Annotated in this window: 38 protein-coding genes, 2 rRNA genes, 2 pseudogenes and 1 riboswitch (2 of these 43 running past the window's edge); of the genes and pseudogenes, 25 read left to right on the top strand and 17 right to left on the bottom strand. The window is 58.1% G+C overall.

Annotated elements, in window-relative coordinates; genetic code table 11:
- Together CK911_RS12855 and rrf are read left to right on the top strand one after the other, a co-directional pair.
- Nucleotides 1–2,850 (top strand): 23S ribosomal RNA (locus tag CK911_RS12855) (it extends 40 nt beyond the left edge of the window).
- Nucleotides 2,851–2,975: 125 nt separating this feature from the next.
- Nucleotides 2,976–3,090 (top strand): 5S ribosomal RNA (rrf, locus tag CK911_RS12850).
- A gap of 287 nt (nt 3,091–3,377) precedes the next feature.
- On the opposite strand, the gene CK911_RS12845 is transcribed toward rrf, so the two are convergent.
- From CK911_RS12845 to CK911_RS12830, 4 genes are all read right to left on the bottom strand, one after another.
- Complete coding sequence (locus tag CK911_RS12845; RefSeq protein ID WP_098970391.1) at nt 3,378–4,859, bottom strand: carboxypeptidase M32; 1,482 nt, start codon at nt 4,857–4,859, stop codon at nt 3,378–3,380.
- A gap of 135 nt (nt 4,860–4,994) precedes the next feature.
- Nucleotides 4,995–5,576, bottom strand: a complete 582-nt coding sequence (gene smrA / locus CK911_RS12840) for a DNA endonuclease SmrA (RefSeq protein WP_098970389.1) — start codon at nt 5,574–5,576, stop codon at nt 4,995–4,997.
- Nucleotides 5,577–5,765: 189 nt separating this feature from the next.
- Nucleotides 5,766–5,945 carry a DUF3149 domain-containing protein gene (locus CK911_RS12835; protein WP_098970387.1) on the bottom strand — a complete coding sequence of 60 codons (180 nt, stop codon included), beginning with the start codon at nt 5,943–5,945 and terminating at the stop codon, nt 5,766–5,768.
- Nucleotides 5,946–6,066: 121 nt separating this feature from the next.
- Nucleotides 6,067–6,969 (bottom strand): TraB/GumN family protein, encoded by a 903-nt coding sequence (locus CK911_RS12830; protein ID WP_098970384.1) that lies wholly within the window; start codon nt 6,967–6,969, stop codon nt 6,067–6,069.
- Between the two features lie 88 nt (nt 6,970–7,057).
- Between CK911_RS12830 and CK911_RS12825 the strand changes: the two genes are divergently transcribed.
- The gene (locus CK911_RS12825) at nt 7,058–7,390 is read left to right on the top strand and encodes a DUF1904 family protein (RefSeq protein WP_098970382.1); all 333 of its coding nucleotides are present in this window, start codon (nt 7,058–7,060) and stop codon (nt 7,388–7,390) included.
- A gap of 90 nt (nt 7,391–7,480) precedes the next feature.
- Here CK911_RS12825 and CK911_RS12820 read toward each other — a convergent pair whose 3' ends face one another.
- On the bottom strand, nt 7,481–8,308 hold the full coding sequence (locus CK911_RS12820; RefSeq protein ID WP_098970380.1) for an SDR family oxidoreductase: 828 nt from the start codon (nt 8,306–8,308) through the stop codon (nt 7,481–7,483).
- Nucleotides 8,309–8,449: 141 nt separating this feature from the next.
- Entirely contained in the window at nt 8,450–9,898 is a 1,449-nt protein-coding gene (locus CK911_RS12815; protein WP_042022740.1) for an OprD family outer membrane porin, read from the bottom strand.
- A 743-nt stretch (nt 9,899–10,641) separates the two neighbouring features.
- Here CK911_RS12815 and CK911_RS12810 point away from each other — a divergent pair.
- A complete protein-coding gene (locus CK911_RS12810; RefSeq protein ID WP_098972655.1) occupies nt 10,642–11,970 on the top strand; it encodes an IS4 family transposase in 1,329 nt (442 codons plus the stop codon).
- A gap of 132 nt (nt 11,971–12,102) precedes the next feature.
- On the opposite strand, the pseudogene CK911_RS12805 reads toward CK911_RS12810, so the two are convergent.
- Nucleotides 12,103–12,953, bottom strand: a pseudogene (locus CK911_RS12805) (IS4 family transposase); the annotation flags it as partial.
- An 87-nt stretch (nt 12,954–13,040) separates the two neighbouring features.
- Here CK911_RS12805 and istA point away from each other — a divergent pair.
- Both istA and istB read left to right on the top strand, forming a co-directional pair.
- On the top strand, nt 13,041–14,054 hold the full coding sequence (istA, locus tag CK911_RS12800) for an IS21 family transposase (RefSeq protein ID WP_098970377.1): 1,014 nt from the start codon (nt 13,041–13,043) through the stop codon (nt 14,052–14,054).
- Entirely contained in the window at nt 14,051–14,821 is a 771-nt protein-coding gene (gene istB / locus CK911_RS12795) for an IS21-like element ISAeme17 family helper ATPase IstB (protein WP_098969495.1), read from the top strand. Before istA ends, istB begins: the two co-directional genes overlap by 4 nt.
- A 73-nt stretch (nt 14,822–14,894) precedes the next feature.
- Here istB and CK911_RS12790 read toward each other — a convergent pair.
- Nucleotides 14,895–15,386: pseudogene (locus CK911_RS12790) on the bottom strand (transposase domain-containing protein); the annotation flags it as partial.
- Between the two features lie 128 nt (nt 15,387–15,514).
- Nucleotides 15,515–17,683, bottom strand: coding sequence for an ExeM/NucH family extracellular endonuclease (locus CK911_RS12785; RefSeq protein WP_098970375.1), 2,169 nt, complete (start codon nt 17,681–17,683; stop codon nt 15,515–15,517).
- Between the two features lie 296 nt (nt 17,684–17,979).
- A riboswitch (cyclic di-GMP riboswitch) is annotated at nt 17,980–18,062 on the top strand.
- Between the two features lie 148 nt (nt 18,063–18,210).
- Between CK911_RS12785 and CK911_RS12780 the strand changes: the two genes are divergently transcribed.
- Nucleotides 18,211–21,207 carry a glycosyl hydrolase family 18 protein gene (locus CK911_RS12780; RefSeq protein WP_098972652.1) on the top strand — a complete coding sequence of 999 codons (2,997 nt, stop codon included), beginning with the start codon at nt 18,211–18,213 and terminating at the stop codon, nt 21,205–21,207.
- A gap of 138 nt (nt 21,208–21,345) precedes the next feature.
- A complete protein-coding gene (locus tag CK911_RS12775; protein ID WP_098970373.1) occupies nt 21,346–22,290 on the top strand; it encodes a chemotaxis protein CheV in 945 nt (314 codons plus the stop codon).
- Nucleotides 22,291–22,609: 319 nt separating this feature from the next.
- Here the strand turns inward: CK911_RS12775 and CK911_RS12770 are convergent, their stop codons facing one another.
- Nucleotides 22,610–23,221 carry an arylesterase gene (locus tag CK911_RS12770; RefSeq protein WP_098970370.1) on the bottom strand — a complete coding sequence of 204 codons (612 nt, stop codon included), beginning with the start codon at nt 23,219–23,221 and terminating at the stop codon, nt 22,610–22,612.
- 56 nt (nt 23,222–23,277) lie between these two features.
- On the opposite strand from CK911_RS12770, the gene CK911_RS12765 reads away from it, so the two are divergent.
- Nucleotides 23,278–23,973 carry an ABC transporter ATP-binding protein gene (locus CK911_RS12765; RefSeq protein ID WP_098970368.1) on the top strand — a complete coding sequence of 232 codons (696 nt, stop codon included), beginning with the start codon at nt 23,278–23,280 and terminating at the stop codon, nt 23,971–23,973.
- Nucleotides 23,974–24,009: 36 nt separating this feature from the next.
- Nucleotides 24,010–26,457, top strand: a complete 2,448-nt coding sequence (locus CK911_RS12760; RefSeq protein WP_098970366.1) for an ABC transporter permease — start codon at nt 24,010–24,012, stop codon at nt 26,455–26,457.
- A 125-nt stretch (nt 26,458–26,582) separates the two neighbouring features.
- Here the strand turns inward: CK911_RS12760 and CK911_RS12755 are convergent, their stop codons facing one another.
- Nucleotides 26,583–27,488: a TIGR01777 family oxidoreductase gene (locus tag CK911_RS12755; protein WP_042022756.1), complete on the bottom strand. Its 906-nt coding sequence runs from the start codon at nt 27,486–27,488 to the stop codon at nt 26,583–26,585.
- 255 nt (nt 27,489–27,743) lie between these two features.
- On the opposite strand from CK911_RS12755, the gene CK911_RS12750 reads away from it, so the two are divergent.
- The gene (locus CK911_RS12750; RefSeq protein ID WP_098970364.1) at nt 27,744–29,273 is read left to right on the top strand and encodes a cyclic diguanylate phosphodiesterase; all 1,530 of its coding nucleotides are present in this window, start codon (nt 27,744–27,746) and stop codon (nt 29,271–29,273) included.
- 72 nt (nt 29,274–29,345) lie between these two features.
- Here CK911_RS12750 and CK911_RS12745 read toward each other — a convergent pair whose 3' ends face one another.
- Nucleotides 29,346–30,527, bottom strand: a complete 1,182-nt coding sequence (locus CK911_RS12745; RefSeq protein WP_098970362.1) for a PLP-dependent aminotransferase family protein — start codon at nt 30,525–30,527, stop codon at nt 29,346–29,348.
- Between the two features lie 288 nt (nt 30,528–30,815).
- Between CK911_RS12745 and trmB the strand changes: the two genes are divergently transcribed.
- From trmB to CK911_RS12715, 6 genes are all read left to right on the top strand, one after another.
- Entirely contained in the window at nt 30,816–31,529 is a 714-nt protein-coding gene (gene trmB, locus CK911_RS12740; protein WP_042022762.1) for a tRNA (guanosine(46)-N7)-methyltransferase TrmB, read from the top strand.
- Nucleotides 31,530–31,577: 48 nt separating this feature from the next.
- Nucleotides 31,578–31,910 carry a YggL family protein gene (locus CK911_RS12735; RefSeq protein WP_042022764.1) on the top strand — a complete coding sequence of 111 codons (333 nt, stop codon included), beginning with the start codon at nt 31,578–31,580 and terminating at the stop codon, nt 31,908–31,910.
- A gap of 122 nt (nt 31,911–32,032) precedes the next feature.
- Complete coding sequence (gene glsB, locus CK911_RS12730) at nt 32,033–32,953, top strand: glutaminase B (protein ID WP_068978091.1); 921 nt, start codon at nt 32,033–32,035, stop codon at nt 32,951–32,953.
- Nucleotides 32,954–32,982: 29 nt separating this feature from the next.
- A complete protein-coding gene (locus CK911_RS12725; protein ID WP_098970360.1) occupies nt 32,983–34,278 on the top strand; it encodes a sulfurtransferase in 1,296 nt (431 codons plus the stop codon).
- Between the two features lie 195 nt (nt 34,279–34,473).
- On the top strand, nt 34,474–34,683 hold the full coding sequence (locus tag CK911_RS12720) for a YgdI/YgdR family lipoprotein (RefSeq protein ID WP_005335219.1): 210 nt from the start codon (nt 34,474–34,476) through the stop codon (nt 34,681–34,683).
- Between the two features lie 167 nt (nt 34,684–34,850).
- Nucleotides 34,851–35,252 carry a DUF2541 family protein gene (locus CK911_RS12715; protein WP_068978088.1) on the top strand — a complete coding sequence of 134 codons (402 nt, stop codon included), beginning with the start codon at nt 34,851–34,853 and terminating at the stop codon, nt 35,250–35,252.
- 67 nt (nt 35,253–35,319) lie between these two features.
- On the opposite strand, the gene mog is transcribed toward CK911_RS12715, so the two are convergent.
- Nucleotides 35,320–35,850 carry a molybdopterin adenylyltransferase gene (gene mog / locus CK911_RS12710; RefSeq protein ID WP_098970357.1) on the bottom strand — a complete coding sequence of 177 codons (531 nt, stop codon included), beginning with the start codon at nt 35,848–35,850 and terminating at the stop codon, nt 35,320–35,322.
- A 374-nt stretch (nt 35,851–36,224) separates the two neighbouring features.
- Between mog and CK911_RS12705 the strand changes: the two genes are divergently transcribed.
- From CK911_RS12705 to proX, 7 genes are all read left to right on the top strand, one after another.
- Nucleotides 36,225–36,560 carry a DUF3135 domain-containing protein gene (locus tag CK911_RS12705; protein WP_098970354.1) on the top strand — a complete coding sequence of 112 codons (336 nt, stop codon included), beginning with the start codon at nt 36,225–36,227 and terminating at the stop codon, nt 36,558–36,560.
- Between the two features lie 236 nt (nt 36,561–36,796).
- Nucleotides 36,797–37,594 (top strand): threonine/serine exporter family protein, encoded by a 798-nt coding sequence (locus CK911_RS12700; protein WP_068978085.1) that lies wholly within the window; start codon nt 36,797–36,799, stop codon nt 37,592–37,594.
- Nucleotides 37,591–38,058: a threonine/serine exporter family protein gene (locus CK911_RS12695; RefSeq protein ID WP_042022775.1), complete on the top strand. Its 468-nt coding sequence runs from the start codon at nt 37,591–37,593 to the stop codon at nt 38,056–38,058. The genes CK911_RS12700 and CK911_RS12695 overlap by 4 nt, the downstream gene beginning before the upstream one ends.
- Nucleotides 38,059–38,076: 18 nt before the next feature.
- Nucleotides 38,077–38,568 carry a type 3 dihydrofolate reductase gene (gene folA / locus CK911_RS12690; RefSeq protein WP_098970352.1) on the top strand — a complete coding sequence of 164 codons (492 nt, stop codon included), beginning with the start codon at nt 38,077–38,079 and terminating at the stop codon, nt 38,566–38,568.
- A gap of 542 nt (nt 38,569–39,110) precedes the next feature.
- A complete protein-coding gene (gene proV, locus CK911_RS12685) occupies nt 39,111–40,307 on the top strand; it encodes a glycine betaine/L-proline ABC transporter ATP-binding protein ProV (protein ID WP_068978083.1) in 1,197 nt (398 codons plus the stop codon).
- On the top strand, nt 40,304–41,452 hold the full coding sequence (gene proW / locus CK911_RS12680) for a glycine betaine/L-proline ABC transporter permease ProW (RefSeq protein ID WP_098970350.1): 1,149 nt from the start codon (nt 40,304–40,306) through the stop codon (nt 41,450–41,452). The genes proV and proW overlap by 4 nt, the downstream gene beginning before the upstream one ends.
- Nucleotides 41,449–42,483: a glycine betaine/L-proline ABC transporter substrate-binding protein ProX gene (gene proX, locus CK911_RS12675; protein ID WP_098970348.1), complete on the top strand. Its 1,035-nt coding sequence runs from the start codon at nt 41,449–41,451 to the stop codon at nt 42,481–42,483. The genes proW and proX overlap by 4 nt, the downstream gene beginning before the upstream one ends.
- Before the next feature lie 108 nt (nt 42,484–42,591).
- Here the strand turns inward: proX and CK911_RS12670 are convergent, their stop codons facing one another.
- The 3 genes from CK911_RS12670 to CK911_RS12660 are packed head-to-tail and all read right to left on the bottom strand — an operon-like array spanning nt 42,592 to nt 46,902.
- Nucleotides 42,592–43,410 carry a phosphoadenylyl-sulfate reductase gene (locus tag CK911_RS12670; protein WP_098970345.1) on the bottom strand — a complete coding sequence of 273 codons (819 nt, stop codon included), beginning with the start codon at nt 43,408–43,410 and terminating at the stop codon, nt 42,592–42,594.
- On the bottom strand, nt 43,400–45,112 hold the full coding sequence (gene cysI, locus CK911_RS12665; RefSeq protein ID WP_098970343.1) for an assimilatory sulfite reductase (NADPH) hemoprotein subunit: 1,713 nt from the start codon (nt 45,110–45,112) through the stop codon (nt 43,400–43,402). The genes CK911_RS12670 and cysI overlap by 11 nt, the downstream gene beginning before the upstream one ends.
- Complete coding sequence (locus tag CK911_RS12660; protein ID WP_172954102.1) at nt 45,112–46,902, bottom strand: assimilatory sulfite reductase (NADPH) flavoprotein subunit; 1,791 nt, start codon at nt 46,900–46,902, stop codon at nt 45,112–45,114. Before CK911_RS12660 ends, cysI begins: the two co-directional genes overlap by 1 nt.
- Before the next feature lie 199 nt (nt 46,903–47,101).
- Between CK911_RS12660 and CK911_RS12655 the strand changes: the two genes are divergently transcribed.
- Nucleotides 47,102–47,908 (top strand): PhzF family phenazine biosynthesis protein, encoded by an 807-nt coding sequence (locus CK911_RS12655; RefSeq protein WP_098970338.1) that lies wholly within the window; start codon nt 47,102–47,104, stop codon nt 47,906–47,908.
- Nucleotides 47,909–47,939: 31 nt separating this feature from the next.
- On the opposite strand, the gene CK911_RS12650 is transcribed toward CK911_RS12655, so the two are convergent.
- Nucleotides 47,940–48,820 carry the 3' portion of an IS1595 family transposase gene (locus CK911_RS12650; protein WP_098969540.1) on the bottom strand. 82 nt of this gene lie beyond the right edge of the window, so the window shows 881 of its 963 coding nt (coding positions 83–963); its start codon lies off the right edge, out of view; its stop codon occupies nt 47,940–47,942.

Below are 48,820 nucleotides of genomic sequence, written 5' to 3'. Positions count from 1 at the left end.
CAGAGGCGATGAAGGACGTACTAACCTGCGATAAGCTGTGAGAAGTCGGTAAGAGACGCTATTACTCACAGATTTCCGAATGGGGAAACCCACCCAGCATAAGCTGGGTATCGTTAAGTGAATACATAGCTTAACGAGGCGAACCGGGAGAACTGAAACATCTAAGTACCCCGAGGAAAAGAAATCAACCGAGATTCCCTTAGTAGCGGCGAGCGAACGGGGATTAGCCCTTAAGTTTCTTGGAAGTTAGTGGAATGGTCCTGGAAAGGCCAGCGATACAGGGTGATAGCCCCGTACATGAAAACGACCTTGAAGTGAAATCGAGTAGGGCGGGACACGTGACATCCTGTCTGAATATGGGGGGACCATCCTCCAAGGCTAAATACTCCTGACTGACCGATAGTGAACCAGTACCGTGAGGGAAAGGCGAAAAGAACCCCTGTGAGGGGAGTGAAATAGAACCTGAAACCGTGTACGTACAAGCAGTGGGAGCCCTTCGGGGTGACTGCGTACCTTTTGTATAATGGGTCAGCGACTTACATTTTGTAGCGAGGTTAACCGTATAGGGGAGCCGTAGGGAAACCGAGTCTTAACTGGGCGTCTAGTTGCAAGGTGTAGACCCGAAACCGGGTGATCTAGCCATGGGCAGGTTGAAGGTTGAGTAACATCAACTGGAGGACCGAACCCACTAACGTTGCAAAGTTAGGGGATGACCTGTGGCTGGGGGTGAAAGGCCAATCAAACTCGGAGATAGCTGGTTCTCCCCGAAAGCTATTTAGGTAGCGCCTCGGACGAATACTACTGGGGGTAGAGCACTGTTTGGACTAGGGGGTCATCCCGACTTACCAACTCCATGCAAACTCCGAATACCAGTAAGTAATATCCGGGAGACACACGGCGGGTGCTAACGTCCGTCGTGAAGAGGGAAACAACCCAGACCGCCAGCTAAGGTCCCAAAGTTCTGGTTAAGTGGGAAACGATGTGGGAAGGCTCAGACAGCTAGGATGTTGGCTTAGAAGCAGCCATCATTTAAAGAAAGCGTAATAGCTCACTAGTCGAGTCGGCCTGCGCGGAAGATGTAACGGGGCTCAAACCAGGCACCGAAGCTGCGGATTCAATCTTATGATTGAGTGGTAGGGGAGCGTTCTGTAAGTCTGCGAAGGTGTATCGAGAGGTATGCTGGAGATATCAGAAGTGCGAATGCTGACGTAAGTAACGATAAAGGGGGTGAAAAACCTCCTCGCCGGAAGACCAAGGGTTCCTGTCCAACGTTAATCGGGGCAGGGTGAGTCGACCCCTAAGGTGAGGCCGAAAGGCGTAATCGATGGGAAGCAGGTTAATATTCCTGCACGACTTGTAATTGCGATGGGGGGACGGAGAAGGCTAGGTGGGCCAGGCGACGGTTGTCCTGGTGAAAGTGCGTAGGCGGTATTTCTAGGCAAATCCGGAGATACAACGCTGAGACACGAGACGAACGCACTACGGTGCGGAAGCCATTGATGCCATGCTTCCAGGAAAAGCCTCTAAGCTTCAGATTACAAGTCATCGTACCCCAAACCGACACAGGTGGTCGGGTAGAGAATACCAAGGCGCTTGAGAGAACTCGGGTGAAGGAACTAGGCAAAATAGAACCGTAACTTCGGGAGAAGGTTCGCTCTTGACAGTGAAGTCCCTTGCGGATGGAGCAGTTGGGAGTCGCAGTGACCAGATGGCTGGGACTGTTTATCAAAAACACAGCACTCTGCAAACACGAAAGTGGACGTATAGGGTGTGACACCTGCCCGGTGCCGGAAGGTTAATTGATGGGGTTAGCGCAAGCGAAGCTCTTGATCGAAGCCCCGGTAAACGGCGGCCGTAACTATAACGGTCCTAAGGTAGCGAAATTCCTTGTCGGGTAAGTTCCGACCTGCACGAATGGTGTAACCATGGCCATGCTGTCTCCACCCGAGACTCAGTGAAATCGAATTCGCCGTGAAGATGCGGTGTACCCGCGGCTAGACGGAAAGACCCCGTGAACCTTTACTACAGCTTGGCACTGAACATTGAACCTACATGTGTAGGATAGGTGGGAGGCTTTGAAGCGATAACGCTAGTTGTCGTGGAGCCGTCCTTGAAATACCACCCTTGTATGTTTGATGTTCTAACGCAGGGCCCTGAATCGGGCTCGCGGACAGTGCCTGGTGGGTAGTTTGACTGGGGCGGTCTCCTCCCAAAGAGTAACGGAGGAGCACGAAGGTTGGCTAATCCTGGTCGGACATCAGGAGGTTAGTGCAATGGCATAAGCCAGCTTAACTGCGAGACGGACAGGTCGAGCAGGTACGAAAGTAGGTCATAGTGATCCGGTGGTTCTGAATGGAAGGGCCATCGCTCAACGGATAAAAGGTACTCCGGGGATAACAGGCTGATACCGCCCAAGAGTTCATATCGACGGCGGTGTTTGGCACCTCGATGTCGGCTCATCACATCCTGGGGCTGAAGTCGGTCCCAAGGGTATGGCTGTTCGCCATTTAAAGTGGTACGCGAGCTGGGTTCAGAACGTCGTGAGACAGTTCGGTCCCTATCTGCCGTGGGCGTTGGATGATTGAAGGGAGTTGCTCCTAGTACGAGAGGACCGGAGTGAACGAACCTCTGGTGTTCGGGTTGTCACGCCAGTGGCACTGCCCGGTAGCTAAGTTCGGAATCGATAACCGCTGAAAGCATCTAAGCGGGAAGCGAGCCCTGAGATGAGTCATCCCTGACCCCTTGAGGGTCCTAAAGGGCCGTTGGAGACCACAACGTTGATAGGTGGGGTGTGTAAGCGCGGCGACGTGTTGAGCTAACCCATACTAATTACCCGTGAGGCTTAACCATACAACACCCAAGAAGTGTTCTGAGACTTGTAGCAAATACCAAGTGAACTACTAACTAATTCAGTGATAGTGATGAAGCCACGAGCGACATCATTACTCACGTCAGCTTTCTAGATTAAGAATTTGCCTGGCGGCCATAGCGCCGTGGAACCACCTGATCCCATGCCGAACTCAGAAGTGAAACGCGGTAGCGCCGATGGTAGTGTGGCATTCGCCATGCGAGAGTAGGACACTGCCAGGCACCAAATACAAGAAACCCCGCTCAATGAGCGGGGTTTTTTATTGGCTGCAATTCAGTAAATTGCCTGATAATTGACCGCTATCGAGCGGTAATTGCAGCTTTGGCTACGTGCAGGAATGGAACCGCTGTGGCAACGGTGGGCTTCGTTTATGGATAATGCTGACATATCAGCGTTATGTTGGTGTTGACCTTGTACTAAGGGTTTGCAGCGCAACAAACCGCAATAAAAACGGGGCCCTGTAGTGGTCAACTAAAAATGGCCCCGTTCTGCTGTTAGCTTGCAGCTCTCATCGCTTCAGGTAGCGCTGTTCCAGATGCTGGCGCAGCCAGTGCGGGTTGAGCGCTTCACCGGTGGCGCGCCGCACCAGCTCGTCGGTGCTGTGCAGGCTTCCCTGTGACCAGATGTTGCGTCCGAGCCAGCCGAAGATCTCCGGCAGGCGGCCCGCCGCGATGACATCCCCCATGCTGCCTAGCTCTTTCTCGAGGGCAAAGCGCTGCTGGGCGGCATACATGGCGCCCAGGGTGTAGCTCGGGAAGTAGCCGAACGAGCCGTCGGTCCAGTGAATATCCTGCATGCAGCCATTACGGTAGTTGCCCTTGGTCGAGAGCCCCAGCCACTGCTGCATCTTGGCATCCCACCGCTCGGGGATGTCGGCCACCTCGATCTTCCCTTCCACCAGATCCCGCTCCAGCTCGTAGCGCAGGATGACGTGGGCCGGATAGGTCACCTCGTCGGCATCGACCCGGATAAAGCCCGGCTCGACCCGGCTGTAGAGCTTGGCCAGATTGTCCGGCGCAAACGCCGCCTGCTCGCCGAAGTGGTGACGAATGCGTGGCGCCAACAGTGCGAGGAAGGCCGGATGATGGCCCAGCTGCATCTCGCAAAACAGGCTCTGGCTCTCGTGGATCGCCATGGAGCGCGCTTCGGCCACCGGCTGACCCAGCAGATGGCGCGGCAGCCCCTGCTCGTAACGGGCGTGGCCGCTCTCGTGCACTATGCCCATCAGGCTGGAGACAAACTCCTGCTCGTTGTAGCGGGTGGTGATCCGCACGTCGGTCGGCACGCCACCACAGAAGGGGTGACTGCTCACATCGAGGCGGCCGTGGGCGAAATCAAAGCCGAGCAGTCCCATCACCTCCTGACCGAGCGCCTGCTGGGTCGGGATGGGGAAGGGGCCTTGCGGCAGCAGCAGGGCATCGCCCTTTTGCTGTTCACTCACGGTCTGGATCAGGCCCGGTAGCCAGCTGGCGAGATCGCCGAAGATCTGATCGAGCCGCGCGCTGGTCATGCCCGGCTCATAGAGGGCCAGCATGGCGTCGTAGGGGCGCACGCCAAGCGCATCGGCCCGCAGTTGCGCCACTTCACGGGAGAGTGTCACCACATCTTCGAGATTGGGGGCAAAACCGGCCCAGTCGTTGTTCTTGCGCTGGCTGCGCCAGGCGTGCTCGCATTTGCTGCCAGCCAGCGACAGCGCTTCGACCAGCTCACCGGGCAGCAGGCTGGCATCTTGCCACTGGCGCTTGATCTCGCCGAGGTTGGCGCGTTGCACTTCATCGAGCGGCTCGCTCTCGGCCTTGGCAATCCAGTCGCCCAGCTCGGGGGCGGTGCGCTTCTGGTGGATCAGCAGACCGAGTTCGGCCATCGCCTCGGCGCGGGCATCATTGCCCCCCTCCGGCATCATGGCCGCCTGATCCCAGCTGCAGATGGCGGCGAGGTGGCTAAAGCGGTGGATCTGTTGCTGATGTTGTTCAAGCTTTTGATATGACATGGGATTGTCCTTGTTATCGTCCCTGATGGTATGTCGCCTCGTACCTGGCATGATCGGGGCCGGTCGATGCTAACACCGCCGTCGCGTCGTTGACCACCTTCGCGAGGGCTGGCCCGAGGAGTGGCGGGCATCGGGTTAGCCGAGCCGCTTCTGGTGCTGTTCGCGGTTTTCCGCTTTTTTACGTTCGCTTTTGCGCAGCAGCACATAGAGGGCGCCACTGCCGCCGTGGCGACGCTCGGCGCTGTGGATCGCCATGACGGCGGGCAGTTGCGGCAGCCAGGCGCTGACATAGCTTTTCAGCAGGGCGCGCGGGGTGCTGCGCTCCCCCTTGCCGTGCAGGATCAGCAGGCAGCGGATATCCCGGACCTCACAATCCGAAATGAACTGCACCAGCGTCTGGCGTGCTTCGTTGAGGGTTTTCTGGTGCAAATCCAGGCTTGCCTGCAGCTCGTATTTGCCGAGCCGCAGCTTCTTGTAGACCCCCTCCTGTACCCCATCGCGCTTGAAGCCGACAATCTCGTGCGGATCGCGCATCTCGATGGCCTCCATGGTGAGGTGGTCGAGGGCGAGTTGCTTGGTGGTGGCAGCCTGACGGCGTGCGAGTTGCGCCTCGGTCGGGGCGGATTTGGCCGCCTGGGGATGGATGTTGTCGCTGCGAATGGGCCGCACATCGGCCACTTCATTCATAAATAGCGAGAGTTCGTCGTTATGAGACACGGCAGGCTCCCCATAAGAAAAAGTGGGGGCCATTATAACGGCCGCAACCGGCACAGAAAACGGGGAACGCGGGAGGGTATAAGAGGGGGTGCCCGCATGGAAACCGGTGCGTTCTGGCCCGGGAATCACTATCGCGAACCATAAAACAACACAGGCGGTCAGCGTGGGCTGCCGCCTGTGGTCAGAGGATTATTTGCCCTCTCTGGGGTGCGTAGAAGGGGTGTGCTGTGAATGAGGCGGTTGCGAGTGCATCACCTTGTAGATGAAGTAGGCCGCGTAGGAGCTTATCAGCAAGAAGGTGCCGATAATCACCAGCATCGACATCAATCCCACGCTGTTGCCAAACATCAGGTCCAGCCAAAAGTCCATTTTATTGCTCCTGTCACCCGGTTGATGACAAGCATGATAAATACCTCTTTGCCCCGTTTGGGATGATCCCGATCAACTCCCTTGCAGGTTGTTTAATAACCAGTGCGATCTGTGATCGTTCTCACTGGACTCCTTGTTCCTGAGCCTGCACCTGGCCCGGGGTGGTGAGCGGGGTAATGTGCCACCCCTGCTGCTCCAGCAATGCCAGCAACCCCTGTTCACCGTAAAGGTGCAGGGCGCCTACCACGATAAAGCTCTCGTTGGGCAGGGTGGACCATTTTTTCAGCCAGTTGTGGTTGCGCTCGGCCAGCAGGGTCTGCTCCATCCAGTTCTGTAGCGCGGGCGGGGCCATCTCCTCCTTGAGCAGATTGATCAGCGTTGCTTCATCCCCCTGTTGCCACGCCTTCATCACGGCGGCGAATCCGCTCTCCAGCATCGGCAGCTCATCCAGGGTGCTGGCGAGCATCAGGGTCTGGTTGTCACCCACGCTGGCCAGATAACCGAGCTGCTCCAGCAGGGTTTCAAAGCCCACCACAGGTTTGCCCTCTTTGGCGGCCCGGGTGGCAAAGTGCTGGTCTATCCCGAGTTCACTCTTGAAATCGGAGCGGGCCATGGCGGCCTGGGTCAGGGTAATGGCGGCAAACCAGGGGCGCAGGGTGGCGAGGGTAGCCTCGTCGATGCCATAGCGGACGCCCGCCATCAGGGTGCGTTGATAGAGCTCGGCAGGCAGATGATCCTTGAGTGGTTTGCCATCCACCAGTCGGGTGAGGGAGCCGGTCTGTTGCCACTGATCCGGCGTGATGCTGTTCATGTCCACCTCCATCACCAGTACGCGGCTCTGCAGCCAGGCCCGCTCCACCGGCTCTGGCAAGGGATAGAGGGCAGGTTTGCCCGCATGGATGGAGCCCAGCAGCCAGTGTTGCTGGTTGCCCTTGCTCACCCGATAGAAGGCAGGATCGGCAAAGGCGTGCAGCGGTAGCAGCAGGCAGAGCAGGAAGGCAAAGAGGGTGCGATGAAATCTCATGGGGATCCTTAATATGCGCCGGGTGACTTCTCTTGCTGACAATAACTCCTATGATAAGTCCTCATTTTAGATAACCAAGAGGTTTGCCATGCCCCATCTTCGTTTTCGCGCCGTGACCCTCGATACCCTGCAGCAGCTGAGCGGCCCACTGCTGGCCGAGCTTTGCGAGCTGACCGGCGGCAAGCCGGAGTTTGTCACCATGGAACGGGTGGAGAGTTGTTGGATCCGCAACGGCGAGCCAGAGGCGGGTTTTCCGTTTGTCGAGCTGCACTGGTTTGCGCGGCCCCAGGAGATGCAGGACGCCGCCGCACGCCTTATCACGCGCCATTTGAAACAGCTGCTGGGGGAGCAGACCTATGTGGTGGTGCAGGTGATCCCTCTGGTCAAGAGCGCCTACTACAGCAATGGCGAGCACTATTGAAGAGAGGATAAACAAGGTTGGCGGGTCGGGTTAGGTCGCTACGCGGCTAACCCAATCTACGCTACTGGATGCTTATCGCCAATCACGGGATCAGGCTGATTTGGCTAGCAGTTTGTCGAGCCAGCGAGTGGGCAGGATCCGTTTTAGCAGTGCAAAAATCCTGGTCGGGGTAGTCACCGGATAGCGCGCTTTGGGATGGGCGTGGCTCAGTGCATGGAGCAGCGGCGGGATGCAGGCTTCGCTGGGGAGGGTAAAGCCGCTAGTGGCACCCTCTTTTTCCAGCCGGGTCAGGGTCTGGTGATAGGCAGACTGATGGCGGCTCTGGGCCGGATCGATGTGACGCAAGAAGGCGCTGCGGGCATTGGCACGAAAGCGGGTATCGATGGGGCCCGGCTCGATCAGGCTGATATGTACCCCGCTGCCCGCCAGCTCGAGGCGCAGGGTGTCGCTGTATCCTTCCAGTGCAAACTTGCTGGCGTTGTAGGCGCCACGATACTTCATGGCAACCAGCCCCAGTACCGAGCTGTTCTGCACTATCCGGCCCTCTTTGGCCTCCAGCATCGGCGGCAGCACCTGGCGGATCAGATGGTGCCAGCCAAACAGATTGGTATTGAACTGCTCCTTGAGCGCTTCGGTGGGCAGATCTTCCAGCGCCCCGGGCTGGCCATAAGCGCCGTTGTTGAACAGGCCATAGAGGCACCCGCCCGCCAGATGGAGTGCCGCACTGGCACCCCACTCAATGGAGGCGGGATCCGCCAGATCCAGCTGGACTGCCAGTAATCCCTTTTGCTGCAGACGGGTCACATCTTCCGCCTTGCGCGCCGAGGCGATCACGGTAAAACCGTGCTGGCCCAGCGCCTGCGCGGCGGCGAGGCCAATACCGCTGGAACAACCGGTGATCAGAACAAAACGGGGCATGATTGCGTCCTTGTAACTGCTGGCAGAAGTGTGCGGGCTGGTGTGCGGATAAAACCCTTATCCGGCTCGCATGTTAGCCTGCCAACCGGAAAAAAGAAAACCGGGCCAAGTGGCCCGGTTTGCTGACATCGTATTGCCTGATTACATGAAGGTAAGCGGCATGATGATGTGGAACTTGACGTCGTGCTCGGAGGCGAAGATGTTGGGGTAATCGGTCCAACCGCCGCCCTGGCTGATGTCGTTGTTGTAGTCGGTGTAGTGCAGTTTGAACAGGGTGCCTTTCAGCTTGCCATCTTGCACGGTATAGGTGACATCGAAGTTGGCAGCCCATTCGGTATCTTCACCGTTGGCCGCTTTCTTGCCCTGACCTGTTTCGATATCCCAGCCGTAAGCACCGGAAACACCGACAGACCAGCCAGGAGCACCAACCAGGTCATCCAGCGCACGGGTCACACCGAAGAACAGCGCTTTTTCGTTGTTGGCGTTCCAGTCGGAGCGGGAATCCCACCAAATTTCGTTGGCGCCCTGAGAGTTGGCGTAGCCACGGGTCAGACGGGGCAGGTAGTTGCCTTCTGCACCTTCAGCTTTGGTCCACAGACCTTCCATACGGAAGCCATAAGGGCCCATGCCCCAAGCTGCAGTCAGCGCTTGCTGCCATGCCAGACCGTCATAAGTTTCGATCTGGGAAGTGCCCTTGGTGTAGGTCTCGGTTTCAGAGCCGTAGAACTGGTAGCTGGTAGAGAGGCCGCCCATTACGTCAAACTTGTGAGCCAGTTTGAAGTGGTAGCTGTCCATGTAGCCTTCGGACTGACCGAAGGAGCCGGTCACAGCAGTGCCATTCTCGAAAGTGTAACGAGCTGCGATACCGTGGATGTAGTCGATGATGTTTTCATCAGCAAACGGATCCATCCAGGCCTTGGCACGGGAGAATACCTGAGTCTCTTTGTACCAGGGAGCCTTGTACTCGTCAGCGATGGCGTAGGTCAGGTAGAGACCGCCGAAGTTGCCTTCGACTTGACCACCACGATAGGTACCCGGCTGATAAGACCAGTTAACACCGATTTGGCCAGGGACATACAGCTGGGTATAACCACCCTTGGCAGTAATGCCGCCGTCCAGGAATTTCAGCTTCATCGCTGCGTTGGAGAGGCTGAAGCCACCTTCAGGGGAGCCATCTTTGGCGTTGTTGCCCCAGTTGCGGCCAGCGAAGGAGAATTCGTTCTCCTGGTTTACCGCGTGATTTTCGGTAACAGCCAGGTCATAGGCACCGAAGCCGCCCAGATCCAGACCTACGGTGTCCCAGGCATAACCGGAGTTGAAGTTAAGAGCCGCTTGAACGGTGGCATGGCTCAGGTTGGACTGGTACTTGCCTTCTTTCTTGGCGGCAGTAGGGTCACCGTCAATACGCTGACGGTCACGCTGGAAGTAGAACAGGCCACCACTCAGCTTGGCATCATCGGCAAAGGCCTCATAGGATTTGCCATAGTTCGGGCTCATCATATCCTGAGCTGCCAATGCCATGCCGGGGGCGACCAGCGCGGCTACCACAGCGGCACTTAAAGCGGCGCGCTTGAAGATCACTTTTTCCATTTTTATTGCTCCTGATTTTATGGACTTAGCTTTTTGTCCCGGCAGTTGGCATCAGGCCTACCGCTCGGTATTGGCATTGCAATCAAAACCCCGAAGGGTAAAAATTCTTGGTATGTCGTCTGCGCTAGCGATGTCTTGGCACATCTGCTGAGGGCAGTTCTGTTCATCACGCTAATTATTTTTGAGGTTCCGATTCTTGGCTATCGGACAAGCCAAGAGTACGTTCGCGGTGCGAAATATCAATGAAAAGTTCCCGTCATGTTTCAAAAGTATGACCGAGTGCAAATATTCATAGCTGCACCTGCAATCCGTTACATCCCCCGTATCGCGGCAATGAAAGCGTTTTCTTGTGGCTGTAACCAGCATTCACGCTGGGTTTTATCAATCACGGTCCGAGCAGTGTACTTAACCTCGTTGTAACAGATAAATTTTCGTTACAAAAAAACTATTTGCCAGATGTTTACCAGCTGTCACGGGAGGGACGCGAGGCGTGGAGCCTGCTGATCGAGGCGGTGAAAATGAGTCATGACACAAATTGTCGAGGGCCTAGGTGAGAGTCGTGCCAAGCGGAGCCCATGTGCTTCTGCTGGTGATGTCATTGGGGGGCTTTACTGAGCGGGTTAACCGACCCATGGTGAAAAAACGAGTACCACCTTGGCATAATGCCGATCAGTTAAGGATCCATTGACCGATCCTTCTGATGTGTGAAAATCCGAAACCTGTTGATTGGTTTCGGATTTTTTATGCGTATCGAACAGGCTCTCGACTTCCTCCACGCCAGCAATGCCGCTCAGTTTGAGTCACTCTCTGACCTCATTCCCAACGAGCTCATCACGACTCTGCTCGGCGAAGAGGGCGTCGCTACCCTGCGCCGTCGCCGTATGCCCATGGAACGACTGGTCTGGGCCATCATCGGCATGGCCATCTTCCGCCACGTCCCCATGACTCAGCTGGTCAATCAGCTTGATATCCTGTTGCCCGGTGACCGCCCCTTTGTCGCCCCCAGCGCCTTCCTGCAAGCTCGCCAGAAGCTTGGCCACAAGAGCATCGAACGGCTGTTTCACGAAACCGCCTCGCGTTGGCGCCAGCAGGCCAATCACCCCGGCTGGGCCGGGCTGCAACTACTCGCCGTCGATGGCGTGATGTGGCGCACGCCCGATACCCCGGACAATGCCGCCGCCTTTGTCAAGCCCGGTACCCTGCATGGGGAGACCGCCTATCCTCAGGTGCGCATGCTCTGCCAGATGGAGCTGACCAGTCACCTGCTTGTTCAGGCGGTCATGGAGAGCTGCGCCGTCAACGAGATGGTGTTGGCCGAACAGCTTGCCGCGCGCACACCGGACCACTCGCGGACCCTGTTCGACAAGGGATTTTACTCCCTCGGACTGCTACACGCCTGGCAAACCGCTGGTAGCGAGCGGCACTGGCTGCTGCCACTCAAAAAGGGCACGCAATACGAGGTGGTGCGCAAGCTGGGGCGTCAGGATGCCCTGGTGCGCTTGACGACCAGCCCCCAAGCGAGGAAGAAGTGGCCACAACTGCCAGAGACGCTAGAAGCCCGCCTGCTGACTCGCACTATCAACGGTAAAGAGCGGCAGGTGCTGACCTCGATGGTCGACCCGATGCGTTTCCCTGGCGCCGATATTGTCGAGCTCTACGGCCATCGCTGGGAAATCGAGTTGGGCTATCGGGAGATGAAGCACAGCCTGCAACAGCACCGGCTGACCCTGCGCAGCAAGAAGGCTGCGGGGATACGGCAAGAGCTATGGGGTGTGCTGCTGGCGTACAACCTGCTGCGCAGCCAGATGGTAAAGATGGCGGTGAGCCTGAAGGGATACACGGCGAGTCAGTTGAGTTTTCACATGGCGTCGGTGTACCTCATCCATGAACTGAGCTGCATGCCGTATGTGTCCCCGGGGAATATCCCGGGACGCGTTGCGGAGCTGGAGAAACAGGCAGGGCAGTTTGTATTACCAGCCCGAAGGGAGCGAAGTTATCCCCGCTGCGTGAAGCCGAGACCACAGAAGTATGGAGTTAAAAAAACCAATAAAAACAATGCCAGTCAGGCTTAACTGACTGGCATTAACCACCTTGGCAAGGCTTCATTTTGCAGAGTAGCCCTATCACGAGCCTCATATAAAGACCGCCGGTATGCATCAACCAAATCAGCTGCACGAAAAAGCCCACTATACTCGCAATGCTGTTCACTTAAGCGGAGCTGCATTGCGATCTACCGGAAAACGGGTCTTTGATATCTTCACCGCCCTGGGTCTCGATGGCCTGGGGCGTTTTTCTATGAACATGACGCCTATGCTGCCCCGCAACTCCGCCAATCTCCGCGGCGTATGCGCTGGCGATAGCGCGCCAGCCATCACCGCCATCTGGTTCGCTATGAACTGACAGGCAAATTTGAAGCTCACCTCATTGGGTGCTCGCTGATGGACTACCGCTGCCTGGCTCGCCTCCCGCCTGACCAGATTGTATCCAAGCAGCAAACCCCACAGCTCCTGATAGACCAAGTCCACTTTCTTGCTTCTCAGCGTGATGGAATTGTGCTGCATTGAGCTTTTGATATCCCGGTATCCCAGCTCGATTTCCCAGCGCTCGTGGTACAGGGTCGCCACCTGCGCTGCGCTGAATCGCGCCACGGGCAGTGAGGTAAATACCGTTTTCTCCTTGCCTGCCACCTCATAGGTCACTGCACGAACTTGCCAGTGCGTCGGCAACGCCGGGTTTTTCTTGCGTGCCTGAGTGAGACCTTCATTTGCAACAGACGGTCACCGTCGCCATAGCGTTCAAGTTCCGTATACACCAGCCCCTTGCGCTCCGGGATGAGCCAGTGACGATGGGTGTCTTCGGCCTGAATACGCAGCAACAGGTCGGCACCGAAGAAACCTTTATCCAGCAGGGTTACCGAATTGTCCGGCAATGATTGAATGAACTCGCTGGCCAGGGGGATTTCCCCTTTGCGGTACGGGCTGATGGCCGCGTTGGCAATGACATGCGAACGGACATTCATCAGCGTGACCAACCGCAGCATCGGGTAGGGGGTTTGCTGTCACCGCCGATGTAAAAATGACCCACTAACGCCGGAGTAAAGTTGACCCACCTGGGCCAAGATCGTGGCTTTTGAGCCACACCTATGTTGACCCAGGAGTTATCAGTGGAAATCAGAGTGTTGGCCCGTCAGGGCATGAGCATCCGGGCTATCGCCCAGCAATTGCGGGTGTCCCGTAACACGGTTCGCAAGTATCTGCGCAACCCGGGCCTGCCAATCTATCCCAGCCGAGCTGCCCGACCAACCAAGCTCGATCCTTTTAAACCCTATCTGCAAGCGCGTATCCAGGCAGCGAAGCCACACTGGATCCCGGCGACGGTTCTGCTCAGGGAACTGCGAGAGCATGGCTACACTGGCGGGCTCTCCCAGCTCAAGGCCTGGTTATCGCCTCTGCGCCATGACGCCTCTGGCACCGTCGTCCGTTTTGAAACGGCCCCCGGTAAACAGATGCAGGTCGATTTCACCATTATCAGCCGCGGCAATCAGCCTCTAAAGGCCTTTGTTGCTACCCTGGGATTTAGCCGCGCCAGCTATGTCCGTTTCTTCGATCACGAACGTAATGATGCCTGGTTGACCGGACTGCGTGAGGCTTGTCATTTCTTCGGTGGGGTCCCGCAGGAGGTGCTATTTGATAATGCCAGCACCATCATCCGCGAGCAGGATGCCTATGGTGAAGGTGACCATCGTTGGCACCCGGCCCTGCTCGCCTTGGCCGAAGAGTACGGTTTTTGCCCCCGCGTCTGCCGTCCCTACCGGGCCCAGACCAAAGGCCAGGTCGAGCGCTTCAACGGCTACCTCAAGCGCAGTTTTGTCACACCACTGGCAGCCATCCTCAAGCAGGCAGGACTGGCGCTAGATGTGTCAACCGCCAATGCCCATATCGGCCCCTGGTTGCAAGATATCGCCAACCAGCGTAGCCATGGCACTACCGGTGAAGTCCCGGCTATCCGATTGCAACAAGAGCTGCCTCATTTTCTACCCCTGCCACAGGCGCTACCCGTTGGTCCCGGCACCACGGCCACTGCGCGCCCCATGCCGCTGGAGAGCTTGCAGCATCCGCTATCGGTATACCAAGACCTGCTGGAGGTGAACGTATGAACTTGCAGCATGAACGCCTGATAGCCCTGAGTCAGGCGCTGCGCTTGAAAGGGATTGCTGCCCAGTGGTCAGCACTAGCTCAGAAGGCGGCCAACGAGGAGGCGAGCTTCGCCGATTATCTGGAGTGGTTGCTGCACGCAGAGCAGACCTTGAGGACCGAGCGCACCCGCCAGACCTTGCTCAAACTGGCCACTTTACCCGTGGTCAAAACGCTGGAGCAGTACGACTTCGGCTTTGCCAGTGGCGCACCTCGCAGCCAGTTGCAGGAGTTGGCCAGTCTGGCCTTTATCGAGCGTAGCGAAAACATAGTACTGCTGGGCCCAAGCGGAGTGGGCAAGACGCATCTTGCCATCGCACTGGCCTATCGGGCTCTGATGGCTGGCATCAAGACCAGATTTATCAGCGCAGCAGACCTGATGTTGCAGCTGCAAGCAGCTCAACGACAGGAGCGGCTTAATGCCTACTTCAGCCGTGTCGTGATGGGGCCGCGTTTACTGGTGATCGATGAGATAGGCTACTTGCCGTTTGGGCGTGAGGAAGCAAACCTGTTTTTCAATGTGATCGCCAAACGTTATGAGAAAGGGAGCCTGATCTTGACGAGCAATCTGCCCTTTAGCCAGTGGGCCAGCACCTTTGCCGATGATCAGACACTGACGGCAGCTATGCTCGATAGGCTGTTACATCATGCACACATCGTTCAGATCAGCGGTGAAAGCTATCGTTTGAAAGAGAAACGCAAAGCGGGGGCCACACCCAAAACCAATTAATCCCATGTCCGGGTGGATCACTTTTCAATCGGCGAAATTAGCCAGAGTGGATCAGTTTTCGGTCGGCGTTGACAGTTTGCCGGTTGGTTGACGTGTTACCCGAGCCGAAATGCGCTCTGAGTTCAGGCATATCCTGGGTTCGGAACAGGGCGCCATCGATAGCAAAGACCTGTAAACCATGCCACTGGTCTTCAGGATAACGTTCCCGCCCCCACACATCAGCACACTGCTTGAACAGCCACTCGAGCGGCTGTTTGCCGAGTCGCTGACGGGCTTGAGACAGGGCACTGTCAGCGAGCAAGGCATCATTTGCCAAACCTTCGGCACAGATGTTGAGGCGCCGAGCGACCTCGGAGATGGGCTCATTGCGAAAAAAGGCCATCCCCACGACGAGCCACAAGACCATATCAGCAGGTAAGCGGCGTCGGCGGATAGTGGCCTTTTCAGACAAGGCGGCAGCGGCAGTAATCCATTCGTCGGGAATATGGTCGGCAAAAATTGCCAACCGGGCCAGCATGTCGCCAGATGCTTCAATAACATCGCTCAGGTCGTTTGCAATAGACATAAAAAAATCCGGAACCAATGATTGGTTCCGGATTGTCCTACAGCAGAAGGATCGGTCAATGGATCCTTAACTGATCAGCATTGCACTATACTCGTGGGCTTTGGTCACGCTCTCGGCGGGCAGAATAATTAACGGCGCTGACGTCGCCAAGCCAGCGGCAACAGTGCCAGCAGGCCGAGTCCCAATGCACCACCGCCTGAGGAGGTGTCCGGTTTGCTGGCATCGATCTCCAATTTCAGGTCGACGATGATGGGATCATGGTCGGAGGCGCTGAAGGGGTTGTCAGACTTGAGCAGTGCATCGGTGTATTTAGCTGCGTACTCGAACTGACTGCTCTCGAAGGCGTTGATATGCCAGTCAAAGACCCCGGTCACCTTGCTGGCTAGCGCCGGGTTGGCGAGGGCATAGTCCAGGGTACCCAACTCCCCGTCGTAGCTGTAGGAGATGGCTTTTTCCTTGTTGAATTTGACGTTCAGGTCGATCAGGCCGTAGCTCTTGGTCACCTCGCGACCGAGCTGCTCATAGGACTGGTCACCGATAAAGGTGTGGGAGGCCGATACGATCTTGCGTTCGCTGGTGGCTGGGTTGTAGTCGGTCAGCACCCGGATCGGATCTTCCTTGGCGTAGGAGTTGAAGTCGCCAACCAGCAGCACTTGGCCCGGCAGTTTACTGACCGCTTCACCCAGCACTTTGGCGGCGGAGACCCGGAACTCGGTGCACTTGCCCTGCAGGTCGGCCGGTTCTGTCTTGCCATCGCTATTTTCGTAGCAGCCTGACCCCTTGGATTTGAGGTGGTTGACCACCAGCGTCAGCGGCTCTTTGCTCTTGGCGACGGTGAAAGTCTGAACCAGAGAGTCGCGCTGACCGGCTGTCTTGGTCATACCACCTGTGGTGTAGCGCTGCTCCGGCAGCTTGATGACGCTGGCATCCCCGCTGGGGGTGAGCAGGGCAGGGCGGTAGATCATCGCCACCATGATGGTATCGCCGCCGAAGAACTTGCCATCGATGAGGGCACTCACCGGCAGGCGCACATAGGCGTAGTGTTTGCTCGCATCCTTCTGCTGTTCGTTGAGGCGGGTCACCAAGTTGTGGAGGGCCGAGTTATCCTCGAAGCCGTTATTCTCCATCTCCATCAGGCCGAGCAGATCCGCATCCATCTCGGTGATGGCGTTGGCTATCTTGGTGCGTTGCTTTTCGAATGAGAGCAATGCTTTGGCGCCACGGTTACAACTATTTGCTTTTGGATCAGTGTTATCCGCATCCGATTGGTCTTTGCATTGAACATTGAGTGCACCACCAATACTGGAGTGGCTGGTGAAGTAGTTGAGCACGTTAAGGCTGCCGACCCGTATGTTGGTACTCGGCGTGCGGGCAGGTGAGGTCAGCTGTCGATCATTTTCTGGTGTGCGCAGCAGATTGCCGACACTGAGGGTGACATCGTTTGGCACCATCAGACGGAAGGCATCTTTGTTGTAGATCACCGCACCCTCCAGGCCCTCGAATTGATCACCGATGCGCAGATAACCCTGGTCGGCATCCAAAGCCGGGAACCAAGGAAGAGCTCCATCCTTTACCTTGAAATCAGACTCGACGACCAGACGGTTGCTGCCATTTTTGCTGGCCAGAGCAATCGCTTCTTGACTGTTGGCAATATGGAGCTGGGTTGGCTTGATGAGCGGAGCCTTATGGGAGAGTTCTAGGCTGGTGCGAGAGGCTTTATAGTCGGAGCTAAAGTTGCGCGTCAGGTGAAGATCACTGCTGCTGTTGAGACGTACACGCATCCCTTCATGGCGATTGAGTGCATTGGTCAAGGTCTCATTGTCGTTGACCTTGAGCACACTCACCGGTACGTTTTTGCCTTGCCCTAACACCTGGAGCCGGGGAACTGTACCATCCCACTTCAGCTTGAGCTGAGTGCCGCCCATGTACTCCTCGACCTGGGCTTCCAAGCAGAGCTCTGTACCCACCTTGATATCAGAACGAGCATCCTTGAGGTAGATGAAGATGCCGTCTGAGGTGGCCGGGTTGCCATCACCCACAGGGTCGGTCAGATAGAAGCCTCTGGTCAGGCTTTGGCTCACGGTGGTGACAACACCCTTGACGTGGAAGGAGACTGGGCTGATAGCACCATTGGTGGTTGGAGAGGTGGCCAGCGCGCTGGCAGAGCCTGTGCCCTGAATGGTCGGGATGGGGGTGAGTTGAGCCGGATCGGACGGGCAGACAAATGCCGCATGGGCGCCTGAGGATGCAAGTGCCAGCCCCACGGCCAGCGACAGCAGGGTACGAGTACCTTTCATAGGTGTTCCTTTTTTATTTTTGCCAGTGATTCCATAGCCTTGGCTCGTTGACCAAGGGCGCGCATTGTCACATTTCTGGCATGTCGTACCAGTGAGCCAACGCACATTACGGGGATGCAAATGAGGGTGATTTTGGTTTTTTTGACTTGGCTAACAGTATGAAATTAATGATAAAAATATTAATTCCTGGCTAGCTGAACATGGAGGGTTAGCTGGAAATTCACATATTTTCTTTCGAGAATTAAGATTGAGACTCTGCTGGTTGATTCCTATACTCGGCATGTTCCTCAAGGAACCCAGGTAAAGGGCAAACCGGCAGTGATGTCGGGGCGCAATGCCTCCGGTCTTGATCATGGATCCAGATAGCGGGGTTTCCCTGGGTGAGGGTGGTTTTTGTGGCAAGTCCATTGCCAGTTGTCTGCGCCCATCATGCAGGTTGCGATTGTTCTTTGCCTTGGTGACCAATGCCAAGACAAAACAAGGAAGATAACAATATGCAACAGCTCTTCAGACCCAGCCGGCTTGCCATGCTGGTTGCCCTTGCGGCTGTGCCCGCCTGGGCTCAGGTCGCTTATCCCGCCTATAAATCCGGTACTGCCTACAAGGCTGGCGATATCGTCAGCAACGTCGGCGCTCTCTACGAGTGCAAAGAATTTCCCTATTCAGGCTGGTGCGGGGCATCTCCCTATCACTATGAACCGGGCGTTGGTGCGGTCTGGGCTGATGCCTGGAGGCTCTATGGCGGCGAAGTGCCACCCCCGGCACTCGGTGTAGCTGTCAGCTCACCGGCTGTCGGTGCCCGTTTCAATGAAGGTGCCAGCGTGGCGCTGGCGGTGAGCTTGAGCGGCCCGGTGACTGCGCTGGTCAAGGTGGAATATCTTGTTGACGGCAAGCAGGTCGCCACGGCGAGCGCTTCCCCCTGGAATGCCAGTTGGAGTGCCGCCGGTGTGGGTGCCCATGCCCTGAAAGCGCGGGCGCTGGATAAAGATGGCAAGGTGCTGAGCGAGGCGGATTCCAGCTTCAAGGTCACCACCGTGGTGGCACCAGAGGCGCCCAAGGCGAGCATCAGCAGCCCGGCCAGCGGTGCCAAGGTGACGCTGGGTCGCAGCGTGGCGGTCAGCGGCAACGTCACCGATGCCAACAACGATGTGGCCAAAGTCGAGCTGTTTGTCGATGGCAAGAAGGTGGGTGAGGACAACGCCGCCCCCTGGCAGGTCAACTGGACGCCGGATACCAAGGGCAGTGCCGCCCTCAAGCTGGTGGCCACCGACAAGACCAATCTGAGTGGCGAGTCGGCGGCGGTGACCGTCAATGTCGAGGAGGCTGCCTTGCCGCCAGATGGGGGGAACCTCTCCTGCGATATCCGCCAGATCTATCGCCCGGATGGTTACGAGTGCATGGGGGATGACCACGCCCGCCGGGTCATCGGCTATTTCACCTCCTGGCGCACCGGCAAGAATGGCCTGCCCGCCTATCTGGTGAGCGATATTCCGTGGAACAAGATCACCCACATCAACTATGCCTTCGCGGCAGTGGATGAGCAGAGCCACCAAGTCAAGGTGGACGACGCTGCCACCAAGATGACCTGGGATGGCGTGCCGGGTGCCGAAATGGATCCTGAATTCGCCTACAAGGGCCACTTCAACCTGCTGTCGAAGTACAAGAAGCAGTATCCGGACGTGAAGACCCTCATTTCGGTAGGGGGCTGGGCCGATACGCGTGGTTTCTACACAGCTACTACCAAGGGCGATTGCTCGGTCAATACCGACGGCATCAATGCCCTCGCCACGTCGGCAGTTGGTTTCATCCGTCAGTACGGCTTTGACGGGGTCGATATCGACTACGAATACTCCACTTCCATGAAGGATGCGGGTAACCCCAACGACTTCCCGCTCTCCAACCAGTGCCGCGGCAAGCTGTTTGCCAACTACAAGGTGATGATGCAGACCTTGCGTAACAAGCTGGATGCAGCGGGCAGCGAGGATGGTCGCAAGTACATGTTGACCATCGCCTCCCCGGCGTCGGCCTACTTGCTGCGCGGGATGGAGAACTTCCAGGTCACCCAGTACCTCGATTACGTCAACCTGATGACCTATGACTTCCACGGTGCCTGGAACAACTTTGTCGGCCACAACGCAGCCTTGTTTGACAACAAGGCTGATGGAGAGTTGGCCAACTGGGGTGTCTACACCCAGAAAGAGTTTGGCGGCATCGGTTACCTCAATGCGGCCTGGTCGGCACACTACTTCCGTGGTGCGCTGGCAGCCGGCAAGATCAACGTCGGTGTGCCCTATTACACCCGCGGTTGGCAAGGGGTCAGTGGTGGTACCCACGGTCTGGGTGGCAAGGCGGCCCTGCCGAGCCAGAGCGATTGCCAGCCCGGCACCGGTGGCAGCACCATTCCGTGCGGCAACGGGGCGGTCGGCATCGACAACATCTGGCATGATCTGGACAAGAACGGCAAAGAGATCGGCGGTGGCGCCGTGCCCATGTGGCATGCCAAGAACCTGGAGAATGCGGCCAGCCTCGGCATCACTACACTGCCGAGCTACGGCACCGCCTGGGGTCTTGATCCCAACAACCCCGCCCACGTGATGCAAGGCAAGTATGTGCGTTACTACGATGACAAGGCCCACGCGCCCTGGCTGTGGAACGAAGAGAAGAAAGTGTTCCTATCTACCGAAGATGAAGAGTCAATGGGCCACAAGCTCGACTACATCATCAACCGTGGTCTGGGTGGTGTGATGTTCTGGGAGATGGCTGGCGACTACGCTTTCGATCCTGCCAAGAACGAGTACGGGATGGGGGATACCCTGACCACGCTCGCCTACGACAAGTTCGCCAAGGCGACGAAGTACAACACCAAGCAGAACGATCTGGCAGCTCCGGCGGCCCAGCTCGACATCGCAGTGAGCCTCTCCGGCTTCAAGGAAGGGGACTCCAACTACCCGATCAACCCGACCCTCAAGCTCACCAACAACTCGACCCAGACCATTCCGGGCGGTACCCGTATCGAGTTCCTGGTTCCGACCTCTACCTCCGATACCATTACCGACCAGAGCGGCATGGGGCTGAAAGTGGTTGAGAGCGGTGGCAACCAGAACTCCGACGGCATTGCGGGCGAGAAGGACTTTCACAAGGTAGGGCTGACCCTGCCGACCTGGAAGGCCTGGACACCGGGGGCCGATGTAGAAGTGGCGCTGACCTACTATCTGCCGGCCGCCGGTGTGCCAAGCGGTATCCGCATCATCAGCGGCAACCAGACCGCTGGTCTCAAGGCCGAGTTCCCGACTCTGCCCGAGGCGGTGCTGGGTTCCGGTGGTGGCGATAATCCGGGGACCACTTGCAGCAGTCAGAGCATTAATCCTGCATCTTACAAGGCCTATCCAACCTGGCCGCAGGGGGATCATGCCAATGGTGGCGATCGCATTATCCATAATAAGGTGGTGTGGCAGGCCAACTGGTGGACCAGCAGCGAGCCCAAGGCAACTGACGGCAGCTGGAAATCTGTATGTAGTTATTAATCTTGAAATCAATGAGATAAGTGGGGCTTCGGCCTCACTTTTTTTGTCTGGTTGGTCGATCTGGTTGAAAATGCGCCTGCCTTTCCTGGCGGGCAGCCTCTATAATAGAGTCGATTAATAAACAGATGGACGTTGCATATGGCGAGTATATTGGATTCAGTTGATCAACGAACTCAGCTAGTAGGTGAAAACCGCCTGGAGTTGTTGATGTTCCGTCTCGGCACCCGCCAGATCTTTGCCATCAACGTCTTCAAAGTACGGGAAGTGGTCAAACTGCCGCACCTCAGCCGAATGCCCGGTTCTCACCACAATATCAGCGGTGTGGCCAACATCCGTGGCACCTCGATTCCGGTGATTAATCTGCGCAGTGCCATCGGTATGCGCCCCATGCCCATCGACACTGAATCCAACCTCATCATCACCGAGTACAACCGTACCATTCAGGGTTTTCTGGTGGGGCAGGTTGCCAACATCGTCAACATGACCTGGAAGGATATTTTGCCGCCACCGCGCTCTGCCGGGCGCGCCAACTACCTCACCGCCATCACGCGTATTCCGGATGACGGCGTCGATCAGATCGTCGAAATCATCGATGTGGAGAAGGTGCTGGCAGAGATCATCACCTATGACATCCGGATCTCGGAAGAGGTGCTGGATCGGGAGATCCTGCCCGAGATGCATGGTCGCAAGGTGCTGATCGTCGATGATTCCAGTACTGCCCGTAATCTGGTGCGCGAAACCTTGATGCAACTGGGTCTTGAAATCATTGAGTGTCAGGATGGCTTGCAGGCGCTTAACCTGCTTAAAGGCTGGTGTGATGCAGGCAAGAAGGTGACCGATGAGATCCTGCTGATGATCACTGATGCCGAGATGCCGGAGATGGACGGCTACCGCCTGACCCACGAGGTGCGCAGCGATCCGCGTATGTCCGATCTCTTTATCACTCTCAATACCTCCCTGAGTGGCAACTTCAACGAAGCCATGGTCAAGAAGGTGGGCTGCGACCGCTTTATCTCCAAGTTCCAGCCCGACCTGCTGGTGGGGGTAGCGCAGGAGCGGCTGCGTCAGGTGCTGGAGAGCTGACAGGTTGCTTGCCGGTTATGCTCAATCAATAACAAAACATCCCGCCTCGGCGGGATGTTTGTTTATGGGATATTGGCGACGGATTGGCATTACTGATTGGCTGTGCTGGGGCGCCACTGAGATGTTATCTGCCGGTCAGTCCATGACAAAACATCCTGTTTTGGCGGGATGTTTGTTTATGGGATATTGGCGATGGATTGGCATCACTGATTGGCTGCGCTAGGGCGCCACTGAGATGTTATCTGCCGGTCAGTCCATGGCAAAACATCCTGTTTGGGCGGGATGTTTGTTTATGGGATATTGGCTCAGAGAGGCGGGCTTATTGGCTGAGCAGCGGCTCCATAAAGCGGGCAACTTTATCGCGGATCCGGGGCTGGGCCGCCGGGGTGGGATGAATGCCATCGTTCATCATAAGTTCAGGGCGCAGCGCAATATCATCCATAAAGAAGGGCAGCAACGGCAGATCGTTGATCTCTGCCAGCTCCGGGAAAATTTGCTCGAACTGGCGCAGGTAGCGGGCACCGTAGTTGCGGGGCAGCTGGATCTGGGTCAACACCACACGGGTCTGCTGTTCCTTAGCGAGGGCGATCATGCTGGCCAGATTCTGGCGAGTAATGGTCGGGGCGAAGCCGCGCAGGCCATCGTTGCCTCCCAGTTCGATCAGTAGCCAGTCCGGCTTGTGCTCTTTCAGCAGGGCGGGCAGACGGGCTAGGGCCCCTTGGGTCGTTTCACCGCTGATGCTGGCATTGAGCAGGGTATGTTTGCCCCCCTCATCTTGCCATTTCTGGTTGAGCAGGGCAGGCCAGCTCTGCTCAAGCTGCATCTGATACCCGGCGCTCAGGCTGTCACCCAGCACCAGCAGGGTCTGGGCCTGAACCGACGAGAGCAGGCTGCCAAGGCCAACCAACAAGGCAAACAGAATACGCACCATCAATTCAACTCCCGCTATGGATTGCCATCAAGGGATTGGAACAAAGGACACAGAGCATGAGTTCAACCCCCATTATTGTCGTCAAGGGCCTCGGCAAATCGGTTCGCCTCGGCCAGGAAAGCCTCACCATCCTTGAAGGGATCGATCTGCAAGTCAATAGCGGCGAGACAGTGGCACTGGTCGGCGCCTCAGGCTCCGGCAAGTCCACCCTGCTGGGGCTGCTGGCCGGGCTCGATCTGCCGAGTCAGGGGGATATCGAAATCCTCGGCAAATCCCTTGGCGAGCTGGATGAAGAGGGGCGGGCCCGATTGCGCGCCGAGCAGATCGGCTTTGTGTTCCAGTCGTTCCTGCTGCTCCCCACCATGACGGCGCTCGAGAATGTGATGCTGCCCGCTGAGCTGCGCGGTGAGCGCGATTGCGAGCCAAGAGCTCGCGAACTGCTGGCGGCGGTCGGGCTTGGCGAGCGGTTGCACCATCTGCCGCCACGGCTCTCCGGCGGTGAGCAGCAACGGGTGGCTATTGCCCGCGCCTTTATGACCCGTCCCAGCCTGCTGTTGGCGGACGAGCCGACCGGTAACCTCGACAGCAAGACCGGCGAGAAGGTGATCGAGCTGCTGTTTGAACTCAATCGCAAGCACGGCACTACGCTGGTGGTGGTGACCCATGACCATCAGCTGGCCGAACGTTGCCAGCGGCAGGTGGTGATGACGGCGGGCAGGCTGGATCGCGAGGTGGCCCATGGTGTGGTGTAACGGGGTTAGCAGCGGGTCAGGCGGGAGATACTAGGGATGATGCAGTGGCGATTGGGATGGCGACTGCTTCGCCGGGAAGGTTTCAGCGGCGAGCTGCGCTGGTTTGTGCTGGCGCTGGCACTTAGCGTGGCGTGCGTCTTGAGTGTGGCGCTGGTGGCGGATCGGCTCGATGCCGGACTCAAGGCGTCGGGCCGTGATTTTATCGGGGCGGATCGGGTGCTGCGCACCGCGGCCGCCCTGCCGGATGGCTGGCTGGCACGAGCGAAACAGGATGGCTTGGCGCTGCAGACTACCGTCAGCTTCAACAGTATGCTGTTTCACGGCGATGCGTTGCAGCTCGCCTCCATTCGGGCGGTGCCCGACGGTTTTCCCTTCTACGGCAAGCTGGTGCTGGAACCGGCCCGCACCCCGGCCCCCGGCGAGATCTGGCTCTCTGCCCGGGTGATGCAGCTGCTGCAGGCTAAAACGGGGGATGAGCTGGAGGTGGGCAATACGGTGCTCAAGGTGGCCGGTCTGCTTGGCGAGGAGCCGGATCAGGGCTTCAGCCCTTTCCTGCTGGCGCCGCGGGCGCTGATCCACAGTGCCGATATCGAGGCGACCGGCGCCCTGTTGCCGGGCAGCCGCCAGCAGTGGCGCTATCTGTTCAAGGGGCCGCGAGAGTCGCTGGCCCGTTACGAGCAGTGGCTGCTGCCGCAATTGCAGGCCGGACAGAAGTGGATCAAACCCGATGACAGTGAATCCCGGGTGGGCCGATCGCTGGCCAATGCCGAGCGTTTCTTCCGGCTCGCCTCGCTAAGCGGGGTGTTGCTGGGGGCGCTGGCGATGGGTATTGCGGTGCGCCACTTTGCCGAGCGCCAGACTAATATGGTGGCGCTGCTCAAGACGCTGGGGGCATCCCGTGCCAGCCTGTGGCAACTGATGAGTGTGTTGCTGCTGTCGTTGACGCTGATCGGTGCGTTGCTGGGGCTGGTGGCGGGCACCGCCATGCAGTGGATCACCTTGCAACTGCTGGGGGACCTGCTGCCACCGGATCTGCCGTCTCCCTCCTGGCGACCCTTTGCCCTTGGGGTGGCGGTGGCGCTCTTTATCACTCTGCTGCTCGCTTTTGTGCCCTTCTTGCGGCTGCTGAAAGTGCCACCGCTGCGGGTATTGCGCCGGGAGCTGGAGGCGGGCATCCCCCCTTGGCTGGCTTTGCCGGTCGGCTTTCTCGGGCTGTTTACGCTGGTGTGGGGGTTCACTGCTGATGTGAAACTGGCGCTGGGCCTGGTCGGTGGCATGGGATTGCTGATGGGGCTGCTGGCCCTGCTGGCGTCCCTGATGTTGCGGCTGGGGGCCAGAGTGAAGGGGCCGCATGCTCTTAGGTTGGCGCTGGCCCACCTGTCGCGCGAGCGTAGCAGCGGCCTGTTTCAGTTAGCGGGTTTTGCGCTGGCGCTGATGCTGTTTGGCTTGCTATGGGCGGCCCGGGTCGATCTGCTGGATGAGTTTTCTGCCCGCCTGCCCGCCGATGCGCCCAACCGGTTTCTGGTCAATGTGGCCGAGAACGAGCGGGAGGGGATCCTGAGCGAGCTTGCGGCAGCAGGGGCCACCACCTCCGATTTCTATCCTATGGTGCGCGGGCGGCTGACCCATATTGCCGGCGAGGCGGTGGGCGAGGGGGCCCGCAGTGGCCGTGAAGGGGTCGATAGGGAGCTCAACTTCACCACCACAGCCACCCTGCCAGCGGATAACAAGCTGGTAGCCGGGAAATGGCTCGCCGGCACCGGCGAGGTGTCGGTGGATAGCGAGTTGGCCAAGCGGCTCGATATCAAGCTCGGGGATATGCTCGCCTTTACCATCGAGGGGCGCAGCTTCGGTGCCAGGGTCACCAGTCTGCGCAGCATCAAGTGGGACAATATGCGTCCCAACTTCTACATGATTTTCTCACCCGATCTGCTGGCCTCTTTCTCCAGCACCTGGTTGGGCAGCTATCGTTTGCCGATTGAAGGGCGCAGCGCCGAGGTGGAGCTTATTCGCCGTCATCCCACGGTGAGCCTGATCGATGTGGATGACCTGATCGCACGCCTGACCCATGTATCGGAGCAGGTGAGCCGGGCGCTGGCCCTGATGTTGGGGCTGGTGACGGTGGCGGCATTGCTGGTGCTACTGACCCAGACCCAGGCCAGCATGGCTCAGCGTCGGCGTGAGCTGTTGCTGATGCGCACTTTGGGTGCCAGCAGCGACCTGCTGAAAAAGATGCTGCGCTGGGAGCTGGTGGCCAGTGGCCTGCTGGCGGGGCTCTGCGCCGCCATGGTGGTGGAGCTCTGCTCCTTTGGCCTGCAGTGGTGGTGGTTCGAGGGACAGTGGCAGTTCCACTGGGCCATCTGGCTTGGCCTGCCAACCTTGGGGGCCTTGCTGGTGACGCTCGCCGGGCAGGGGATGCAGCGTCAGCTGCTGGCTGGCACCCTCAGCGATCGGCTGCGGGGTCTGGGTCAGGGGTTGCTGTAATCCCGATAGCGAGAGCCTATGCTACAAGGCGCAATCGCCATCAACAATAAACAAGCAGCCCGGCCATTGGCCGGGCTGCTTGTTATTCGAGGCGCTGACGAGCGGGCTAAGCGAGCTGGCGTCAGTTAACGGGGTTCGTGCAGCAGATTGGTGAGGGCACTTGGCAGTTCGGGATAGCTGAAGTGAAAACCGGCCTGTTGCAGTCGTGCGGGCATCACCTTCTGGCCGGTCAGCAGCAGATCCGCCGCTTCCCCCATCACCAGTTGCAGCAGGGGGGCGGGCACGAAAAAGAGGTGCGGGCGGTGCAACGTGGTGGCCAGGGTCTGGCTGAACTCCCGGTTGCTGACTGGATGAGGGGCGGTTCCGTTGAAGATGCCGCTGCACTCTTCGTGCTCCAGCAAGAACAGCATGGCGCGCACCAGATCCTGCACATGGATCCAGCTCATCATCTGGCTGCCCGACCCCATGGGGCCGCCGAGCCCGAGTCGATAGGGGGGGAGCATTTTGGGCAGGGCACCCCCATCCATGCCAAGCACCAGCCCGATCCGCACGATACAGACCCGGGTTTGGCTGTTTTGGGCCTCCTGCGCCAGAGTCTCCCACTGCTGGCAGAGCTGGTGGGTGAACTCGTCGTTGGGAGATCGGCACTGCTCGTCGAGGGTTTCGGTGCCCTGCCTGCCATACCAGCCGATGGCGGAGGCATTAATCAGCACCTTGGGCGGTGTACTGGAGAGTTTGATGAGATCCACCAGCTGCTCGGTCAGCAGCCAGCGGCTATCGCAGAGCAGCTGTTTGCGCGACTCGCTCCAGCGTCCGGCAGCGATGGGCTCACCTGCCAGATTGATCACTGCATCCACATCATTGAGGTCATCGAGCCGGTCCAGGCTATCGATCACCTTAATGTCATGGCCGAGCAGGATATAAGCGCGGCTGCTTTGCCGACTCAGTACCACCACCTCGTGATTGACCTTGAGATGAGCCACTAGTTTGCGGCCGATAAAGCCGGTTCCTCCGGTAATCAGAATTTTCATCGTGGTTCACTCCTGCTGCGGTCTTGCTCTACTCTAATGGCACCTATCCAGATCAACAAGCAAGATGCTTGGCGAACATATAGTTACTTAAATGTGTGTTAACCATATCGCTTCCTTGCGATGTATTGTTGAACAAAGTGATGAGTTGATTGATTTTTGTTGGGTGGACATTTGTTGTTCGCTCGCTATCATGACGGCCCTTCGCGCTGTCCATCGGGGCTGTCACCACTTAATCCGTGTATCAAAGAGGCATCCATGCCATTTCGTCGTTTGAAACTTCGCCAGCTCTACAAAAGGATTGTGGTGGCACTGCTGGTTGGCGTTACGCTCCTGCTGCTGGGGGGCGTAGCTGTGATCTGGCAGACCGTTTCGGAGATAAGGCAGGATGCCGAGTCACGTTTGCAGCGTGCCCAGCTGATGTTTGATCGCACCCTGGGTTATGCCCAGCAAGCCGCCACTAATGTGGAGGGCGTGATTGGAGCTCCCTGTTCGGAGGCTGCATTGCTACTGCGCGAGCAGGTGATCATGGTGCCCGATGTTCGTTCCGCCAATCTGGCTATTGGTCGCCGGATCTACTGTACGTCTCTGTATGGCGCCTATGATGGGCCCTTCGGTCCGGACGACTATGTAGACGGCAAGCTACAACTGCTCAGTGGTAATGCGACGACTCCGGATAGACCGCTGATCGTACTACGTCATGAAACGGACAAGGGGAGTGTGCTGATCGGTGTGGATGGCTACTACCTGCGCAATACCCTAGAGATTTCCAGCAAGAACTCCCCGATGGCTCTGGTGGTGGGGCAGAGGGCACTGTTTGGCTCAGGTCAGGTCGGGGCCGCGCCTTCCTCAACAGAAGAGGGCTATATGGCCCTCGCTTCGGCCGATTTCCCCTACAAGGTAGTCACTCAGGTGACGAGTGATGACTATCTGAGCCACGCCTGGCGCTATTCCAGAGACACACTAATCCTTTGCCCCTTGTTGGCGTTACTGGTTGGATTTGGCTCCTTCTGGCTGATGGGCCGCAGTAACAGTCCGGCGGAAGAGTTGAAGCGGGCGTTGGAACAACAGGAGTTTATTCCCTACCTGCAACCCGTGGTTGGCGGTGATGATGAGCAGTTGCGCGGCTGCGAGGTGTTGATGCGCTGGCAGCACCCCAAACAGGGAATGATCTCGCCGGATCGCTTCATTCCTCTGGCGGAAGATAGCGGGCTGATTGTGCCCATGACCAGCCAGCTGATGGCGCAGGTGCGGGATTATTTCTCCCCCCATGCCAGCAAACTGCCGACGAAATTTCATTTTTGCTTCAATATTTCTGCCAGCCACTGTAAGGATCTCAGCCTGGTGGCCGATTGCCGGGCATTTCTCGATGCGTTCAAGGATAACCCCGTCGATTTGGGGCTAGAGCTGACCGAACGGGAGCTGATTGTGGCAGATGAGGTAACAGATCAACTGTTTGCCGAATTGCACCAGTTGGGGGTATTGATCGCCATCGATGACTTTGGTACCGGCCACTCCAGTCTCACCTATCTGCAACAGTTTCAGGTCGATGCGCTCAAGATCGATCAGAGTTTTGTCGGCATGATAGGGACTGATGCGCTCTCCAGCCATATTGTCGAGAATGTGATTGATCTGGCGATCCGGCTGGAATTACTGCTGGTGGCGGAGGGGGTTGAAACTCAGGCTCAGGCGGATTATCTGCGGGCGCGCAATGTTGACTATCTGCAAGGGTATTTCTATGGGCGACCAGTCTCGATGAAGGAGTTCAGCAAGCGCTTGTTTGGCTGAGTGGCTTGGCAGTTGCAATAAAAAACCAGCGAGAGATCGCTGGTTTTTTATTAGTGCAGCGGGGTACTGATATCAGAGCATGCGCTGGAGTGCGCGAACCAGCCGTTTGACCCCCTCTTCGATGGTGGCTTCATCCACACAAGAAAAACTCAGGCGCAGGGTGTTTTTGATCTCGGGGCGCACGTAGAAAGGTGCGCCGGGTACGAAGGCCACCTTCTCCTTGATCGCCTCGTCAAACAGCGCCATGGCACTGATGTGGGCTGGCAGGGTCAGCCAGAGGAACATGCCCCCTTCCGGCCGGGTGTAGCTGACGCCGGGTGGGCAGTGACGAGCCAGCGCGGCCTCCATGGCGGCACGCTGACGGCCATAGACCTCTTTGATTTTTTCCAGATGAGCGTCCAGCGAGTGATCCATCAGGAAGCGGTGCAGCACCTGCTGACTGAAGGCGTTGCTGTGCAGATCGGTGGCCTGTTTAGCGATGGTGACCTTCTTGCGCAGCCAGTCCGGCACCAGCATCCAGCCAAGGCGGAAGGCGGGCACCACGGTTTTCGAGAAGGAGCCGAGCAGCACGGTATTGTTTGGCGCCAGCTTGGCAATCGGGGGCAGATGCTCCCCTTCGAAGCGCAGTTCGCCGTAGGGATCATCTTCCACCATCAACAGCTCGTGGCTGACCAGTCGCTCGGCCAGCGCTTCGCGGTTGGCACGGCTGTAGGAGACGCCACTTGGGTTCTGGAAGTTGGGCACGCCGTAGAGCAGCTTGGCATTGGAGCCACTTGCCAGCAGTGCATCCAGCGCAGCCAGATCTAGTCCCTCCTCGCCGAGAGTGATGGGTTTGAAGGCGGGCTGATAGACAGAGAAGGCCTGAATGGCGCCAAGGTAACCCGGCTCTTCGATGATCAGATCTTGTCCTTCATCGATCAGCACTTTGCCCAGCAAATCCAGCGCCTGCTGGGAGCCGCTAGTGATCAGGATGTTGTCCGGATTGACCTGCATGCCGTGGCGGGTCAGGTAGCGCTCGGCAATATATTGGCGCAGAGGAGCGAAGCCCTCGGTGGCGGCATATTGCAGGGCGGCAGCCCCTTGCTCGCGCAGCACATCCTGACAGGCCTGATCGATCGCCTTGACCGGAAACAGGTGGGGATTGGGTAGGCCACCGGCGAAGGAGATGATCTCCGGATTGGCGGCAACTTTGAGGATTTCACGGATAAAGGAAGGCTCGACCTTCTCGAAGCGCTGGGCAAAAAACGGCTGCATAGACAATTCTCTCGGCATGTGGGCGGTCGCTCCATTCGACCGCCAGGTTATCCGTTTGTATCAGATTTCAGAAATGAGGCAATGATTGTCACAAAAATCGCCAGAAAAGGGCTGGATTGACACTGGTTCGGATTATATTGAGCGGTTAACTGGGGTATCGAGCCTGTTAAGGGGCCGGTTGGTGGCGCAATGGAATATTTGTTGTGTGAAACACTTGCGCCTTGTGCCTATCTTGGGATAATTCGCTCCCCTGTTTTCGCTGATTGACGAGATAACGAGCAATTCATTATGCCTGTGACCCAAGATGTATTTAACGAAGACGGCACTTTTATGCGCAAAATACGCAGCTTTGTCCGTCGCGAAGGCCGCCTGACCAAAGGGCAGGAGAAGGCACTGGAAGATCTCTGGCCGGTCATGGGTATCGATTTTGCGCCAGCGCCCCTCGATCTGGTTGCCCTGTTTGGCCGTGAGGCCCCGGTGGTACTGGAGATCGGTTTTGGCATGGGTGCTTCTCTGGTTGAGATGGCCAAGAATGCCCCCGAGAAGAACTTCATCGGTATCGAAGTGCACTCCCCGGGCGTAGGTGCCTGTTTGGGTACTGCACAGGAAGCGGGCGTCACCAATCTCAAGGTCATTTGTCATGACGCGGTCGAGGTGCTGGAGCACATGATCCCCAATGGTTCGCTCGCCTGCCTGCAACTCTTCTTCCCGGATCCCTGGCACAAGAGTCGCCACCACAAGCGCCGCATCGTACAATCGGCGTTTGCGCAGGATATTCGTCAGAAGCTGGCCATCGGTGGCGTGTTCCACATGGCGACCGACTGGGAAAACTATGCCGAGCACATGCTGGAAGTAATGAGCGCCGCCGAGGGTTACCAGAATACCTCTGCGACCGGCAACTGGGTGCCCCGTCCGGACTGGCGTCCGCTGACCAAATTTGAACAACGTGGCCATCGTTTGGGTCACGGGGTTTGGGATCTGATTTTCAAACGCGTCAGCTAAGCTGGCACGTCAATTCACCTAGCGTATCAACTAACTTGAGGAGCTATCATGGCCAATCGTAGCCGCCGTCTGCGTAAGAAACTGCGCGTCGATGAATTCCAGGAAATGGGTTTCGACATCAGCTTCAACTTCCCGGTCGGCACTGCCGAAGAGTCCATCGATGCAGTAGTCGATGCGATGATCGATGAGGTTGTAGAACCCCGCCGCCTGGCGTTCGCCGGTTCAGGCCACCTGGCTTGGGAAGGGATGATCTGCACTCAGCAACTGGGTAAATGTACCGAAGAAGACCGCGCTGTGCTGAAATCCTGGTTGGAAGGCAAAGGGATGGAAGCCGTGGTGGTCACCGAGCTGTTCGACCTCTGGTACGGTGAACCGGCCTGATATAGGGCAGCCTTTCTGGCGCCTTGTTGTGGGTAATTAGACAAATCCCGCCGCTGGCGGGATTTTTGTCAGTGGGGATGGGATCTCCACCGCTGTTTTAGTCATGGAATCGCTTATCGCTTATGGTGTTGTCATCCGAATTACTGGCCAGCATTCTTGAAGAGGTGCGCCCGCTGCTCGGGCAGGGCAAGGTGGCCGACTACATTCCTGCATTGGCTCAGGTACCGGCCGATCGCCTTGGTATCGCAGTCTGTACCGTCGAGGGAGAGCTGTTTACCGCTGGTGATGCCTGCGAACCTTTCTCCATCCAGAGTATCTCCAAGGCCTTGAGCCTGACCCTGGCGCTCACCCTCTATCAGGAGGAGGAGATCTGGGCCAGGGTCGGCAAGGAGCCCTCAGGCCAGCCGTTTAACTCGCTCGTTCAGCTTGAATTCGAGCAGGGCATTCCCCGCAACCCCTTTATCAATGCCGGGGCGCTGGTGGTGAGTGATCTGCTGGAGACCCGCCTCACCGCGCCGCGGCAACGTACCTTGGAGCTGGTGCGGCGTCTTGCTGGCAACCCGGCCATCATGGCGGATCAGGTGGTGGCCCGCTCCGAGTATCAACACTCGGCCCGCAACGCTGCCATCGCCTATTTGATGAAGGCCTATGGCAACTTCGAAAACGAAGTGGACAAGGTACTGCAAAGCTATTTCAATGCCTGTGCCATCCGCATGAGTTGCGTCGATCTGGCGCGGGCATTCGTCTATCTGGCCAACCGTGGCCTGCCGCTGGGCGGCAGCGAGCCGCTGTTGCCAGCCCGCACTACCAAGCAGGTCAACGCCCTGCTCGCCACCTGCGGCCTCTATGACGAGGCCGGTGATTTTGCCTATCGGGTGGGCATGCCGGGAAAATCGGGGGTCGGTGGCGGTATCATCGCCCTGATCCCGGGTGAACTCAGCGTCTGTGTCTGGTCACCAGAGCTCAACAAGGCTGGCAATTCGCTGGCGGGTACGGCGGCACTGGAGCTGCTGGCTGAGCGGCTGGGTCGCTCCATTTTTTAACCTTGTTCACTATGAATCGAGAAATCACCATGAAACGACATTTTCGCTCTCTGCAGGCCGTTTTGGCGACCTTACTGCTCTGGTGCGCACAGCCGGCTTTGGCAGGGGAATTGCCACGGCTCTCGCTGGCCGATGCCAAGGCCAAACAGGCGGTCATCCTGGATACCCGCACCAGCCACTTCTATCAAGGCTGGCCCATGGACGGAGAGAAGCAGGGGGGCCACGTTACTGGCGCCGAGAGTCTTTCCGCCGATTGGAAATACAGTGATGAAGAGTGGCCAGCAGCGCTCGAGAGCAAGGGGCTGAAGGCCGATCGTCCGGTTGCGATCTACGGTGCGCCGCGGGAAGTCGCTGAAGTCGCACGTCTGTTGCGCAAGCAGGGCGTAAAGCAACTGTTTGAGCTGCAGGGCTGGAAAACCATGCCACGGGAGTCTCTGGCTCGCTGGCAGCAGCTGGTCTATCCGCGCTGGTTGGCGGACCTGCAAGAGGGCAAGCCGGTCGTAGCGGCACCCAAGGGCGACTGGAAGCTGTTTGAAGTGGATTGGGGTTCACCCAAGGCCTACCTTATCAGCCACATCCCGGGGGCGGGGTATATAAATACCAACGACCTGGAAGAGGAGCCGCTGTGGAACAAGGTCTCTGATGAGGCACTCAAAAAGTTGCTGCTGGAAAATGGTATCCGTCACGATACCACCGTCATCCTCTATGGTCGCAACACCATGGCGGCGGCCCGTGCAGCCCACCTGATGATGTATGCCGGGGTGGCAGATGTGCGCCTGCTGGATGGTGGTCTGGATGCCTGGTTCGTGCAGCACCTGCGCACCGAAACCGGTCTGCCCAACAAATATGAGCCGGTGAAGGAGTTTGGCGTGGCCATTCCCGCGCACCCCGAGTACTACACCACCCTGGATCAGGCCAAGGCGCTGCTCAAGCAGCCGGATAGTGCGCTGGTCAGCGTGCGTACCTGGGACGAGTTTGTCGGCAACACCTCCGGTTACAGCTACATCAAGCCGAAGGGCGATATCCCGGGGGCCAAGTGGGGTCACGGCGGAGTGGATGCCAACAGCATGAGCGACTTCCATAACCCGGATGGCACCATGAAACCGGCCCGCGAGATCCTCGCCATGTGGGATCAGTGGAACATCGAGCCGACCCAGCAGGCTGCGTTCTACTGCGGTACCGGCTGGCGTGCCTCCGAGGCCTTCTTCTACGCCTGGCTGATGGACTGGAAACGGATCAGCGTCTATGACGGCGGCTGGTACGAATGGAGCATGGATCCGAAAAACCCGACCGTGACCGGTGAGCGTCAGCCCGCCAAGTCATGATTGAGCAGTAGACAAAAGGCCGGACAGAGATGTCCGGCCTTTTTCATTGGTGTGTCCATCGAGCCAGATAGCGATGCCAAGTTGCTGATTATTGACGGCGATCCCGCTTTGCTCATCCCATCATGCCAGGCCGTGCGATTGAACTAGGCTTCAAGAAACATCCTCGTGGTGAGGGTGAGCGCAGAAGAGGCCGCAATGAAAAAACTGATGATGATCCTGGTGTGCGCCCTGGGGCTGGTGGCATGCAGCTCCCAATACATCATGAGCACCAAGGATGGCAAGATGATCACCACCGAGAGCAAGCCCAAGCTGGATGAGAGCACCGGTATGTATCGCTATTACGATCACGAAGGGCGCGAGGTGATGATCAAGAAAGATGACGTGACCCAAATCATGGAGCGCTAAGCGCTGTCGTGCCGCAAGGGCCGCTATCTGCGGCTCTTCTCATTTTCGCCGGAAAGTTGCTCTGTTTTCTCTGGTGATCGCCGCACATTCGCAGCAAATTCAGCTGTGATACAGCTTCCGTTATGGTTTGACCCGTATCATAACGCTCCGTTTTTATTGGAGGTGTTATGTCCCTGAACTCAATCTGGCGTATCGCGAGTTCCAGTCGCGTTCTATTTGGTACTTTGTTGCTGGTGGTGGCCTCAGCCTGCCATGCCAGTGATGACCAGTTCACCCTTGGCCGCACTATTTTGCTGGGGATCGGTGATCATGGTGCCAATATTCCCATGGTTGCTTGTCGTCAGACCAAATATATCAAGGTGAAGGCGGAGCGCGATTTGACGCTGGATCGGATCGTGGTGACATATGGTAGCAATCGTACCAAGACCATCAAATTTGATCGCAATATGCGCGCTGATAAAGAGACTGAATGGAAATCCCTCGGCTCGAGAGTCTGTGTAAAACGGCTTGAAGTGTACGGTAATGCAGAGGGGAGCAAGGCGGGCGTCAAAGTATTTGGCCGTAAATAATCGGGCTACGATCTTTTTTTAAATAATGGCGAGCCGTGGCTCGCCATTATTTTTATGGCCAGGTTAGCTATTTTTTCGGTCGAAATGGCTTGATGACGGCTTCATCGCACTCGAGGTAAGGCCCCTCCATCAAATCGATGCAGTAGGGGATGGCGGGGAAGACGGCATCCAGACACTCGCGGATCGATTTGGGTTTACCCGGCAGATTGACGATCAGGGTGTCATCGCGCAGTCCGGCAGTCTGGCGCGACAAAATGGCGGTCGGCACAAACTTGAGGGATTCGGCCCGCATCAGCTCGCCAAAGCCCGGCATCATGCGATCACACACTGCCTCGGTCGCTTCCGGCGTGACATCCCGCTTGGCCGGGCCGGTGCCGCCGGTGGTGACGATGAGGCAGCACTGCTCTTCATCCGCCAGCCGGATCAGGGTCGCTTCAATCTGATCCTGCTCATCGGGGATCACCTGATAGACGGGTTCCCACTCCGAGGTCAGATAGGCGTTCAGGGTGTCGATGATGGCTTTGCCAGAGAGATCTTCATAGATGCCCGCACTGGCGCGATCACTGACGGTGACGATACCGATTTTTGCCTTGCTCATGGTCTGCTCTTGGATGAACGATAAAGTGGCAATTAAAATAACATAATCAGTGAGATATGTTAAATCATCAAGAAATGTGGCCGAGTGGAACGGGGGGAATAAAGTGTCGAATGAAGCGAAGTAAAGTCACACTGGTTTTTATTTGAAGTAAAAAACATAAACTTACAGCCAAAAGCGTATAAGTATTTTTGAACGCTCAAACTTAAAATAATTGCTTGTTCCTAAACACAATTAAATTTTATAAGCACTCTTTTCTGTTCACCCCGGAACCTGTTGATGGAATCCTTTTTATATTGGTCGTATATACACTGTTATATAGCTGGATCGCTATGGCACCGATGTGAGAAGCCAGCAAACATTGCCGGGGAGGGCGTATGGAGTTGCCTGATTTTGATACCTTGAAAGAGCTGGCTACAACTGAGCCTGCCCGATTGGATGCGATTCTGGAGCAGCAGATAGATCAGTTGATGACTCGGGCAAGTCCTGATCAGCAGCGCCGTCTGCGTGGCTTGCAATTCAAGATTGATGGCCAGCGTCGGTTGGCGAAAAACAACCTCGATAGTTGTATCCGGATCGCCAACATGATGCGGGAATCCTTTTATGTGATGCGTAGTGAAATGCTCCAGTTCAGTGAGCAGGAGGAGTTACCAGCTGAAAGCGATAGCAGTGGTAAAATAATCTGTCTGGCTGACTATCGATGTGGTAAATAATCTGCCGCAACGCTTCTTTTTGATATTTTTACTGAATATGGGAAACCAATATAAATAGCTATTTATGATATACCGATTGTTATGGTTTTTAATGTTAGTGGTAATGTATTTGTAATGTGGCCTCTTTTTTCCTTCTTGTAATAACTGGTAGACCAGGTTGTGATAGGGGTGGATGAATAACAACAAAAGTTAGGCTAATATGGCCGACACTTTTATTGCTACGACTCGAAGGGATTATGAGAAGTATCACACCAAGACGGGTGTTGTCGCGGGAGCAACAGACAGAGATCACCCGCATTATCGTCAAGGTGGGTCAGATGTTGGCCCAGTTCGGGGCGGAGAGCCGGATCATCGAGCAGACCACGGTGCGCCTTGGCATGGCGCTGGGGCTGGAGAGTGTCGAAATGGCCATCTCTTCCAGTGCCATCGTGCTCACCAGTCTCTATCAGGGCGGCTGCGTCACCACCACCCGGCGGGTGCGCGAGCACGGCATCAACATGCAGGTGGTGTGCGAAATTCAGCGCATCTGCATCATGGCGGAGAAAGAGCTGATCGGTGCTCGTGAAGTGCGCCAGCGCCTCGAAGCTATCGTCCCCTTCCACTATCACCCCTGGCTGGTGGTGCCCATGGTGGGGCTCTCTTGCGGCGCCTTCAGCCTGTTGTTTGGCGGTGATTGGCCTATCTTCCTGGTGACCTGCTTTTCGTCTGCCGTGGCGATGCGGGTGCGCCAGTTGATCGCTCGTCATCACCACAGCCCACTTATCAACTTTGCCGTAACCGGTTTTATCGCCACCCTGCTCTCCTCCAGTGCAACCTTCTTCGGCTGGGGGGCGCAGCCTTATCTCGCCATGGCGGCGAGTGTCTTGCTGCTGGTGCCGGGCTTTCCGCTGATCAACGCGGTCTCCGACATGGTGAAGGGCTACTTCAACATGGGGCTGGCCCGCTGGGGCTCGGCGACCCTGCTGACCATCAGTGCTGCGATCGGCATTATTCTTGCCATGTCGCTGACCGGGATTTGGGGGTGGAAGGTATGACGGATCTGCTCTGGTTATTGGCCAAGGATGCCTTCTGGTCATCTATCCCCGCAGTGGGCTTTGCCATGCTGTTCAACGTGCCGCCGCGGATGCTGAAATATTGCGCCATGGGCGGGGCGTTGGCCCACAGCCTGCGCACCCTGCTGATCCACTACGGTATGCCCATCGAGTGGGCGACCCTGGCGGCGGCGACCACGGTCGGTTTTGTCTGCGTCTACTGGTCCCAACGTCTGCTGGCGCCGCGTCCGGTGTTCAGTGTGGCTTCGATCATACCGATGATCCCCGGCAGCTATGCCTTCAAAACCATGATTGCGGTGGTGGAACTCAATATCTCCGGGGTGACCATGGAGTTGATGCAGAGCGCGGTGGAGAACGGCCTCAAGGCGCTCTTTATCGTCGGCGCCCTTAGTTTCGGTTTGGCGATCCCGTCTCTGGTCGTGTACCGTAACCGCCCCATAATCTGACAGACGGTGAGAGCCCCAATGAAGATCTCCATGATTGCCGCCATGGCCCACGACCGGGTGATCGGCAAGGACAACCAGATGCCCTGGCATCTGCCTGCTGACCTGGCTCACTTCAAACGGGTGACCCTCGGCAAACCGGTGTTGATGGGGCGCAAGACCTTCGAATCCATTGGTCGACCGCTGCCCGGACGACGCAATCTGGTGATCAGCCGCAACCCCGGCTATCAGGCCGAGGGCATCGAAGTGGTAGGCTCCGTCGAGGCGGCGTTGGCCCTGCTGGCGAGCAGTGCGGTGGCGGAGTTGATGGTGATCGGCGGCGGTCATCTCTATGCCGAGATGTTGCCGAGTGCGGATTGCCTCTACCTGACCCGCATCGATCTGGCGGTAGAGGGGGATACCCGCTTCCCCGCCTTTGACGATGGTCAGTGGCAGCGCATCGACAGCGAGAGCCACCCTGCCGATGAGAAGAACCTGCACCCCTACAGTTTCGAGACCTGGCAGCGACGCTGACCCATTGTGATGCGCTAACTGATAGCCAGTAAAAAGCCCCTTGTGTTGCACAAGGGGCTTTTTTCGCACTGGCGGTTTGCCAGAAGCAACCTGTCCAGCAGGTCGATTATCCAAGGTGGCCGTTGCGATCTAAGCGAGGCGTTTGATCTCTGCTTCAGCCTCTCTTCTTGTCTGCCAATTGCTCCCCATTCTGACAATTAGATATTTAGAGTTGTAATCATTTGTTGGTGAAAACTATCAGAGTGGAATGCCCCTATCCAACAGGCGCTTATCTGGCTGATTTGGCTGTTTTTTTTGATTATTTTTAAATGGTTTTCACAACATTTTCTCGCTAACTGTTGCGGTTATTATGGATAAAACCTGGCCATGTCTGTTTTTAATTGCTTTGAATAATGATTTAAAATCAAGTGCTTATCGATTGATTTGTTTTGCGGGACTCTTGTGGTTCTTTTGTTTTGACTGTTAATTGCTTAGTGTAGAAATCAATTGGTTCGCGTTCGGCAGGTTAATTACCAAGATGTCGACCATGAAAAAAGGACAGTATGACAGTCAAACTCGAAGTCAAATCACTCTATAAAATCTTCGGAGAACATCCGGAAAAAGTGTTCAAATTGCTGGCGAAGGGGCACGACCGCTCCAGCATTCTGCAGAAAACCGGACAGACTCTGGGTGTGCAGGGGGTCGATCTGGCCATTCACGAAGGGGAGATCTTCGTGGTGATGGGCTTGTCCGGTTCGGGCAAATCGACGCTGGTGCGGCTCTTCAACCGCCTTATCGAACCGACCCGTGGTCAGGTGCTGATCGACGGTGAGGATATTGCCGCCATGTCGGAGAGCGAACTGCGTCAGGTGCGGCGCAAGAAGATCAGCATGGTGTTTCAATCCTTTGCCCTGATGCCGCACCTGAGCGTGCTGGAAAACACCGCCTTCGGGCTGGAGCTGGCCGGTGTGCCGCTTCTCGAGCGCCAGGAAAGTGCCCGTCAGGCACTCAATCAAGTGGGTCTTGGCCAGTGGATCGAGGCCTTCCCCGATGCCCTCTCCGGTGGCATGAAGCAACGGGTCGGACTGGCCCGTGCGCTTGCCAATGACCCCGATATCCTGCTGATGGACGAGGCCTTCTCCGCGCTGGATCCGCTGATCCGCACCGAGATGCAGGACGAGCTGCTCAAGCTGCAGGCCAGCCATCAGCGCACCATAGTGTTTATCTCCCACGATCTGGATGAGGCGATGCGGATCGGCGATCGCATCGCCATCATGCAGGATGGTCAGGTGGTGCAGGTCGGTACCCCCGACGAGATCCTGAGCCAGCCCGCCAACGACTATGTGCGCGCCTTCTTCCGCGGGGTGGATCTCGCCAATGTCTTCAGCGCCCGCGATATTGTCAGTCGCAAGCAGATGCCGCTTATCAAGAAACACACCACCGACGGGCCGGGCAACGCCCTGCGTCAGCTCAAGGAGCTGGAGCGGGAATTTGGCTACGTGGTGGATCGCAGTCGCCGTTTCATCGGCGTCGTCTCGGTCGAGTCGCTCAGCGAGGCCGTTCGTGGCAAGGGGAGTCTGGAGCAGGCGTTGCTGGCGGATATCCAGCCGATCCTGGCCGACACCTCTCTCAATGAACTGATCAGTCAGGTGGCAGCTGCACCCTGTCAGGTGCCCGTGGTCGAGGAGGATGGCACTTATCTGGGGCTTATCTCCAAGGCCAATCTGCTCAACACCCTGGACAGGAGTACCCCGGTATGAAGCTGAACAATCCCCACGCATTGCTAATCGGCTTGCTGGCGCTTCTGCTGCTGGCGAGCCCCTCCCTGCGGGCTGATGAAGCGGATGCTGACCCTTGGGGTGCAGCGACCACCACGGTTGCCGCCGATCCCTGGGGCAGTACCGCCACCGAGGCGGCCGACTGGCAAAACCAGATTGCTGCCGTGGATACCCCGGCCGCCGTCAACTGGCTGGATCCCTTCCAGCAGGCGCTGCTGCCGCTGGACCGCTGGGTCGAGGGGGGCATCGGCTGGCTGGTGGAGAACCTGCGCCCGCTGTTCCAGCTGATCCGTGCGCCGGTGGAGGTGACCCTCAACGCCATGACCCATCTGCTGCAGACGGTGCCATCCATCCTGATGATCGGGCTGTTGACCCTGATCGCCTGGCAGCTGGTCAATGGCCGGATGGCGCTTGGTACCCTCGCCGCACTGGTCGGGATCGGGCTGATCGGGGCCTGGTCCGATGCCATGGTGACCCTGTCGCTGGTGCTGACCTCTCTCGTCTTCTGCATTCTGATCGGTTTGCCGGTGGGCATTTTGCTGGCCCGCAGTGAACGGCTCTCCCACTGGACCCGGCCGCTGCTGGATGCGATGCAAACCACTCCGGCCTTCGTCTACCTGATTCCCATCGTCATGCTGTTTGGCATCGGCAACGTCCCCGGTGTGGTGGTGACCGTGATTTTCGCCCTGCCGCCGATGATCCGCCTCACCATGCTGGGGATAAGACAGGTGCCTGTGGATCTGGTGGAGGCCGCTCACTCCTTTGGCGCCAGCCCCTCCCAGCTGTTGTTCAAGGTGCAGTTGCCACTCGCCATGCCCACCATCATGGCCGGGGTCAACCAGACCCTGATGCTGGCGCTCTCCATGGTGGTGATCGCCTCGATGATCGCGGTCGGTGGCTTGGGTCAGATGGTGCTGCGTGGCATCGGGCGTCTCGATATGGGGCTCGCCTCCATTGGCGGCCTCGGCATCGTACTGCTGGCCATCGTGCTCGACCGTTTGACCCAGGCGATGGGCCAACCGGATCGCAACCGGGTTGGCCGTTGGTATCAGCGTGGTCCCGCTTCCTTGCTGCTGCGCCTCACTGGCCGCAGCAAATCCATCGATTACAAAGGAGTAAATGGATGAACCTCATCACCACAACGCGCACTCGTCATTGCTTGCTGTTGAGCACCATGTTGTTGAGCTCCTTGCTGCTGAGTCCGCTTGCCATCGCCAGCACTGAACGGCCGGGGGAGGGGGTCCGCGTTCAACCCTTGCAGAGCTCCCTGCCGGAAGAGACCTTCCAGACCCTGCTGGTCAGCAAGCTGATGGGACGCCTCGGCTACTATGTCCAGCCGGTGCAGGAGGTGGATTACAATGTGGCCTATGCCTCGGTGGCGCAGGGGGATGGCACCTTCCTCACCTTTAACTGGATCCCGCTGCAGGACAACAAGTACCAGCATGCGGGGGGAGACAAGGTGTTCTTCCGTCAGGGCACCTATGCATCGGGTGCCGCTCAGGGCTATCTCATCGACAAGCAGACCGCGACCCGATATGGCATCACCAATCTGGGTCAGCTCAAGGATCCCAAGCTGGCGGCGTTGTTTGACGGCGATGGGGATGGCAAGGCCGATCTGGTGGGCTGCAACCCGGGCTGGGGCTGCGAAGAGGCGATCAACCATCATCTGGATGAGTTCGGGCTGACCTCCACCATTACCCACAAGCAGGGCAACTATGCGGCGCTGATCGCCGATACCCGTGCCCGTCTCCAGAGCGGCAAGCCGGTGCTCTACTACACCTGGACCCCCTACTGGCTCAGCAGCGAGCTGGTGCCGGGGCGGGATGTGGTGTGGCTTGAGGTGCCTGCTGGCGCCAAAGATGCCGACAGTACCCGCCTGCCCAACGGTAAGAACTACGGCTTTGCCGTCAACACCATACACATCGTGGCCAACAAGGCATTCACCGATGCCAACCCGGCGGCTGCCAAGTTGTTTTCCATCGTCAAGCTGCCGCTGAATGACATCAACATCCAGAATGGGCTGATGAACAAGGGCCAGAACACCCAGGCGGATATCGAGCGCCATGTGATGGCCTGGCTCAAAGGGCACGAAGCTCAGGTCAACGACTGGTTGACTCAGGCGCAGGTTGCCGCCGAGCAGGCCAACGTGGCTGGTTAAGCCTCTTTGCTCATTGGTCATGTTGTGAGGGATGCAAACTAGCCCAAGCAAAACGCCCGGCAGTTGCTGGGCGTTCTTTATGGTCAGGATCCGGCCTTACAAGCGGGCTCAGATGCCGGAGCCGCTCTGCTCGCCATGCTCTTTGCCACCCTCCTCGTGCAAGCCGCACTCGCGCTTGAGGCCGAAGAAGCGGGTCTGCTCCTCGCTCATGCCCGGCTCCCACTTGGTGGTGGTGTGCACATCGCCGACTGACAGATAGCCTTGCTCCCACAACGGATGGTAGGGGAGGTCGAACTCCTTGAAGTAGTAGAAGACGTCCTTGTTGCTCCAGTCGATCACCGGCAGGAACTTGAAGCGGCCGCGTTGGATGCCCAGCACCGGCAGCTTGCCGCGGCTGCCGGACTGCTCCCGGCGCAGGCCGGAGAACCAGGTCTGTGCCCCCAGCTCACGCAGGGCGCGGTCCATCGGCTCCACCTTGTTGAGCTGGTTGTAGCGGGAGATCCCCTCCCCCCCCTGCTCCCACAAGAGGCCAAATCGTGCCTCCTGCCAGGCCGGACTGAGTTCGGCCCGATAGATCTTGAGGTTGAGCGCGAGGCGCTCGGTCATTTCATCGATAAAGCGGTAGGTCTCCGGGAACAGATAACCGGTATCGGTCAGCACCACCGGCACGTCGGCCCGCTCGCGGCTCACCAGATGGAGCATCAGCGCCGCCTGAATGCCGAAACTGGAGGAGAGCACATGCTCCCCCGGCAGATTGGCCAGCGCCCAGCGCACCCGCTCGGGGGCGCTCATGGCGTCCAGCGCCCGGTTGAGGGGCGCCAGTGCCTCGCTCTGCTCGTCCCGGCTCAGGGAGAGCAGGGCGGAGAGGTCGAGCCTGCCATCGGCGGTCAGTGTCAGCCGCCCGCCATCAGTCAGTTCAGGCTGCATAGAAATCCCTCGCGGAGTCGATGACGGGGGCCACTACCCCTGCGCGGATCACGAAGTCGCCAAAGCACTCGTTCCCGTCGCGCTCCTTGGCCCAGCGGCCGATAAGGCTATCCAGCTCGGCCAGGATCTGCGGCTCGGTGATGTTCTCCTGATAGAGGCGCGGGATGCGGGTCCCCTCCAGGTTGCCACCCAGATGCAGGTTGTAGCGGCCCGGTGCCTTGCCCACCAGACCCACTTCGGCCAGCATGGCGCGGCCGCAGCCGTTGGGGCAGCCGGTGACCCGGAAGATGATGGCGTCATTCGCCAGCCCGTGCTTGGTTAGCAAGCCCTCGATGTCGGTGACAAACGCCGGCAGCATACGCTCGGCCTCAGCCATCGCCAGCGGGCAGGTGGGCAGGGCCACGCAGGCCATGGACTGCTTGCGTTGCTCGCTCACGCCGTCATCCAGCAGGCCATACTGGCGCGCGAGTGCTTCGATGCGCGCCTTCTCGCCAACGGAGACACCGGCGATGATCAGGTTCTGGTTGGCGGTCAGGCGAAAATCCCCCTGATGCACCTTGGCGATTTCCAGCATGCCGGTCTTGAGCGGCTTGCCCGGGAAGTCCAGCAGGCGGCCGTTCTCGATGAAGAGGGTCAGGTGGTGTTTGCCATCGATCCCTTCGACCCAGCCGAAGCGATCGCCACGGCTGGTGAACGCGTAGGGGCGCACCTCGCCAAATTTGATGCCGGCGCGGTTCTCCACCTCGGCCTTGAATGCCTCGACACCGACCCGTTCGAGCGTGTACTTGGTCTTGGCGTTCTTGCGGTTGACCCGGTTGCCCCAGTCGCGCTGGGTGCTGACCACGGCGGCCGCCACGTCCAGCACGTGGGAGAGCGGAATAAAGCCAAAGTCGCTCGCCTTGCGCGGGTAGGTACTGGTGTCGCCGTGGGTCATGGCCAGACCACCGCCCACCAGCACGTTGAAGCCCACCAGCTTGCCGTCTTCGGCAATGGCCACGAAGTTGAGGTCGTTGGCATGCACGTCTATGTCGTTGTGGGGCGGGATCACCACAGTCGTCTTGAATTTGCGCGGCAGGTAGTTGGAGCCCAGGATAGGCTCCTCGTCCCCCCCCAGCTTCTCGCCATCCAGCCAGATCTCAACGTAGGCGCGGGTCTTGGGCAGCAGGTGTTCGGAGATCTGCTTGGCCCATTCGTAGGCCTCTTGGTGCAGCGCTGACTCCACCGGGTTGCTGGTGCAGAGCACGTTGCGGTTCACGTCGCCAGCGGTGGCGATGGAATCTATGCCCGTGCTGTTGAGGGTCTGGTGCATCAGCTTGATGTCGCGCTTCAATACCCCGTGAAACTGGAAGGTCTGGCGGGTAGTGAGGCGGATGCTGCCATACAGGCTGTGCTCCTCGGCGAACTTGTCGATCACCTGCCATTGGGCCGGGGTGATGATGCCGCCCGGCAGACGGGCGCGCAGCATGACGTTGTGCAGGGGCTCCAGCTTCTGGGCGGTACGCTCCGGGCGTATGTCTCTGTCATCCTGCTGATACATGCCGTGGAAGCGGATCAGCTGGAAGTTGTCGCCGTTGAAGCCACCGGTGAGCGGGTCTTGCAGATCCTGCGCTATGGTGCCGCGCAGGAAGTTGCTCTCGCGCTTGAGGCGTTCGTTGTCGGCCAGCGGTCCCTCCACTGGCCCCGGAATTGTTTGCTTGCTCATCAATAGACATCCCTTTGATAACGTTTGGCACGACGCAATTCGCTCAAATACTCTTCTGCTTCCTCACGGCTCTTGTGACCGTGTTCGGCAATCACATCCAGCAGGGCCTCCTGCACATCCTTGGCCATCTTGTTGGCGTCACCACACACATAGAAGTGAGCGCCTGCTTCCAGCCACTGGTAGAGCTCCAGGCCCGCTTCGCGCAACCTGTCCTGCACATAAATCTTGTTGGCCTGATCCCGGCTGAAGGCCAGCGAGATCTTCGACAGCAGGCCCGATTTCACATAGCGCTGCCACTCCACCTGATAGAGGAAGTCCTGGGTGAAGTGGGGGTTGCCGAAGAAGAGCCAGTTCTTGCCCGAGGCATCCTGGGCCTCACGCTCTTGCATAAAGGCGCGGAAGGGGGCGATGCCGGTGCCCGGTCCCACCATGATGACGGGGGTATCGGGATTGGCCGGCAGGCGGAAGTTGTCGTTGTGCTCCACGAACACCCGCACCTCGGCATCCTCAATCAGCCGGTCGGCCAGATAGGAGGAGGCGGCGCCACTGCGCACGGTGCCATCTTCTTGCGGGTAACGCACCACGCCAACGGTAAGATGCACCTCCTCTTCCACTTCGCTCTGGGCGGAGGCGATGGAGTAGAGGCGTGGGGTGAGGGGGCGCAGCAGGCCGACCAGCTGCTCGGCAGTGAGTGCGGTCGGGAAGCGTTTCAGCACATCCACCACCTGGGCAGAGGCGACCAGGGCATTGACCTGAGCCTTGTCACCGGCCAGGTCTTTCAGCGCTGCGCTACCCGAGATCTCTGCCAATCCCGTGATAAAGCCGCCGTGCAACCGGGTCAGTTCCAGATTGCGGGTGAGCACCTCGCGCAGGCTGCCATGGGCGGTCGCCTCGTCACCGCTCAGCCCGGCCAAGGCCAGCACTTCCCCCACCAGATCGGCGTCGTTGTCGAACCAGACGCCGAGGGCGTCCCCCGGCTGATAGGTGATGCCGGACGCCTCCAGGCTGATCTCGATATGGCGGATATCCTTGGTGGAATCCCGGCCGGTGATCTTCTGGTTCACCGACAGGCGGGCCGGGAAGGGATTTGCCTTGTCGTACTGGCTGTGGCCGACAGCCGCTTGCACTGCCCCCGCCACGCTGCTGGTGGCAACCCCGGCAGAAAGCGTGGCGGCAATGGCATTGACCGCCTGCTCGCCCCAGGCCTTGGCTGCATCCTGATAGTCCACATCCAGGCTGGCAAGCTCATGCACGCGATCGGCACCCGCCTTGGTCAGCAGGCTGTCAAAGTCCTGACCTGTCTGGCAGAAAAATTCGTATGAGCTGTCACCCAGCCCCAGCACGGCGAACTTGAGCCCCTCGAGTTTACCGACCTTGCCCTTCTTGAGCTGCTCGAACAGATCGACCGCGCTCTCCGGTGGTTCACCCTCCCCGTAAGTGCTCACTACCACCAGCAGATGGGTCTCTTTCTTGAGCTGCTTGGGTTTGTAGTCCGCCATGGAGGTGAGGGTCACCGGCAGGCCGCGTGCCTCGGCCTGCGCCTTGATGGCACTGGCCACGCCCTTGGCGTTGCCTGTCTGGGATCCGTAGAGAATGGTCAGGTTGCCGCCGGGCGCCGCCAGCGCACCGCTGGCCGCAGCAGGCTGGCTGCCGGATTGGGAGAGACCGTAGAGATAGCCGCTCACCCAGACCAGTTGCTGGGTATTGAGGGTCGAGAGCGCCTGGTTCAGCTGACGTTGTTGTTCATCAGAGAGGGGGGCTAGGTTGGTCAGAGAATCCTTCAATTGCATCACACTCGTCTTCCATGGTCTGATTTTTGGTCAGGTTAAGGGGTGTGATGGATAACAACAAAGAATAAAAATGTCTTTTTTATTCTATTAGTGCATTAAAAACGTGCCTGACGGGCTCCTGGGCCCGTTCGGGCAGGGCCCGGTTTCATGGTATAAACGGCGAAGAATGAGCCCGGTCGTGGCACCACAGGAAAAGCGAATGTCGATTATCAGACTGTTTCATGTCAATGCCTTCAGCCGACAGCCCTTTGGCGGCAACCCGGCCGTGGTGGTACTGGGGCCGGCCCAGTCCGATGCGCGGCTGCAGGCCATGGCGGCCGAGTTCAACCTGTCGGAGACCGCCTTCCTCAGTCCCTTGGGGGCGGCGCACTATCGGCTGCGCTGGTTTACCCCCAAGGTAGAGGTGGATCTCTGTGGTCACGGCACCCTGGCGGCCGCCCATGTGCTGTGGCAGACGGGGGCTGTGGCACCGCAGGAGGTCATCCGCTTCGAGACCCGCAGCGGGGAACTGCTGGCCAGGCGCGAGGGGGAGTGGATTCGGCTCGACTTCCCGCGCATTCCGCTCACGCCTCTGGCGATGGATCCGGCCTATGGGGCGGCGGTTGGTTGTACACCCGTGCAGACCCTGGCCGCCGGCGCCAAGTTTCTGCTGGAGCTGGCAAGCGAGGAGGAAGTCCGCGCGCTCACCCCCGATTTTCACGCCCTGGGCGCCCTGCCCGGTCGCGGCCTGATAGTGACGGCCCCTTCCAGCCGCGGGGATGATGACTTCGTCTCTCGCTACTTCGCCCCCTGGGTCGGGGTGGATGAGGATCCCGTCACCGGCTCCAACCACTGTGCCCTGACGCCCTTCTGGGCTGAACGGCTCGGCAGGAAGCAGTTGCGGGCCCGTCAGGTTTCATCCAGAGGGGGGGAGCTCAAGCTGGAGCTGCGGGGTGAGCGAGTATTGATGGCGGGTCAGGGGTTGACCCTGTGGCAGGGGGAGTGGTTGCTGCCTCTCGCCAAATAACACGACATGTGACACATGCCATAAAAAAAGGCTATGTCCCAATTACGTGTTGCATGGGGTGCCCCAGCGCCTCATGCAGACACGCTTTGATATTCACTCCCTTCCCGTAACGCTCCAGCATCCTGCGCCAACCCAGATAATTCCTCAGGTAGTGAGTCGCCACGCCATGAAAGCGCACCATCCATTCTTTCAATCGATGGTGATATCCGTTTACATGTTGAATGTGGAATGCTCCTACTACCCGCTCACCCTGACGATTGCGCACCACCTTATGGGTCACGCCCTGCTCTTTGCTGAAACTGGCATATACGCCCGCACCATCGCTACACAGCACTGCATCCGGCGAGACCAGGGGCTTCAAGACCGCGATAACTGTTTCGGCATTCATCTTTTCCAACTGAAAATCTGCATGGTGACCAGCACGGTCCTGCACCACCATCACAGGGATGTAATCGGGCCCGGTTCCCCGGGTTCGCCCTTTACCTCCTCGACACCGAGCCAGACGAGGTAATCCCCGCTGCCCCTTGAACGACTCGAGGAAGAAGGTCTCGTCGACCTCAACGATGCCCTCTTCCCGTGTGGCTTGATGGGCGGCCATCGCACGCAAGAAGCGGTGGCGCCAGAGGAAAGCGGTGTTCTTGCTGACCCCGCAACGCAGAGCTGCCCGGCGGACAGTGAGTCCTTCAATGAGGGCTTGCGCGTAGTCTTCCCAGCACTGCGTTTTACGTAATCTGGCCAAGGGGGTCTTGGTCAGCACGGTACTGGTGCGTAGACACAGTTTGCAACGATAGCGACGTAGTCCGCGACTCCATCCCCATGGTGCCAGCTGATTGGCATCGGCCTGACAATGTGGGCAACCGCTGCATGCAGGTAGCTGGGTATTGAGTGAGGTAATGGTGTGGGGCGCCATGA

It is taken from the genome of Aeromonas sp. CU5, from assembly GCF_002586745.1.
GTDB lineage: Bacteria > Pseudomonadota > Gammaproteobacteria > Enterobacterales > Aeromonadaceae > Aeromonas > Aeromonas sobria.
Note: the sequence above shows the minus strand (reverse complement) of the source record. Positions and strands in the feature narration are given on the sequence as shown.

Bases quoted from the DNA above. Each gene is read 5' to 3' on its own strand.
- CK911_RS12845 (WP_098970391.1), bottom strand. From the start codon at position 4,859: ATGTCATATCAAAAGCTTGAACAACATCAGCAACAGATCCACCGCTTT.
- CK911_RS12835 (WP_098970387.1), bottom strand. From the start codon at position 5,945: ATGGACTTTTGGCTGGACCTGATGTTTGGCAACAGCGTGGGATTGATG.
- CK911_RS12830 (WP_098970384.1), bottom strand. From the start codon at position 6,969: ATGAGATTTCATCGCACCCTCTTTGCCTTCCTGCTCTGCCTGCTGCTA.
- CK911_RS12825 (WP_098970382.1), top strand. From the start codon at position 7,058: ATGCCCCATCTTCGTTTTCGCGCCGTGACCCTCGATACCCTGCAGCAG.
- CK911_RS12820 (WP_098970380.1), bottom strand. From the start codon at position 8,308: ATGCCCCGTTTTGTTCTGATCACCGGTTGTTCCAGCGGTATTGGCCTC.
- CK911_RS12815 (WP_042022740.1), bottom strand. From the start codon at position 9,898: ATGGAAAAAGTGATCTTCAAGCGCGCCGCTTTAAGTGCCGCTGTGGTA.
- CK911_RS12810 (WP_098972655.1), top strand. From the start codon at position 10,642: ATGCGTATCGAACAGGCTCTCGACTTCCTCCACGCCAGCAATGCCGCT.
- istA (WP_098970377.1), top strand. From the start codon at position 13,041: ATGTTGACCCAGGAGTTATCAGTGGAAATCAGAGTGTTGGCCCGTCAG.
- istB (WP_098969495.1), top strand. From the start codon at position 14,051: ATGAACTTGCAGCATGAACGCCTGATAGCCCTGAGTCAGGCGCTGCGC.
- CK911_RS12785 (WP_098970375.1), bottom strand. From the start codon at position 17,683: ATGAAAGGTACTCGTACCCTGCTGTCGCTGGCCGTGGGGCTGGCACTT.
- CK911_RS12780 (WP_098972652.1), top strand. From the start codon at position 18,211: ATGCTGGTTGCCCTTGCGGCTGTGCCCGCCTGGGCTCAGGTCGCTTAT.
- CK911_RS12775 (WP_098970373.1), top strand. From the start codon at position 21,346: ATGGCGAGTATATTGGATTCAGTTGATCAACGAACTCAGCTAGTAGGT.
- CK911_RS12770 (WP_098970370.1), bottom strand. From the start codon at position 23,221: ATGGTGCGTATTCTGTTTGCCTTGTTGGTTGGCCTTGGCAGCCTGCTC.
- CK911_RS12765 (WP_098970368.1), top strand. From the start codon at position 23,278: ATGAGTTCAACCCCCATTATTGTCGTCAAGGGCCTCGGCAAATCGGTT.
- CK911_RS12760 (WP_098970366.1), top strand. From the start codon at position 24,010: ATGATGCAGTGGCGATTGGGATGGCGACTGCTTCGCCGGGAAGGTTTC.
- CK911_RS12755 (WP_042022756.1), bottom strand. From the start codon at position 27,488: ATGAAAATTCTGATTACCGGAGGAACCGGCTTTATCGGCCGCAAACTA.
- CK911_RS12750 (WP_098970364.1), top strand. From the start codon at position 27,744: ATGCCATTTCGTCGTTTGAAACTTCGCCAGCTCTACAAAAGGATTGTG.
- CK911_RS12745 (WP_098970362.1), bottom strand. From the start codon at position 30,527: ATGCAGCCGTTTTTTGCCCAGCGCTTCGAGAAGGTCGAGCCTTCCTTT.
- trmB (WP_042022762.1), top strand. From the start codon at position 30,816: ATGCCTGTGACCCAAGATGTATTTAACGAAGACGGCACTTTTATGCGC.
- CK911_RS12735 (WP_042022764.1), top strand. From the start codon at position 31,578: ATGGCCAATCGTAGCCGCCGTCTGCGTAAGAAACTGCGCGTCGATGAA.
- glsB (WP_068978091.1), top strand. From the start codon at position 32,033: ATGGTGTTGTCATCCGAATTACTGGCCAGCATTCTTGAAGAGGTGCGC.
- CK911_RS12725 (WP_098970360.1), top strand. From the start codon at position 32,983: ATGAAACGACATTTTCGCTCTCTGCAGGCCGTTTTGGCGACCTTACTG.
- CK911_RS12720 (WP_005335219.1), top strand. From the start codon at position 34,474: ATGAAAAAACTGATGATGATCCTGGTGTGCGCCCTGGGGCTGGTGGCA.
- CK911_RS12715 (WP_068978088.1), top strand. From the start codon at position 34,851: ATGTCCCTGAACTCAATCTGGCGTATCGCGAGTTCCAGTCGCGTTCTA.
- mog (WP_098970357.1), bottom strand. From the start codon at position 35,850: ATGAGCAAGGCAAAAATCGGTATCGTCACCGTCAGTGATCGCGCCAGT.
- CK911_RS12705 (WP_098970354.1), top strand. From the start codon at position 36,225: ATGGAGTTGCCTGATTTTGATACCTTGAAAGAGCTGGCTACAACTGAG.
- CK911_RS12700 (WP_068978085.1), top strand. From the start codon at position 36,797: ATGAGAAGTATCACACCAAGACGGGTGTTGTCGCGGGAGCAACAGACA.
- CK911_RS12695 (WP_042022775.1), top strand. From the start codon at position 37,591: ATGACGGATCTGCTCTGGTTATTGGCCAAGGATGCCTTCTGGTCATCT.
- folA (WP_098970352.1), top strand. From the start codon at position 38,077: ATGAAGATCTCCATGATTGCCGCCATGGCCCACGACCGGGTGATCGGC.
- proV (WP_068978083.1), top strand. From the start codon at position 39,111: ATGACAGTCAAACTCGAAGTCAAATCACTCTATAAAATCTTCGGAGAA.
- proW (WP_098970350.1), top strand. From the start codon at position 40,304: ATGAAGCTGAACAATCCCCACGCATTGCTAATCGGCTTGCTGGCGCTT.
- proX (WP_098970348.1), top strand. From the start codon at position 41,449: ATGAACCTCATCACCACAACGCGCACTCGTCATTGCTTGCTGTTGAGC.
- CK911_RS12670 (WP_098970345.1), bottom strand. From the start codon at position 43,410: ATGCAGCCTGAACTGACTGATGGCGGGCGGCTGACACTGACCGCCGAT.
- cysI (WP_098970343.1), bottom strand. From the start codon at position 45,112: ATGAGCAAGCAAACAATTCCGGGGCCAGTGGAGGGACCGCTGGCCGAC.
- CK911_RS12660 (WP_172954102.1), bottom strand. From the start codon at position 46,902: ATGCAATTGAAGGATTCTCTGACCAACCTAGCCCCCCTCTCTGATGAA.
- CK911_RS12655 (WP_098970338.1), top strand. From the start codon at position 47,102: ATGTCGATTATCAGACTGTTTCATGTCAATGCCTTCAGCCGACAGCCC.